The sequence below is a fragment of the Enterobacter sp. FB genome, from assembly GCF_000805795.1.
Classification (GTDB): domain Bacteria; phylum Pseudomonadota; class Gammaproteobacteria; order Enterobacterales; family Enterobacteriaceae; genus Enterobacter; species Enterobacter roggenkampii.
The window spans coordinates 401,602-459,272 of sequence record NZ_JSZC01000006.1; the positions used below are offsets into that span (position 1 = coordinate 401,602).

At 56.9% G+C, this 57,671-nt stretch carries 47 protein-coding genes and 3 tRNA genes (2 of these 50 only partly in view); 33 read left to right on the plus strand and 17 right to left on the minus strand.

Going from position 1 to position 57,671, the window contains the following annotated elements; genetic code table 11:
- Positions 1-189, plus strand: the final stretch of a protein-coding gene (gene lysA, locus PI91_RS04370) for a diaminopimelate decarboxylase (RefSeq protein WP_008499675.1). Its footprint begins 1,074 nt before the window's first position; the window shows 189 of its 1,263 coding nt (coding positions 1,075-1,263); its start codon lies off the left edge, out of view; it ends in the stop codon at positions 187-189.
- Here lysA and PI91_RS04375 read toward each other — a convergent pair.
- A complete protein-coding gene (locus PI91_RS04375) occupies positions 159-1,196 on the minus strand; it encodes a LacI family DNA-binding transcriptional regulator (protein WP_039265509.1) in 1,038 nt (345 codons plus the stop codon). The genes lysA and PI91_RS04375 overlap by 31 nt on opposite strands.
- 220 nt (positions 1,197-1,416) lie before the next feature.
- On the opposite strand from PI91_RS04375, the gene PI91_RS04380 reads away from it, so the two are divergent.
- Positions 1,417-1,902, plus strand: coding sequence for a GNAT family N-acetyltransferase (locus PI91_RS04380; RefSeq protein ID WP_023294480.1), 486 nt, complete (start codon positions 1,417-1,419; stop codon positions 1,900-1,902).
- Here the strand turns inward: PI91_RS04380 and galR are convergent.
- Complete coding sequence (galR, locus tag PI91_RS04385; RefSeq protein ID WP_021242019.1) at positions 1,863-2,879, minus strand: HTH-type transcriptional regulator GalR; 1,017 nt, start codon at positions 2,877-2,879, stop codon at positions 1,863-1,865. The two genes, PI91_RS04380 and galR, sit on opposite strands and share 40 nt — an antisense overlap.
- A 425-nt stretch (positions 2,880-3,304) precedes the next feature.
- On the opposite strand from galR, the gene aas reads away from it, so the two are divergent.
- A complete protein-coding gene (gene aas, locus PI91_RS04390) occupies positions 3,305-5,464 on the plus strand; it encodes a bifunctional acyl-ACP--phospholipid O-acyltransferase/long-chain-fatty-acid--ACP ligase (protein WP_039265510.1) in 2,160 nt (719 codons plus the stop codon).
- Positions 5,457-6,650, plus strand: a complete 1,194-nt coding sequence (gene lplT, locus PI91_RS04395) for a lysophospholipid transporter LplT (protein WP_039265511.1) — start codon at positions 5,457-5,459, stop codon at positions 6,648-6,650. Before aas ends, lplT begins: the two co-directional genes overlap by 8 nt.
- A 92-nt stretch (positions 6,651-6,742) precedes the next feature.
- Here lplT and PI91_RS04400 read toward each other — a convergent pair whose 3' ends face one another.
- The 3 genes from PI91_RS04400 to mutH all read right to left on the minus strand — a co-directional run bounded on the left by PI91_RS04400 (position 6,743) and on the right by mutH (position 8,954).
- Positions 6,743-7,783 (minus strand): NADP(H)-dependent aldo-keto reductase, encoded by a 1,041-nt coding sequence (locus PI91_RS04400; protein ID WP_021242016.1) that lies wholly within the window; start codon positions 7,781-7,783, stop codon positions 6,743-6,745.
- 131 nt (positions 7,784-7,914) lie between these two features.
- Positions 7,915-8,133, minus strand: coding sequence for a YgdI/YgdR family lipoprotein (locus PI91_RS04405; protein ID WP_008499668.1), 219 nt, complete (start codon positions 8,131-8,133; stop codon positions 7,915-7,917).
- A 128-nt stretch (positions 8,134-8,261) separates the two neighbouring features.
- Positions 8,262-8,954: a DNA mismatch repair endonuclease MutH gene (gene mutH / locus PI91_RS04410; protein ID WP_039265512.1), complete on the minus strand. Its 693-nt coding sequence runs from the start codon at positions 8,952-8,954 to the stop codon at positions 8,262-8,264.
- A 683-nt stretch (positions 8,955-9,637) separates the two neighbouring features.
- On the opposite strand from mutH, the gene rppH reads away from it, so the two are divergent.
- The 12 genes from rppH (at position 9,638) to recD (ending at position 27,967) form a co-directional block, all read left to right on the plus strand.
- Positions 9,638-10,168, plus strand: coding sequence for an RNA pyrophosphohydrolase (gene rppH, locus PI91_RS04415; RefSeq protein ID WP_013098553.1), 531 nt, complete (start codon positions 9,638-9,640; stop codon positions 10,166-10,168).
- 12 nt (positions 10,169-10,180) lie between these two features.
- The gene (ptsP, locus tag PI91_RS04420) at positions 10,181-12,427 is read left to right on the plus strand and encodes a phosphoenolpyruvate--protein phosphotransferase (RefSeq protein ID WP_008499665.1); all 2,247 of its coding nucleotides are present in this window, start codon (positions 10,181-10,183) and stop codon (positions 12,425-12,427) included.
- Between the two features lie 192 nt (positions 12,428-12,619).
- Complete coding sequence (gene lgt / locus PI91_RS04425; protein ID WP_008499664.1) at positions 12,620-13,495, plus strand: prolipoprotein diacylglyceryl transferase; 876 nt, start codon at positions 12,620-12,622, stop codon at positions 13,493-13,495.
- Between the two features lie 6 nt (positions 13,496-13,501).
- Entirely contained in the window at positions 13,502-14,296 is a 795-nt protein-coding gene (gene thyA / locus PI91_RS04430; protein ID WP_008499663.1) for a thymidylate synthase, read from the plus strand.
- A 184-nt stretch (positions 14,297-14,480) separates the two neighbouring features.
- On the plus strand, positions 14,481-14,945 hold the full coding sequence (locus PI91_RS04435; RefSeq protein ID WP_025912413.1) for a prepilin peptidase-dependent protein: 465 nt from the start codon (positions 14,481-14,483) through the stop codon (positions 14,943-14,945).
- Entirely contained in the window at positions 14,936-15,496 is a 561-nt protein-coding gene (locus PI91_RS04440; protein ID WP_039265513.1) for a prepilin peptidase-dependent protein, read from the plus strand. The genes PI91_RS04435 and PI91_RS04440 overlap by 10 nt, the downstream gene beginning before the upstream one ends.
- Positions 15,493-15,894, plus strand: a complete 402-nt coding sequence (locus PI91_RS04445; RefSeq protein ID WP_039265514.1) for a DUF2509 family protein — start codon at positions 15,493-15,495, stop codon at positions 15,892-15,894. The genes PI91_RS04440 and PI91_RS04445 overlap by 4 nt, the downstream gene beginning before the upstream one ends.
- On the plus strand, positions 15,879-16,202 hold the full coding sequence (locus PI91_RS04450; protein ID WP_032653227.1) for a prepilin-type N-terminal cleavage/methylation domain-containing protein: 324 nt from the start codon (positions 15,879-15,881) through the stop codon (positions 16,200-16,202). Before PI91_RS04445 ends, PI91_RS04450 begins: the two co-directional genes overlap by 16 nt.
- A 12-nt stretch (positions 16,203-16,214) precedes the next feature.
- Positions 16,215-19,589 carry an exodeoxyribonuclease V subunit gamma gene (gene recC / locus PI91_RS04455; protein WP_032664286.1) on the plus strand — a complete coding sequence of 1,125 codons (3,375 nt, stop codon included), beginning with the start codon at positions 16,215-16,217 and terminating at the stop codon, positions 19,587-19,589.
- A gap of 139 nt (positions 19,590-19,728) precedes the next feature.
- The gene (gene ptrA, locus PI91_RS04460) at positions 19,729-22,611 is read left to right on the plus strand and encodes a pitrilysin (protein ID WP_039265515.1); all 2,883 of its coding nucleotides are present in this window, start codon (positions 19,729-19,731) and stop codon (positions 22,609-22,611) included.
- Positions 22,608-26,150: an exodeoxyribonuclease V subunit beta gene (recB, locus tag PI91_RS04465; RefSeq protein ID WP_039265516.1), complete on the plus strand. Its 3,543-nt coding sequence runs from the start codon at positions 22,608-22,610 to the stop codon at positions 26,148-26,150. Before ptrA ends, recB begins: the two co-directional genes overlap by 4 nt.
- Positions 26,147-27,967: an exodeoxyribonuclease V subunit alpha gene (recD, locus tag PI91_RS04470; protein ID WP_008499656.1), complete on the plus strand. Its 1,821-nt coding sequence runs from the start codon at positions 26,147-26,149 to the stop codon at positions 27,965-27,967. The genes recB and recD overlap by 4 nt, the downstream gene beginning before the upstream one ends.
- A 34-nt stretch (positions 27,968-28,001) precedes the next feature.
- Here recD and argA read toward each other — a convergent pair whose 3' ends face one another.
- Positions 28,002-29,333 carry an amino-acid N-acetyltransferase gene (gene argA / locus PI91_RS04475; protein ID WP_008499655.1) on the minus strand — a complete coding sequence of 444 codons (1,332 nt, stop codon included), beginning with the start codon at positions 29,331-29,333 and terminating at the stop codon, positions 28,002-28,004.
- Positions 29,334-29,560: 227 nt separating this feature from the next.
- Between argA and amiC the strand changes: the two genes are divergently transcribed.
- The gene (amiC, locus tag PI91_RS04480) at positions 29,561-30,814 is read left to right on the plus strand and encodes an N-acetylmuramoyl-L-alanine amidase AmiC (protein WP_021242006.1); all 1,254 of its coding nucleotides are present in this window, start codon (positions 29,561-29,563) and stop codon (positions 30,812-30,814) included.
- An 87-nt stretch (positions 30,815-30,901) separates the two neighbouring features.
- Here amiC and PI91_RS04485 read toward each other — a convergent pair.
- From PI91_RS04485 to PI91_RS04495, 3 genes are all read right to left on the minus strand, one after another.
- Positions 30,902-30,978: transfer RNA gene (locus PI91_RS04485), tRNA-Met, on the minus strand.
- A 44-nt stretch (positions 30,979-31,022) separates the two neighbouring features.
- Positions 31,023-31,099, minus strand: a tRNA-Met gene (locus tag PI91_RS04490).
- 45 nt (positions 31,100-31,144) lie between these two features.
- Positions 31,145-31,221, minus strand: a tRNA-Met gene (locus tag PI91_RS04495).
- A gap of 208 nt (positions 31,222-31,429) precedes the next feature.
- Between PI91_RS04495 and mltA the strand changes: the two genes are divergently transcribed.
- The gene (gene mltA / locus PI91_RS04500) at positions 31,430-32,527 is read left to right on the plus strand and encodes a murein transglycosylase A (RefSeq protein WP_021241890.1); all 1,098 of its coding nucleotides are present in this window, start codon (positions 31,430-31,432) and stop codon (positions 32,525-32,527) included.
- Positions 32,528-32,602: 75 nt separating this feature from the next.
- Positions 32,603-33,409, plus strand: coding sequence for a tRNA cyclic N6-threonylcarbamoyladenosine(37) synthase TcdA (gene tcdA, locus PI91_RS04505; RefSeq protein ID WP_008499651.1), 807 nt, complete (start codon positions 32,603-32,605; stop codon positions 33,407-33,409).
- Here the strand turns inward: tcdA and csdE are convergent.
- Entirely contained in the window at positions 33,400-33,846 is a 447-nt protein-coding gene (csdE, locus tag PI91_RS04510; RefSeq protein ID WP_008499650.1) for a cysteine desulfurase sulfur acceptor subunit CsdE, read from the minus strand. The two genes, tcdA and csdE, sit on opposite strands and share 10 nt — an antisense overlap.
- Complete coding sequence (gene csdA, locus PI91_RS04515) at positions 33,846-35,051, minus strand: cysteine desulfurase CsdA (protein ID WP_039265517.1); 1,206 nt, start codon at positions 35,049-35,051, stop codon at positions 33,846-33,848. The genes csdE and csdA overlap by 1 nt, the downstream gene beginning before the upstream one ends.
- A 192-nt stretch (positions 35,052-35,243) precedes the next feature.
- Here csdA and PI91_RS04520 point away from each other — a divergent pair, with 192 nt between their 5' ends.
- The 4 genes from PI91_RS04520 to rlmM all read left to right on the plus strand — a co-directional run bounded on the left by PI91_RS04520 (position 35,244) and on the right by rlmM (position 38,266).
- The gene (locus PI91_RS04520) at positions 35,244-35,471 is read left to right on the plus strand and encodes a YgdI/YgdR family lipoprotein (protein WP_039265518.1); all 228 of its coding nucleotides are present in this window, start codon (positions 35,244-35,246) and stop codon (positions 35,469-35,471) included.
- Between the two features lie 349 nt (positions 35,472-35,820).
- Positions 35,821-36,738, plus strand: coding sequence for a glycine cleavage system transcriptional regulator GcvA (gene gcvA / locus PI91_RS04525; protein ID WP_008499647.1), 918 nt, complete (start codon positions 35,821-35,823; stop codon positions 36,736-36,738).
- Between the two features lie 39 nt (positions 36,739-36,777).
- Positions 36,778-37,173, plus strand: coding sequence for a DUF423 domain-containing protein (locus tag PI91_RS04530; RefSeq protein WP_008499646.1), 396 nt, complete (start codon positions 36,778-36,780; stop codon positions 37,171-37,173).
- Positions 37,166-38,266, plus strand: coding sequence for a 23S rRNA (cytidine(2498)-2'-O)-methyltransferase RlmM (gene rlmM / locus PI91_RS04535; RefSeq protein ID WP_021241891.1), 1,101 nt, complete (start codon positions 37,166-37,168; stop codon positions 38,264-38,266). The genes PI91_RS04530 and rlmM overlap by 8 nt, the downstream gene beginning before the upstream one ends.
- Positions 38,267-38,329: 63 nt before the next feature.
- Here the strand turns inward: rlmM and xni are convergent, their stop codons facing one another.
- The 5 genes from xni to queF all read right to left on the minus strand — a co-directional run bounded on the left by xni (position 38,330) and on the right by queF (position 44,765).
- The gene (xni, locus tag PI91_RS04540) at positions 38,330-39,085 is read right to left on the minus strand and encodes a flap endonuclease Xni (RefSeq protein ID WP_039265519.1); all 756 of its coding nucleotides are present in this window, start codon (positions 39,083-39,085) and stop codon (positions 38,330-38,332) included.
- A gap of 112 nt (positions 39,086-39,197) precedes the next feature.
- Positions 39,198-40,565 (minus strand): L-serine ammonia-lyase II, encoded by a 1,368-nt coding sequence (sdaB, locus tag PI91_RS04545; RefSeq protein ID WP_023294463.1) that lies wholly within the window; start codon positions 40,563-40,565, stop codon positions 39,198-39,200.
- A gap of 65 nt (positions 40,566-40,630) precedes the next feature.
- The gene (locus tag PI91_RS04550) at positions 40,631-41,926 is read right to left on the minus strand and encodes an HAAAP family serine/threonine permease (protein ID WP_008499642.1); all 1,296 of its coding nucleotides are present in this window, start codon (positions 41,924-41,926) and stop codon (positions 40,631-40,633) included.
- A gap of 515 nt (positions 41,927-42,441) precedes the next feature.
- Positions 42,442-43,806, minus strand: a complete 1,365-nt coding sequence (gene ppnN, locus PI91_RS04555) for a nucleotide 5'-monophosphate nucleosidase PpnN (RefSeq protein WP_021241893.1) — start codon at positions 43,804-43,806, stop codon at positions 42,442-42,444.
- Positions 43,807-43,922: 116 nt separating this feature from the next.
- Positions 43,923-44,765, minus strand: a complete 843-nt coding sequence (gene queF / locus PI91_RS04560) for an NADPH-dependent 7-cyano-7-deazaguanine reductase QueF (protein ID WP_023294462.1) — start codon at positions 44,763-44,765, stop codon at positions 43,923-43,925.
- Positions 44,766-44,834: 69 nt separating this feature from the next.
- Between queF and syd the strand changes: the two genes are divergently transcribed.
- The 8 genes from syd to PI91_RS04600 all read left to right on the plus strand — a co-directional run bounded on the left by syd (position 44,835) and on the right by PI91_RS04600 (position 53,189).
- Complete coding sequence (syd, locus tag PI91_RS04565; RefSeq protein WP_032653211.1) at positions 44,835-45,380, plus strand: SecY-interacting protein; 546 nt, start codon at positions 44,835-44,837, stop codon at positions 45,378-45,380.
- A 632-nt stretch (positions 45,381-46,012) separates the two neighbouring features.
- Positions 46,013-46,342, plus strand: coding sequence for a YqcC family protein (locus tag PI91_RS04570; protein WP_023294461.1), 330 nt, complete (start codon positions 46,013-46,015; stop codon positions 46,340-46,342).
- On the plus strand, positions 46,339-47,115 hold the full coding sequence (truC, locus tag PI91_RS04575; protein WP_039265520.1) for a tRNA pseudouridine(65) synthase TruC: 777 nt from the start codon (positions 46,339-46,341) through the stop codon (positions 47,113-47,115). Before PI91_RS04570 ends, truC begins: the two co-directional genes overlap by 4 nt.
- A 24-nt stretch (positions 47,116-47,139) precedes the next feature.
- A complete protein-coding gene (locus tag PI91_RS04580) occupies positions 47,140-47,589 on the plus strand; it encodes a flavodoxin (RefSeq protein WP_008499636.1) in 450 nt (149 codons plus the stop codon).
- A 334-nt stretch (positions 47,590-47,923) separates the two neighbouring features.
- Positions 47,924-49,279: a galactarate/glucarate/glycerate transporter GudP gene (gene gudP / locus PI91_RS04585; RefSeq protein ID WP_032675441.1), complete on the plus strand. Its 1,356-nt coding sequence runs from the start codon at positions 47,924-47,926 to the stop codon at positions 49,277-49,279.
- Complete coding sequence (locus tag PI91_RS04590) at positions 49,279-50,619, plus strand: enolase C-terminal domain-like protein (RefSeq protein ID WP_039265521.1); 1,341 nt, start codon at positions 49,279-49,281, stop codon at positions 50,617-50,619. Before gudP ends, PI91_RS04590 begins: the two co-directional genes overlap by 1 nt.
- A gap of 15 nt (positions 50,620-50,634) precedes the next feature.
- Positions 50,635-51,972, plus strand: coding sequence for a glucarate dehydratase (gudD, locus tag PI91_RS04595; RefSeq protein WP_039265522.1), 1,338 nt, complete (start codon positions 50,635-50,637; stop codon positions 51,970-51,972).
- Between the two features lie 77 nt (positions 51,973-52,049).
- Positions 52,050-53,189: a glycerate kinase gene (locus PI91_RS04600; protein WP_039265523.1), complete on the plus strand. Its 1,140-nt coding sequence runs from the start codon at positions 52,050-52,052 to the stop codon at positions 53,187-53,189.
- 89 nt (positions 53,190-53,278) lie between these two features.
- Here PI91_RS04600 and barA read toward each other — a convergent pair whose 3' ends face one another.
- Complete coding sequence (gene barA, locus PI91_RS04605; protein ID WP_039265524.1) at positions 53,279-56,038, minus strand: two-component sensor histidine kinase BarA; 2,760 nt, start codon at positions 56,036-56,038, stop codon at positions 53,279-53,281.
- A 57-nt stretch (positions 56,039-56,095) separates the two neighbouring features.
- On the opposite strand from barA, the gene rlmD reads away from it, so the two are divergent.
- Positions 56,096-57,394, plus strand: coding sequence for a 23S rRNA (uracil(1939)-C(5))-methyltransferase RlmD (rlmD, locus tag PI91_RS04610; RefSeq protein WP_039265525.1), 1,299 nt, complete (start codon positions 56,096-56,098; stop codon positions 57,392-57,394).
- Positions 57,395-57,445: 51 nt separating this feature from the next.
- A protein-coding gene (relA, locus tag PI91_RS04615) for a GTP diphosphokinase (RefSeq protein ID WP_008499628.1) crosses the window boundary here: on the plus strand, positions 57,446-57,671 show its start. It continues 2,006 nt past the right edge of the window; 226 of the gene's 2,232 nt are visible here — the first part of the coding sequence; its start codon is at positions 57,446-57,448; its stop codon lies off the right edge, out of view.

Genomic DNA, 57,671 nt, shown 5'->3' on the forward strand with positions numbered 1-57,671 from the left:
CGCGCGCTGCCAGAGGTCAAACCGGGTGATTATCTTGTGCTGCACGACACCGGTGCCTACGGGGCGTCTATGTCCTCTAACTACAATAGCCGCCCGCTGCTGCCGGAAGTGCTGTTTGATAATGGCAAGGCGCGGCTGATACGCCGTCGCCAGACCATTCAGGAACTGCTGGCTTTAGAACTCATCTGATGAAAGTACGGCCCCGTTGTGACCGAATCGCGTAACACCAGCGTGCCGGTAAACGGCGGGATGGCATCGACCGGCTGGTTTCTTGCCAGCCGGATCGCCTGATCGATGGCGGTGACAATCATATTGTCGATGGGCAGATAAACCGACGAGAGCGCAGGCTCCAGCCATTTCGCGCTTGGGGCATCGTCAAAGCCGAACAGCGAGATATCCTGCGGGATTTTCAGCCCCGCCTGGTGCAACGCTTTGGACGCCCCCAGCGCCATATCGTCGTTACAGGCAAACAGGGCGCTAAACGGTACTCCGTCGGCAATCAATTCCTTGCAAAGCTCGTATCCCCGCGTCATTCCTGCATCGCCGTACCTTATCCGACGCTCGTCCAGACGGATACCGTGCTTTTCCAGCGCCTTGCGATAGCCCATCAGCCGTGCTTTACCCGTGGGAGTGTGGATCGGGACGGTGATACAGGCGATCTCCCGATGGCCCTGGCCGATCAGGTAATCCACGGCCTTGAATGCGGCATCCTGCTGTTCGAAGAACACGCAGCGATCCGGCGCCTGGCTCACTTCACGGTTAATGACCACCAGCGGCGTTTTCACGGTGTTCATCAGTTTGACGATCGCTTTTTCGCTCATGTAGCGCGTGTAAAGCACGATGGCGTCGCACTGGCGATCGGCCAGCATCTGCACAGCCTGCTCTTCCTGTTCCGGCGCGTCGTGACCGTCGGTGACGATCAGCTGTTTCCCGTGAGTTTCGGTCTGCCGCGACGCCTGCTGGAGAAGGCGGCCAAAATAAAAGCCGTCAAAGGTCGAGACGACCAGACCAATGCTGTTGCTGGTCTGGTTAGCCAGCGAGCGCGCGAGAAAGTTCGGGCGATAGCCCAGCTCTTCCATCGCAGCAAACACCTGCTGACGCGTACTCTCTTTTACCTGACCTGTGCCGTTCAGCACGCGCGATACCGTGGCCTTCGACACGCCCGCGCGCAGTGATACATCCAGCATTGTTGCCATTCTATATTCCTGCTTCCACGTAACGATCTGCAGTTTACCACAGAGCTTATGCCGTATAAGCGATGCGGGAAGCGCAAAAACTCTGCCACGATCACGCTTTTTGGTAACGATTCGTCCGGCCAGCCTGAAGTCAAACTCAATAGCCTGACTCTGGTAAGATAATCACCGAACCGGGCTGGAGCATCAGGCCAGTAAATACATGAGAAAATGCAGGTGAAACATGAATAAGGCTGTCATCCTCCCGCTTTACAAGGCGCCACACTTCGCAGAGCAGGTTACCGACTGGATCTGGCAGGCCTTTGGCGAAGGGCTTCCTCGGGCATTTTTCCACAGCATTGTTGAGCACAGCCAGACGCCTGGGGCATTACCGTTGACGTTTATTGCCGTTGACGGCGAACAGCTTCTTGGCACGGTGGGACTCTGGCGCTGCGATTTGATCACCCGTCAGGATCTCTGTCCGTGGCTGGCGGCGCTCTACGTTGACGACGCGGCGCGAGGCAAAGGGCTGGCGGGGCAGCTTCAGCAGCATGTTATCGCTTACGCCGCGCAGTCCGGGTATGAGGAGCTCCATCTCTGGTCTGCCTGCCGCGACTTTTACGAACGTTACGGCTGGCAGTATATCGGTGATGGGCTGGAATACCCCAACACGCGGGTGCACCTCTACCGTTATTCGCTCTGCGCTTCTGCAGGCGACGCGACGGAGTGACGACGGACCAGCGTCGGGCTAAACAGATGGGTAATTTCCGGCGGCTGGCGCTGTTCAGCCAGCGCTAGCGCCAGCTCGGCGGCCTGCGTTGCCATGGTGATGATTGGGTAGCGCACGGTGGTCAGACGCGGGCGAACGTAGCGGGAGACCAGCACGTCGTCGAAGCCAATCAGCGAAATTTCTGCCGGTACCTCAATTCCGTTGTCATTCAACACCCCCATTGCCCCTGCGGCCATAGAGTCGTTATAGCTGGCAACCGCCGTGAAATTCCGTCCGCGGCCCAGCAGCTCGGTCATGGCCTGTTCACCGCCGCTCTCGTCCGGTTCGCCGTAGGCCACCAGACGGTCATTACACGGCAGCCCGTTTTCACGCAGGGCATCGTAGTAGCCCTGCAGACGGTCTTCCGCATCAGAAATGGGGTGATTGGAACAGAGATAGCCAATCCGGGTATGGCCCTGCTGAATCAGGTGCCGCGTGGCAAGCCAGGCGCCGTAGCGGTCGTCGAGCGCCACGCAGCGTTTCTCAAAGCCGGGAATGATACGGTTGATAATCACCATTCCGGGCATCTGCTTCATCAGGTGAATCAGTTCGGCATCCGGGATCATTTTAGCGTGAACCACCAGCGCCGCGCAGCGGTGGCGGATCAGTTGCTCGATAGCCTGGCGTTCCTTTTGTTCGTTATGATAGCCATTGCCGATCAGCAAAAAATTGCCTGTCTGATAGGAAACCTGTTCAACCGCTTTCACCATGGCGCCGAAAAAGGGATCAGAAACATCGCCCACCACCAGACCAATCGTTTCTGTGGACTGCTGGGCGAGCGCGCGAGCGTTGGCATTGGGATGATAATTCAGGGATTCCATGGCGCTTTGTACCGCCTGACGTGATGCGTCACTGGCCTTTGGTGAATCATTAATCACGCGCGAGACGGTTGCCACCGACACGCCAGCCAGACGGGCCACATCCTTTATTGTCGCCATTCATTACCTTCTTATTGGGGGTAAGCGTTTACACACCAAATAGTGTTGCGGAAAAGCGCCGTGCATTCAAGGGGAGCGGATTTCCGCTCTCCACAAACGTGACGCAGCACACCCCTGGCGGTGTAATCGTTACACGCCCAGTCATGTCTGAAAAATGTGAATCTGAACCTTTAGTTACACTTTGCCTCAGGCTGTTGCGATTGTCCGATAGCAAGGGCGTTAAAGAGGTTGATACAGTTGAGATCCCAGAGGTATTGATTGGTGAGAATTCTTAGTACGGTTTCGTACTCATCTCTTGCACCAACCTGCGCGGATGCGCAGGTTTTTTTTCGCCTCCACTTTTGCTGTCGCTCCCTTATCACTTCTCGTGTAATCTGCCACCATTTACTAATAACCCTCCACACTGGCTGGCAAAGGGAGTTGAGATGCTATTTGGGTTCTTCCGTACGCTTTTCCGTATTCTTTTTCGCATCCGCATCACTGGCGACACCCGGGCGCTTAGCGGCGAACGCGTTTTGATCACACCAAACCATGTTTCCTTTATAGACGGCATCCTGCTGGCGCTGTTTTTGCCCGTGCGTCCGGTGTTTGCGGTGTATACCTCCATCAGCCAGCAGTGGTACATGCGCTGGCTCTCGCCGCTGATTGATTTTGTGCCGCTCGACCCGACAAAGCCGATGATGATTAAGCATCTGGTTCGTCTGGTCGAGCAGGGGCGCCCGGTGGTCATTTTCCCTGAAGGACGGATCTCCGTGACCGGTTCGCTGATGAAAATCTACGACGGCGCGGGGTTTGTTGCGGCGAAGTCAAAAGCGACCGTGGTGCCGCTGCGTATTGAAGGCGCGGAGCTGACCCATTTCAGCCGTCTGAAGAGGCTGGTGAAGCAGCGTCTGTTCCCCAAAATCACGCTGCATATCCTGCCGCCAACGTCATTACCGATGCCCGACGCGCCGCGTGCCCGCGATCGCCGTAAAATCGCCGGGGAAATGCTGCATCAGATCATGATGGAAGCGCGTATGGCCGTGCGCCCGCGCGAAACGCTCTACGAATCCCTGCTTTCCGCGCAGTACCGCTATGGCGCGAAGAAAAACTGCATCGAAGACATCAACTTTACTCCGGATACCTATCGCAAGCTGCTGACCAAAACCCTGTTTGTGGGCCGTATTCTGGAGAAGTACAGCAAAAAGGGCGAAAAGATAGGCCTGATGCTGCCTAACGCGGGCATCAGCGCGGCGGTGATTTTCGGTGCGGTTTCCCGAGGCCGTATTCCGGCGATGATGAACTACACGGCGGGCGTGAAGGGGCTGACCAGCGCGATAACCGCTGCGCAAATCAATACTGTATTCACCTCCCGCCAGTTCCTGGACAAAGGCAAGCTCTGGCATCTTCCCGAGCAGCTCACTCAGGTGCGCTGGGTCTTCCTGGAAGATCTGAAAGCGGACGTGACCACCGGCGACAAGCTGTGGATTTTTGCGCATCTGCTGATGCCACGTCTGGCCCAGGTCAAACAGCAGCCGGAAGATGACGCGATTATCCTCTTCACGTCGGGATCGGAGGGCAACCCGAAAGGCGTCGTCCACAGCCACAAGAGCATTCTGGCGAACGTCGAGCAAATTAAAAGCATCGCCGACTTTACCGCGAACGACCGCTTTATGTCGGCGCTGCCGCTGTTCCACTCCTTTGGCCTGACGGTGGGGCTGTTTACGCCGCTGCTGACCGGCGCTGAAGTATTCCTTTACCCAAGCCCGCTGCATTACCGCATCGTGCCGGAGCTGGTGTATGACCGTAACTGTACCGTGCTGTTCGGAACCTCTACCTTCCTGGGGAACTATGCGCGTTTCGCCAATCCGTATGACTTCTATCGCGTGCGGTACGTGGTGGCTGGCGCAGAAAAACTGCAGGAGAGCACGCGTCAGATCTGGCAGGACAAGTTTGGTCTGCGCATTCTCGAAGGCTATGGCGTGACCGAGTGTGCGCCCGTGGTCTCGATTAACGTGCCGATGGCGGCGAAACCGGGAACGGTTGGCCGCATTCTGCCGGGGATGGACGCGCGTCTGCTGGCGGTGCCGGGCATAGAGGACGGTGGCCGCCTGCAGCTGAAAGGGCCAAACGTGATGAACGGGTATCTGCGCGTGGAAAATCCGGGCGTGCTGGAAGCGCCGACGGCGGAGAACGTCAACGGCGAGGTTGAAACCGGCTGGTACGACACCGGCGATATCGTCCGCTTTGATGAACAAGGCTTTGTACAGATCCAGGGACGCGCAAAACGCTTCGCCAAAATTGCCGGTGAAATGGTCTCTCTGGAAATGGTTGAGCAACTGGCGACGGCCGTGTCTGCCGAGAAGATGCACGCTACCGTCGTGAAGAGCGATGCCAGCAAAGGTGAGGCGCTGGTACTGTTTACGACCGACAGTGAGCTTAAGCGCGACAGATTACTGAGCTATGCACGCGAACACGGTATTCCTGAACTGGCCGTGCCGCGCGATATTCGCTACCTGAAACAGCTCCCGGTGCTGGGCAGCGGGAAGCCCGATTTCGTGACCCTGAAAGGCATGGTTGAAGAGGCGGAACAGCAAAATGCGTGAGTCAGTACACACTAACACATCCCTCAGGTCGAAAGGTATGATGGCCGTCATCGCCGCGCAGTTTCTCTCTGCGTTCGGTGATAACGCGCTGCTGTTTGCCACGCTGGCGCTGCTGAAAGCCGAGTTTTACCCCGACTGGAGTCAGCCGATCCTGCAGATGGTGTTTGTGGGCGCTTACATTATTTTTGCTCCATTTGTGGGACAGGTGGCGGACAGCTTCCCGAAAGGCCGGGTGATGATGTTTGCCAACGGCCTCAAGCTGCTGGGGGCGGCCAGCATTTGCTTTGGCTTCAATCCGTTTATTGGCTATACGCTGGTGGGCATTGGGGCCGCCGCCTACTCGCCGGCGAAGTACGGCATCCTCGGAGAGCTGACCACGGGGGATAAGCTGGTGAAAGCCAACGGCCTGATGGAATCGTCAACCATTGCCGCTATTCTGCTCGGATCCGTCGCGGGCGGCGTGCTGGCCGACTGGCATGTGCTGGCGGCACTGGGCGTGTGTGCGGTGGTGTATGGCGGGGCGGTCGTGGCGAACCTGTTTATTCCGAAGCTGCCGGTGGCTCGCCCGGGCCAGTCCTGGCGCGTTAAACCAATGACCGGCAGCTTCTTTACTGCCTGCCGCGTGCTGTGGCGTAACGGTGAAACGCGTTTCTCCCTGATGGGGACCAGTATGTTCTGGGGCGCGGGCGTTACGCTGCGCTTCCTGCTGGTCCTGTGGGTGCCGGTGGCGCTGGGCATTACGGACAACGCGACGCCGACCTATCTTAATGCGATGGTGGCCATCGGCATTGTTGTGGGGGCAGGCGCGGCGGCGAAGCTGGTGACGCTTGAGACGGTTGCACGCTGCATGCCCGCAGGGATCCTGATTGGCGTGGTGGTGCTTATCTTCTCGCTGCAGCATGCGTTATTGCCTGCTTATGCCCTCCTGATCCTGATTGGTATTCTGGGGGGCTTCTTCGTGGTGCCGCTGAACGCGTTACTGCAGGAACGGGGCAAGCAGACCGTCGGGGCGGGGAATGCCATCGCGGTACAAAATCTGGGTGAAAACCTGGCGATGCTGTTAATGCTGGGACTCTACTCGCTGGCGGTGAAAGTGGGTGTGCCGGTGGTGGGGATTGGCGTCGGGTTTGGCGCACTGTTCGCGCTGGCGATTGCGGGCTTGTGGATCTGGCAGCGTCGGCGCTGATATATAGCCGGGTGGCGGCTTCGCCTTACCCGGCCTGGGTTTGAGCACCTGCAGGCCCGGTAAGCGTAGCGCCACCGGGCAAAAGTATCAGGCTACGGTGCTGGATAAGTATAAACCTGATGCACCGCTTCAATCTCCGCTAACACCTCTTCACTCAGGTTCAGATGGAAACTCTCAATATTGGTTTTCAGCTGTTCCATCGTGGTTGCGCCCAGCAGGGTACTGGCAACAAACGGCTGACGACGCACGAAGGCCAGCGCCATCTGCGCAGGGTCAAGACCGTGACGCTTCGCGATATCCACATAGGCGGCAACGGCTTTCTGCGTCTGCTCGCCGCTGTAGCGGGTAAAGCGGCTAAAGAGGGTATTACGCGCACCGGCCGGTTTCGCACCGTTCAGGTATTTCCCCGTCAGCGTGCCGAAGCCGAGACAGGAGTAGGCGAGCAGCTCCACCTCTTCATACTGCGTCACTTCGGCCAGACCCACTTCATAGCTGCGGTTAAGCAGGCTGTACGGGTTCTGGATTGTCACGATACGCGGCAGATCGTGCTTATCCGCCAGGTGCAGATAGCGCATGACCCCAAAGGCCGTTTCGTTAGACACGCCAATGTAGCGGATTTTTCCCGCACGCTGGCATTCGGTCAGCGCTTCCAGCGTTTCCAGTAGCGTCACGGTAGGGGCGCTCTCATTCCAGCTGTAGCCGAGCTTACCAAAGCAGTTGGTTGGCCGCTGCGGCCAGTGCACCTGGTAGAGGTCGAGATAGTCGGTTTGCAGACGCTTGAGGCTGGCATCCAGTGCGGCGCGGATATTTTTGCGATCGAGGATCTGGTTCGGGCGGATCCCGGTATCGTTGTTGCGCGCGGGGCCACTGACTTTGGAGGCAATTACCAGCTTTTCACGGTTGCCGCGTTTTGCCAGCCAGTTACCGACGTAGGTTTCGGTAAGTCCCTGCGTCTCAGGACGTGGCGGTACAGGGTACATCTCTGCGACATCAATCAGGTTAATGCCCTGGCTGACGGCGTAATCGAGTTGTGCATGGGCATCGGCTTCGCTGTTTTGTTCACCAAATGTCATCGTGCCCAACCCCAGTTGGCTAATTTCCAGAGCGCTGTGGGGGATACGGTGATAATGCATAGCCGGCTTCCTCAATAGACTTATAGACCGCGTCAGGCCGTGCCCGACAAAGGAATATAAACATGGCAGAGGGGAAGCAAAAGGGGAAGAAAAAAATCAAAAAGGCCAGCAAGCGACTGACCTCTCTCTGTTTATCGCTCGATAATTTGCGAGACTTCGTCGCGATTGATCTGCATTTTATTGCCTTCCTGGTCGCGGTAGCTGACCAGACCGGTATCATCGTCGACTTCGGGTTTGCCGTCGGTCAGGATCATTCGACCATCTTTTGTCGCCATGACGTAATCGCTGCTACAGCCCGATACAGCAAACGCTAAACCGACTGCTGACACTAACACTGCCCATTTTTTCATCGTTATCGTCCTCATCTGGCTTGTATCAAATCATAATCTAGTATTAACCCGATATGGCGACTTGAGGAAGCGGTAAAATCTTAAAAAGCAGTCGATTATGTTCGAGAGCTCTCAAAATAAGTAAAAAACTATGTTTTCAACAGGAAATGACGTGCGAGTAGTGCACCGGTGAAATTCTTTTTGAGATAAAAACCGCGCGGCAACGTCAGGATAGGCTCGCCCTGCGCGCCGATTGCCTCGGTAAGTGCTTTACTGTTGGCCGCTTTCGGACGCAGCTGTAATACTTCTCCGTGTCGGGCGGTGATACGCTCTACCTGCCCAAGCACAATCATGTCCATCAGCTCCTCCCAGTCCAGACGCAGCTGATGCTCCTCATCCTCGTCAGGGCTCCAGAGCAGCGGCGCGCCGACGCAACGGTCAGCCAGGGGGATCTGACGCTCACCCTCAACCGGTACCCACAATACGCGCTTCAGCTTGTGGCGAACGTGGCTGGTTTCCCAGGTTACGCCGGTATTGCCGGTTAATGGCGCAACGCAGACGAAGGTGGTCTCAAGCGGCTTGCCCTGGCGGTCTACTGGGATGGTTTTTAACTCCACGCCAAGGGCTGCAAAATCCTGCTCGGGTTTGCTCCCTGCGCTGGCACCCAGCCACAGCTCCAGCAGCATACCGATCCAGCCTTTATCCCGCTTCAGATCCTTTGGGATCGGAAGCCCGGCCATTGCCGCCAGCTCGCCAAGCGAAAAGCCAGCCAGACGCTGTGCCTGCAGTAGCAACTGGCTCTCGCTGGACGGTGGTGAGAGCAAGGGTGTAAGCGGGTGCATGACGGTAACCTTTTGATTAAAAAATAAACGAAGAAATTGTCCCCTGTGGATAGAGTTTAACTATTTCTGTACCAATATGACATCTCTATGATTTATAGGATTTTTTATTGGTCTGAAATCGTTCCGCCTGGGTGAGAAAACCGGTTGTTCAAATCTGGTCACTGACAATGAACAGGATCTTACACCATGTTATCCACAGAAAAATGGGATAACTGGGCATAACCCTGACTACTGTTTCCATTTACAGCCTTGACGTGCGATGAAAATCGAATTTTCAAACAAATTGTGACTAAGTTATTGGCACAATCTGTGGATAAAACCGACGCTGTTCGATCTTTCATCAGTGCGACGATCCCTGATGTGACGATCGTCACGCTAATCAGTTTTTTGTTTATGTAAATACGTATAACACTATGAAAATAATCATATTAATGCGGTGGGGTATAAAAGGGTCTTTCGCGGCGCTTGAGGTTGTTCATCGGTAATCAGACACTTCTTCACAACTATATCCACAGAAAAGGTGAATAAAATTCCCTTTGCTGTCTCACTTCTGTTTATAACTCCGCACATATTTGTGAGTTATTCAATTGTTATTAGGTTGCAGGCCTGTAAGAGAGTGGTTTACCGCCTCCCTGTAGTGTGAAACAATCATTCATATATAAGGTTTAGTTTGGGGTAGTCCGGTGATTGATGACGATGGCTACCGCCCAAACGTAGGAATAGTAATTTGTAATCGTCAGGGCCAGGTGATGTGGGCCCGTCGATATGGTCAGCACTCCTGGCAGTTCCCGCAAGGCGGGATCAATCCTGGAGAGTCCCCAGAACAAGCGATGTACCGGGAGCTTTTTGAAGAGGTCGGTTTGAGCCGAAAAGATGTTCGCATCCTGGCTTCGACCCGCAACTGGTTGCGTTACAAGTTACCGAAACGTTTGGTGCGTTGGGACACAAAGCCGGTTTGTATCGGCCAGAAACAGAAGTGGTTTCTGTTGCAGTTGGTGGGCAACGATTCAGACATCAATATGCAAACCAGCAGTACGCCGGAGTTCGATGGCTGGCGCTGGGTGAGCTATTGGTATCCTGTTCGTCAGGTCGTGTCATTTAAGCGCGATGTTTACCGTAGGGTGATGAAAGAGTTTGCAAGTGTGGTGATGCAGCTTCAGGAGATCCCGCCTAAGCCGCAGAGCGCACCTGCCTGGCGACGTAAAAGAGGTTAAGCTACGCAAATCATGCTCACCCGCTTGCGAGAAATAGTCGAGAAGGTGGCCAGCGCGCCGCGTCTGAACGAGGCGCTGAATATTCTGGTCACCGACATCTGTCTTGCGATGGAGACCGAGGTCTGTTCGGTGTATCTGGCCGACCACGATCGGCGCTGCTATTACCTGATGGCGACCCGTGGTTTGAAAAAACCGCGTGGACGCACCGTAACGCTCGCATTTGATGAGGGTATCGTGGGTCTGGTTGGGCGACTGGCTGAACCCATTAACCTTGCTGACGCGCAAAAACACCCCAGCTTTAAATACATTCCTTCCGTAAAAGAAGAGCGCTTCCGCGCTTTCCTTGGCGTGCCGATTATCCAGCGTCGCCAGCTGCTCGGCGTGCTGGTTGTCCAGCAGCGTGAGCTACGTCAGTACGACGAAAGCGAGGAGTCATTCCTCGTCACGCTGGCCACGCAGATGGCGGCGATCCTCTCCCAGTCTCAGCTTGCCGCGCTCTTTGGCCAGTATCGCCATACGCGCATTCGTGCCCTTCCGGCCTCGCCAGGCGTGGCGATTGCTGAAGGCTGGATGGATGCCACGCTGCCGCTCATGGAGCAGGTTTACGAAGCCTCAACGCTTGATGAAGCGCTGGAGCGCGAGCGTCTTACCGCCGCGCTGGAAGAGGCCGCGAATGAATTTCGTCGCTACAGCAAGCGCTTTGCCGCAGGCGCGCAAAAAGAGACGGCGGCCATCTTTGACCTCTATTCGCACCTGCTTTCCGATGCGCGCCTGCGCCGTGAGCTTTTTGCGGAAGTGGATAAAGGCTCGGTCGCGGAGTGGGCGGTTAAGAAGGTCATCGAAAAATTTGCCGATCAATTTGCGGCACTGACCGACGGTTACCTGAAAGAGCGCGCAGGCGATCTGCGCGCCCTGGGGCAGCGCCTGCTGTTCCATCTTGATGACACCATTCAGGGGCCTAACGCCTGGCCAAAACGGTTTGTTCTGGTCGCCGATGAACTCTCAGCAACGACGCTGGCTGAACTGCCGCAGGACAGGCTGGCTGGTGTGGTGGTGCGCGATGGTGCCGCCAACTCGCACGCCGCCATTATGGTGCGCGCGCTGGGTATCCCTACCGTTATGGGGGCGGACATTCAGCCGTCGGTGCTTCATCGCCGTACGCTGGTGGTCGACGGCTATCGCGGTGAGCTGCTGGTCGATCCTGAGCCGGTTCTGCTCCAGGAATACCAGCGTCTTATCAGCGAAGAGAATGAATTAAGCAAGCTGGCGGAAGATGACGTTAACCTGCCCGCCCAGCTTAAGAGCGGTGAGCGGATCAAAGTCATGCTCAACGCCGGTTTAAGCCCTGAGCATGAAGAGAAGCTGGGCAGCCGCATCGACGGCATTGGCCTGTACCGCACTGAAATCCCTTTCATGCTGCAAAGCGGTTTCCCCTCTGAAGAGGAGCAGGTGGCGCAGTATCAGGGCATGCTGCAGATGTTTAACGACAAACCTGTCACCCTGCGAACCCTGGACGTCGGGGCGGATAAACAGCTGCCCTATATGCCGATCAGCGAAGAAAACCCGTGCCTGGGCTGGCGTGGGATCCGCATTACGCTCGACCAGCCTGAGATCTTCCTGATCCAGGTGCGTGCCATGCTCCGCGCCAACGCGGCGACGGGCAATCTCAGCATTTTACTGCCGATGGTCACCAGCATCGATGAGATCGACGAAGCGCGTCGGTTGATCGAACGTGCAGGCCGTGAAGTGGAAGAGATGATCGGTTATGCGATTCCGAAACCGCGGATCGGCGTCATGCTTGAAGTGCCGTCTATGGTCTTTATGCTGCCGCAGCTGGCGAACCGGGTTGATTTTATCTCTGTCGGCACGAACGACCTGACGCAATATATTCTGGCCGTCGACCGTAACAACACCCGCGTCGCCAGTATCTACGATAGCCTGCATCCGGCGATCATTCGCGCCTTAGCGATGATTGCCCGTGAAGCGGAGCAGTACGGCATTGATTTACGCCTGTGCGGTGAAATGGCCGGGGACTCCATGTGCGTTGCGATCCTGATTGGTCTGGGGTACCGCCATCTGTCGATGAACGGTCGCGCTGTTGCCCGCGTGAAGTATCTGTTGCGGCATATTGACATCAATGATGCCCGCGAACTGGCAGAACGTAGCCTTGAGGCGCAGCTGGCTGCTGAGGTTCGCCACCAGGTCGCGGCGTTTATGGAACGACGCGGTATGGGCGGTCTGATCCGCGGCGGCCGCTAAAGCCTTTCTCCCTCTCCCTGTGGGAGAGGGCACCAGCGCGCATAAAACCCTATACACATCTTTTACATCTCGGGCGCATCCTCCGCGCCCGCCTTGTGCTATGATTCGCAACTTTGGAGCCTCTGCTTACGGCAGAATCGCATTTCTACCGCTGTCCACTTTCAGCGGAATAACAACATCTTGTGGTGACAGATGAACAGTGGTTATCTGCATTTTCCGGAATTTGATCCGGTCATTTTCTCAGTAGGACCTGTTTCGCTTCACTGGTACGGTCTGATGTACCTGGTGGGCTTCATTTTTGCCATGTGGCTCGCGGGCCGTCGCGCCAGCCGTCCTGGCAGCGGCTGGACTAAAAACGAAGTTGAAAACCTGCTCTATGCGGGCTTCCTCGGCGTGTTCCTGGGTGGCCGTATTGGGTATGTGCTGTTCTATAACTTCCCGGTATTCCTGAATGACCCTCTCTATCTGTTCCGCGTCTGGGACGGCGGCATGTCCTTCCACGGCGGCCTGATTGGGGTGATCCTGGTGATGGTGATTTTTGCCAAACGCACCAAACGCAACTTCTTCCAGGTGTCAGATTTTATCGCACCGCTGATCCCGTTTGGTCTCGGGGCAGGCCGTCTGGGCAACTTCATCAACGGTGAGCTGTGGGGGCGTGTCGACCCGAGCGTTTCCTTTACCATGCTGTTCCCGGGCTCGCGCGCGGAAGACATGGCGCTGCTGCCGTCGCACCCTGAGTGGCAGTCCATTTTCGATACCTACGGCGTGCTGCCGCGCCATATGTCCCAGCTGTACGAGCTGGCGCTGGAAGGCGTGGTGCTGTTTATCATCCTCAACCTGTTTATCCGCAAGCCACGTCCGATGGGGGCTGTTTCCGGGCTGTTCCTGATTGGCTATGGCGCGTTCCGCATCATCGTCGAATTCTTCCGCCAGCCTGACGCCCAGTTTACCGGCGAGTGGGTACAGTACATCAGCATGGGGCAGATCCTCTCCATTCCGATGATCGTCGCGGGTGCCATTATGATGATTTGGGCGTATCGTCGTCGTCCACAGCAACAACTTTCCTGAGGAACCATGAAACAGTATCTTGAATTGATGAAAAAAGTGCTCGATGAGGGCACGCCGAAAAATGACCGCACCGGTACCGGTACGCTCTCCATTTTTGGCCACCAGATGCGCTTCAACCTGCAAGAAGGCTTCCCGCTGGTGACGACAAAGCGCTGCCACCTGCGCTCGATCATTCATGAACTGCTCTGGTTCCTGCAAGGCGATACTAACGTTGCGTATCTGCACGAAAATAACGTCTCCATCTGGGACGAATGGGCAGACGAGAACGGCAACCTGGGCCCCGTTTACGGCAAGCAGTGGCGCGCATGGCCAACGCCTGATGGCCGCCATATTGACCAGATCACCACCGTGATGAACCAGCTGAAAAACGATCCGGACTCGCGCCGCATCATCGTTTCCGCCTGGAACGTTGGCGAGCTGGATAAAATGGCGCTGGCGCCGTGCCACGCGTTCTTCCAGTTCTATGTCGCTGACGGCAAGCTCTCCTGCCAGCTCTACCAGCGCTCCTGTGACGTGTTCCTCGGCCTGCCGTTTAACATTGCCAGCTATGCGCTGTTAGTTCACATGATGGCGCAGCAGTGCGACCTGGAAGTGGGTGATTTCGTCTGGACCGGTGGGGATACCCATCTCTACAGCAACCATATGGAACAGACGCATCTCCAGCTAACCCGCGAACCGCGTGCGCTGCCGAAGCTGATTATCAAACGCAAACCGGCATCAATCTTCGATTACCGCTTTGAAGATTTCGAGATTGAGGGCTACGACCCCCATCCGGGCATCAAAGCGCCTGTCGCTATCTGATGCGGTAAAGCCTGACACAACCGGTGCTGTTTAGCGCCGGTTTTTTTTCACCTTTCTCCCGTTTCCCGAAGCGCTATCCAGAAAGCGTGCAACGCGCTGCAACCCTCCCAATTCTGCGGATGACGCCTCGTAAAACGATAATCCGATGCTCGTCATGTTCACGGCGCTTCGCCACACTCCCGGTATGAAAAAAGAGAACGGTTTTACGCTTATCGAAACGCTGGTCGCTGTTTCGCTTGTCGTTATCCTCAGCGCTTCAGGTCTGTACGGCTGGGACAGCTGGCAACGGCATCAGCGGCTGTGGCAAACCGCCAGTCAGGTGCGAGATTACCTGCTGTTTCTGCGCAACCATGCCAACCGCCACAACCGCGACCATCAAATCACCCGTCAGCGGGTTGGCGACAGGGACTGTCTGGTGAGCTCTGCCGTGCAGGGCTGTGAGAAGGACAGCCCCTTTGTGCTGCTCCCCCTCTGGCCTGAGGTCGCGATCGGCGAGGTCACGCCGTCGCTGGGGTTCTATGGATTACGGGATACGGCATGGGCAGGGCGGATACGCGTTCAAAGTCGTGCCGGAGACTGGCTGATTATCGTTTCAGACGGAGGGCGCATCAGGATGTGTAAGGTCTCCGAGGGAGGACAATGTCGATGAGACAGGGCGGCTTTTCGCTTACCGAAGTGCTGATTGCTACGGCCATCAGCAGCCTGTTATTGATAAGCGCATCGCGCTTTTTACCCGGATTACAGCGGGCGGTATTACTGCAATCTGCCCAGCGAGAGCTGGAAGAAGAGGTCTGGCAACGCCTGTTCGCCCTCGGCAAACAGCTTCAGCGTGCAGGGTACTGCGCGGGAAATTGCCAGGGACAGGCGCTGACGATCGGCAGGCAGGGGCGCTGCATCATTGCGCGGTGGGATGCCAACAGTAACGGCTACTGGGATAGCAGCGCGTCAGAAAATGACAGCATCGGCTTTCGTCTGGAATCGGGGGCGCTGGAAACCCTGCGTGGCGCGACGTCGTGTGAAGGAAAAGGGTGGGAAAAGCTCACGGACCCGGACAGGCTTGCGATAGCACACTTTGTGGTGAGGAGAGTCGAACATGCCGGTTTTGCACCAGAGCTGAATATCGAACTGGCCGCGAGGCGTAAAGATGAAAAAGGGGAACCCTGGCAGGCGTTGTATACGGTCACGGGGTACAACCTGTGAATCGTCAACGCGGCATATCTTCGCTGGCGCTGGTTCTGCTTTTACTGGTGCTTGGTACTTTGATCCTGACGGGCCTCAATCAGCAGCTCACAACGTTCAGTGCACTCGTCGGCGGTGAGAGCCGCTCGCTTCAGCAGCAGGCGACGGTGCAGTTCGCGCTTGAGTGGGGGCGCGTTCAGCGCTGGGCGTCAGCGCCACCAGTCCAGTGCAAAACGACATCGGCATGGCGGGTGTGTTTGCGTCAGCTGAGCGAGGCGCGGGTACTGCTGATAGCCGGCGGCAACGACCTGCTGCTCTGGCGCAGGGGAGAGATCGTCGACGGGATAGTGCGCTTTTCGCCTCACGGCTGGAGCGATTTTTGCCCCCTTAAGGAGAGTGCGTTATGTCAGCTGCCGTGAGCAGAGAAAAAGGGTTTAGCATGGTTGAGGTCCTGCTGGCGATGATGCTGTTGGTGGTGGTCGTGACGGCACTGTCGGGGTATCACCGGGCGCTGGCGGCGCGGTTCAACGTGTTTAATCAGTATCGCCAGCTCTGGCACCATGCCTGGAACCAGTCTCAGCTCTCAACAAATGTTCTCCCGGCAGGCTGGCAGGCCAGTCGGGGGCAGACAACGCTCGCAGGATGTGTCAGCATCACGGTTACACTTATTTCTCCTCTGGGTCGGCGCGGCGAGTTAACGCGTCTGCATTGCCCGGTTAGCCAGTAGTCGGGAGCGTCTATGTTAAGGGTCTACCACTCAAATCGTCTGGATGTGCTGGAAGCACTGATGGAGTTTATCGTTGAGCGCGAGCGGCTTGACGATCCTTTTGAGCCTGAAATGGTGCTGGTGCAGAGCACCGGTATGGCGCAGTGGCTGCAAATGTCGCTTTCCCGCAAGTTTGGTATTGCCGCGAATATTGATTTCCCGCTGCCTGCGAGCTTCATCTGGGAGATGTTTGTCCGCGTTTTGCCGGATATCCCGGAGCAGAGCGCCTTCAACAAGCAGGCCATGAGCTGGAAGCTGATGGCGCTGCTGCCGGAAATGCTGCAGCACGATGAATTTGCCATGCTGCGCCACTACCTCAATGACGATACCGACAAGCGCAAGCTGTTCCAGCTGGCGTCGCGCACTGCCGATCTCTACGACCAATACCTTGTTTACCGCTCCGACTGGTTAATTCGTTGGGAAGCGGGCGAGTTGGTTGAAGGCCTGCCGGAGGCGCAAATATGGCAGGCCCCGCTGTGGAAAGCGCTGGTGGAGCATACCGAGAGACTGGGCCAGCCTAAGTGGCACCGTGCCAATCTCTACGATCGGTTTATTTCGATACTTGAAAATGCGTCGGAACGCCCGGCCCGACTGCCGTCACGCGTTTTTATCTGCGGAATATCCGCATTACCCCCTGTCTATCTGAAGGCGCTGAATGCGCTGGGTAAACATATTGATATTCATATTTTGTTTACCAACCCTTGCCGACAGTATTGGGGGGATATTCTCGACGAACGCTGGCTTGCACGGCTGGTAACTCGCCAAAGAAAGCGCCTTTTTGAAGAACGATCCATCCCGCTGTTTAAAGACGGCTCGACGGCCGGGCAGCTTTTCGATGAAGACGGTATCCAGAACCTGCCCAATCCGCTGCTTGCCTCGTGGGGGAAGCTGGGGCGTGACTACATTCACATGCTTTCAGACATCACTTCCTCAGGTGAAGGTGACGTGGATGCCTTTGTTGAGATCGCCCCGGACTGCCTGCTGCATAATATTCAGTTAGATATTCTGGATCTGGAAAACCGCGCCGTCATGGGCGTGACGGCGAACGAGTTCGAACGCAGCGACAATAAGCGAAAACTGGATCCTGACGATCGCAGTATCACGATCCACGTTTGCCACAGCCCGCAGCGTGAGGTCGAAGTGCTTCACGACCAGCTGCTGGCGATGCTGCAGGAGGATCCCGATCTGACGCCACGCGATATCGTGGTGATGGTGGCGGATATCGACACCTACAGTCCCTTTATTCAGGCCGTCTTTGGCAGCGCGACGGGGGAACGGTACCTGCCTTACGCGATATCTGACCGTCGTGCCCGTCAGTCGCATCCGGTATTGCAGGCGTTTATCACTCTGCTTTCACTGCCGGAGAGCCGGTTTATCTCCGAAGATGTCCTGGCGTTGCTGGATGTTCCCGTGCTGGCTGCACGCTTCAACATTAATGAAGAGGGTCTGCGCTACCTTCGTCAGTGGGTGAATGAGTCTGGCGTGCGCTGGGGGATCGATGACGATAACGTTCAGGAGTTCGAGCTTCCCGCAACCGGACAGCACACCTGGCGATTTGGCCTGACGCGTATGCTGTTGGGCTACGCCATGGAAAGCAGCCAGGGCGAGTGGAATGAGGTGCTGCCTTACGATGAGTCCAGCGGGTTAATTGCTGAACTGGTGGGGCATTTAGCATCGCTATTAATGCAGCTTAACCGCTGGCGATATGCGCTGTTGCAGCCGCGTCCACTTGAAGAATGGCTCCCGGTCTGCAGGGCGTTACTCAATGATTTCTTCCTGCCGGACAATGACACCGAAGCGGCGATGGCGCTCATTGAAACCCAGTGGCAGGCTATCATCGACGAAGGCGTGAATTCCCACTACCACGAGGCCATCCCGTTGTCGCTGTTGCGTGATGAGCTGACGCAGCGGCTTGACCAGGAGCGAATCAGCCAGCGTTTCCTGGCGGGGCCTGTCAATATCTGCACCCTGATGCCCATGCGTTCTATCCCGTTCAGGGTGGTCTGCCTGCTTGGCATGAACGACGGTGTGTATCCGCGCGCGCTGCCGCCGCTGGGGTTCGACTTAATGAGCGCAAACCCAAAACGGGGCGATCGTAGCCGCCGCGATGATGACCGCTACCTCTTCCTTGAAGCGCTCATTTCCGCGCAGAGCAAGCTCTATATCAGCTATATCGGCCGTTCTATTCAGGACAACAGCGAGCGTTTCCCCTCCGTACTGGTGCAGGAGCTGGTGGACTATATCGGCCAGAGCCACTACCTGCCGGGAGATGAAGAGCGCAACTGTGATGAAAGCGAGCAGAGGGTGAAAGCCCATATCACCTGTTTCCACAGCCGCATGCCGTTTGACCCGGTGAACTATATTGCCGGCGAGCGCCAGAGCTATGCCCATGAGTGGTTACCGGCGGCGAAAAAAGAGGGGAATGCGCATACTGATTTCATTCAGGAACTTGACCCGCGCCCCATCGACACCCTGACCTTCGAGCAGCTTCAGCGGTTTTGGGCACATCCGGTGCGCGCCTTCTTCCAGCAGCGACTGCAGGTCAACTTCCGCTCTGAAGAGAGTGAAATTCCTGATGCAGAACCGTTTACGCTGGAAGGTCTGGAGCGCTACCAGTTAAACCTGCAGCTGCTGAATGCGCTGGTTGAAGAGGAAGATGCGGACAAACTTTACCGTCGCTACCGTGCTGCGGGTCAGTTGCCCTACGGAGCGTTCGGGGAGATCGTCTGGGAGGCGCAGTGCCAGGAGATGACCGCTCTGGCAGAGCGCGTAAGAGCGTGCCGACAGCCGGGGAAAAGTATTGAAATTGATCTCAACTGCAACGGGGTACAGCTCACGGGCTGGTTAACCCAGGTACAGCCGGATGGGCTGCTGCGCTGGCGGCCCTCAATGCTAAGCGTTTCGCAAGGATTGCAACTCTGGCTGGAACATCTTGTCTACAGTGCGGGTGGGCATAAAGGCGAAAGCCGAATTTTCGTGCGCAAAGAGGGCGAATGGCGCTTCCCGCCGATGGAAGCCGAGCAGGCGTTAGGTTATCTGTCTTTGTACATTGAAGGCTACCGTCAGGGAATGAACAAACCGCTCCTGTTACTACCGGAAAGTGGCGGCGCCTGGATAAAAGCCTGTTATGACGCGCAGAATGATGCGATGTTAACGGATGAGGCTTCGCTCCAGAAAGCGCGCAGTAAGTTTATGCAGGCCTATGAAGGAAACATGATGGTGCGGGGTGAAGGTGAGGATGTCTGGTATCAGCGTTTGTGGCGAGCGCTCGAGCCAGAATACTTTGAGGCGATCACGGAAGAGGCGCAGCGCTACCTGTTGCCGTTGTTTAGATTTAATCAGTCCTGAGTGCTGTATAAAAATTGCGCAGATAAAGGTGTTCATTTATGATGCACTTCTTATCACGGACTGATGTACCCAAAGAAAGAGATGTTGGCGTGTCCAGCACGCAGTTTGTTAATGATGTAGCCGTGATAAAGAGGTCGTAATGCCAGGCAGCACCTTGTTTAAAGCGTTTGTTTTGTTTATTGCCCTTTGGGCGCCCGTCACTCACGCAGACTCCGGTTGGCAACCCGTTCAGGAAACTATCCGTAAGAGCGAAAAAGATACCCGTCAATATCAGGCTATTCGCCTTGATAACGGGATGACCGTGCTGCTGGTTTCCGACCCGCAGGCGGTGAAATCCCTGTCGGCATTAGTGGTGCCGGTTGGGTCGCTGGAAGATCCTGACGCTCATCCAGGGCTTGCACACTATCTGGAACATATGACGCTGATGGGGTCAAAAAAATACCCGCAGCCAGATAGCCTGTCCGAATTTCTGAAGATGCATGGCGGCAGCCACAATGCCAGTACGGCACCGTACCGCACGGCCTTTTATCTCGAAGTCGAAAATGATGCGCTGGAAGGGGCGGTCGATCGCCTCGCTGATTCCATCGCCGCGCCGTTGCTGGATAAAAAATACGCCGAGCGTGAACGCAATGCGGTGAATGCCGAGCTGACCATGGCCCGCACCCGAGACGGTATGCGCATGGCGCAGGTCAGCGCCGAAACCATCAACCCGGCGCACCCGGGCTCGCGCTTCTCCGGTGGTAACCTGGAAACCTTGAGCGACAAACCGAACAGCCCGGTGCTGGATGCCCTGCACGCGTTTCGCGATAAATACTACTCCGCCAACCTGATGAAAGCGGTCATCTACAGCAATAAACCGTTGCCGGAGCTGGCAGCCATGGCGGCCAAAACCTTTGGCCGGGTGCCGAATAAAAATATCGACCTGCCGCAAATAACCGTTCCGGTGGTCACTGACGCGCAAAAAGGCATCGTGATCCACTACGTTCCTGCCATGCCGCGCAAAGTGCTGCGCGTGGAATTCCGCATTGATAACAACACGGCACAGTTTCGCAGTAAAACCGATGAGCTGGTCACCTATCTGATTGGTAACCGTAGCCCGGGTACGCTGTCTGACTGGCTGCAAAAGCAGGGGCTGGCAGAAGGCATTCGCGCCGACTCCGATCCGGTTGTGAACGGCAATAGCGGCGTGCTGGCGATCTCCGCGACCCTGACTGACAAAGGACAGGCCAACCGTGATGAAGTCGTAGCGGCTATCTTTAGCTACCTCTCCTTACTGCGTGAGAAAGGCGTCGATAAGCGCTATTTTGATGAACTCGCGCACGTGTTGGATCTCGATTTCCGCTACCCGTCCATCACCCGCGACATGGATTATGTGGAGTGGCTTGCTGACACCATGATCCGCGTGCCGGTGGAACATACCCTCGACGCGGTAAATATTGCCGACCAGTATGATGCCGGGGCGGTAAAAGCCCGCCTGGCGATGATGACGCCGGAGAATGCCCGCATCTGGTACATCAGCCCGAACGAACCGCATAACAAGACGGCGTACTTTGTCGATGCCCCTTATCAGGTGGATAAAATCAGCGCCCAGACCTTCGCCGACTGGCAGAAGAAGGCCGGGGAGATTGCGTTGAAGCTGCCGGAGCTGAACCCCTATATTCCGGATGACTTCTCGCTGATCAAAACGACGAAAGATTACCCGCATCCGGAACTCATCATTGATGAGCCCACGCTGCGCGTCGTGTACACCCCAAGCCGCTATTTCGCCAGCGAGCCAAAGGCCGATGTCAGCGTGGTGCTGCGTAACCCGAAAGCCATGAACAGCGCCAAAAATCAGGTGATGTTCGCGCTCAATGACTATCTCGCCGGTATCGCGCTCGATCAGCTCAGCAACCAGGCCGCCGTGGGCGGGATCAGCTTCTCCACCAACGCCAATAACGGTTTGATGCTTAATGCAAACGGCTATACCCAGCGCTTGCCTCAGCTGTTCCAGGCCCTGCTGGAGGGCTACTTCAGCTACACGCCGACGGAAGAGCAGCTTGAGCAGGCTAAATCCTGGTATGCCCAGATGATGGATTCTGCCGAGAAGGGCAAGGCTTACGATCTGGCGCTTATGCCGGCGCAAATGCTGTCGCAGGTTCCTTATTTCCAGCGTGAGGATCGCCGCGCGCTGCTGCCTTCCATCTCCTTAAAAGACGTGCTGGCGTACCGCGATGCGCTGAAAACCAACACGCGTCCGGAGTTCCTGATCGTTGGCAACATGAGTGAGGAGCAGGCCAAAACCCTGGCGCAGAATGTTCGCACTCAGCTCGGCTCTAAAGGCGACGAGTGGTGCCGCAACCAGGACGTGCTGGTTGAGAAAAAGCAGAATGTGATCTTTGAAAAAGCGGGTAACAGCACGGATTCCGCGCTGGCCGCGGTCTTTGTGCCAACGGGCTACGATGAATTCGCCAGTTCAGCGCAGAGCGCCGTGCTGGGACAGATTATTCAGCCGTGGTTCTATAACCAGTTACGCACAGAGGAGCAGCTTGGCTACGCGGTGTTTGCCTTCTCCATGAACGTCGGTCGTCAGTGGGGGCTGGGTTTCCTGCTGCAAAGCAGCGATAAACAACCGGCGTATCTCTGGCAGCGTTACCAGGCTTTCTTCCCGCAGGTGGAAGCAAAACTGCGTGCCATGAAGCCGGAAGAGTTTGCCCAGATCCAGCAGGCCGTCATCGCGCAGGTGATGCAGCCGCCGCAGACGCTGGGTGAAGAAGCCTCGCAGCTGAGCAAAGATTTCGATCGCGGTAATCTGAAATTTGATTCGCGTGATAAAGTAGTGGCTGAGATAAAACAGCTGACGCCGCAGAAGGTTGCCGACTTCTTCCATCAGGCGGTCATTAAGCCGCAGGGAATCACCATCCTGTCTCAGGTTTCCGGTAGCCAGAACGGGAAAACGGAGTACGTAAACCCGAAAGGCTGGAAAGTCTGGAAGAGCGTCAGCGCGCTGCAGCAATCTATGCCCTGGAGTAAGAAAGAATGACCGATACCGCTGAGTCCCTTGATCCCTTACGTTTACCTCTGCAGGGTGAACGATTGATTGAAGCCTCAGCGGGAACGGGAAAAACCTTCACCATTGCCGCCCTCTATCTGCGCCTGCTGTTAGGGCTTGGCGGCAACGCCGCTTTTCCGCGCCCTTTGAGCGTGGAAGAGCTGCTGGTGGTCACCTTCACCGAGGCCGCTACCGCGGAGCTGCGGGGCCGTATTCGTACCAATATCCACGAGCTGCGCATTGCCTGTTTGCGTCAGAGCACGGATAACCCCCTCTACGCGAGCCTTCTGGAAGAGATTGCCGATAAGCAGCAGGCAGCCCAGTGGCTGCTGCTCGCTGAACGGCAGATGGACGAAGCGTCCGTCTTTACCATTCACGGTTTTTGCCAGCGCATGCTGAGCCTGAACGCGTTCGAGTCCGGTATGCTGTTCGAACAGCAGCTTATTGAAGATGAATCCGTGCTTCGCTATCAGGCCTGCGCGGATTTCTGGCGTCGCCACTGCTACCCCTTACAGCGCGATATTGCCGAAGCGGTACACGCGCTCTGGAAAGGCCCGGAGGCGCTGCTGCGCGCGATCGATCGTTATCTACAGGGGGAAGCGCCGGTCATCAAATCCCCGCCGCCGGCAGATGAAACCCTGGCCTCGCGGCATGAAAAAATCATCGCGAAAATTGCAGACATCAAGCAAAAGTGGATGGAGTCAGTCGGCGAGATTGACGCCATTATCGAAAATTCCGGGATTGACCGTCGCAAGTTCAACCGTGGCAATCAGGGAAAATGGATCGACAAGGTCAGCGCCTGGGCGCAGGAAGAGACGCGGGGCTACCAGCTCCCGGACGCGCTGGAGAAATTCTCCCAACGTTTCCTGGCTGAGCGGACAAAAGCCGACGGCATTGTGCCTGAGCATCCCCTGTTTGTGGCGATTGAAACCCTGCTGGCGGAACCCCTTACGCTCAACGATCTGATGATCGCTCGCGCCATGACGGAAATTCGTGAAGCCGTGGCGCGCGAAAAGCGCCGCCGTGGCGAGCTGGGGTTCGACGATATGCTGAGCCGCCTGGATGCGGCGCTGTGCAGTGAAAATGGCGAAGCGCTTGCCGCCGCGATTCGCACCCGCTTCCCGGTGGCGATGATAGACGAATTCCAGGACACCGACCCTCAGCAGTACCGCATTTTCCGCCGTATCTGGCGCCAGCAGCCCGACACCGCGCTGCTGTTAATCGGCGATCCGAAACAGGCCATCTACGCCTTCCGCGGTGCGGATATTTTTACCTACATGAAGGCACGCAGCGAGGTTGCCGCGCACTACACACTCGATACCAACTGGCGCTCCTCCCCCGGCATGGTGGAAAGCGTCAACGCGCTGTTTAGCCGCATGGATACGGCGTTTATGTTCCGTGAGATCCCGTTTCAGCCGGTAAAATTTGCCCCGAAAAATGCCTCGTTGCGCTTCGAGTTTAACGGCGTGACGCAGCCTGCCATGAACTTCTGGCTGCTGGATGGGGAAGGCTGCGGCGTTGCCGACTATCAAAATGCCATGGCCCAGCACTGTGCTGCGCAAATCCGTGACTGGCTCAGTGCGGGAGCGCGGGGCGAGGCGCTGCTGTGGAAGGGGGATAACCCCACCCCGGTAAAGGCATCGGATATTACGGTGCTGGTGCGCAGCCGTCAGGAGGCCGCATTCATCCGCGACGCCCTGACGTTACTGAATATCCCCTCCGTCTACCTCTCGAACCGTGACAGCGTCTTTGAAACGCTGGAGGCGCAGGAGATGTTATGGCTGCTGCAGGCCGTGCTGGCCCCGGAGCGGGAAAGTACATTGCGCAGCGCATTAGCCAGCGCGATGCTCGGACTGAACGCGCGCGATATTGATGCGCTCAACAATGACGAAGCCGCGTGGGATGCGGTGGTGGAAGAGTTTGTCCACTACCGGGAAAGATGGCAGAAGCGTGGGGTGATGGCGATGGTGCGCGAGCTCATGGCTCAGCGCCACATTGCCGAGAATATGCTGGCTACCGCAGGTGGTGAGCGGCGTTTGACCGATATTTTACACCTCAGCGAACTCTTGCAGGAAGCGGGTACGCAGCTGGAGAGCGAGCATGCCCTGGTGCGCTGGCTGGCGCAGCAGATTGCCGATCCGAACAGCAATTCCTCCAGCCAGCAGATGCGCCTCGAGAGTGATAAACATCTGGTGCAGATCGTCACCATCCACAAGTCGAAAGGCCTGGAATATCCGCTGGTCTGGCTGCCGTTTATCGCCAATTACCGCGTGCAGGATCAGGCTTTTTACCACGATCGCGAGTCTTTTGAGGCGGTGCTCGATCTCAGCAACGCGGAGTCCAGCGTTGAGCTGGCAGAGGCCGAACGTCTGGCGGAAGATTTGCGCCTGCTCTACGTGGCGCTGACCCGCTCGGTATGGCACTGCAGCCTGGGCGTTGCGCCGCTGTTCCGTCGCCGTGGCGAAAAGAGCGGAGAGAGCGATTTTCATCTGAGCGCGCTGGGGCGGCTTATTCAGCAGGGTGAACCCAAAGACGCGGCGGGCCTGCGCCAGTGCATCGAATCGCTTTGTACTGAGCATGTTGCCCTGCATATTCCATCGCTGCCCGACAACAGCCGCTGGCACATGCCGGAGCCGCACGAGTCAGATCTCCATGCCCGTCAGGTGGTACGTACGATTGCCGACGACTGGCGCGTTACCAGCTACTCTGGCTTACAGCAGCACGGGCAGAGTATTGCGCAGGATCTGATGCCAAAACTGGACGTGGATGCCGCAGGCGCCGGTAGCGTACCCGCTGAGCCGGTGCTGACGCCGCACCAGTTCCCGCGCGGCGCCTCGCCGGGCACGTTTTTACACAGCCTGTTTGAAGAGCTGGATTTTACCCAGCCGGTTTCCGAAGAGTGGGTGCTGAAGATGCTACAGAGCGGTGGTTACGACGCGCAATGGCAGCCGGCTCTTACTGAATGGATCCGCGCGGTTTTGCACGCCCCGCTCACCGCACAGGGGATCTCGCTTAGCCAGTTGACTGCCAAAGATAAGCAAGTGGAGATGGAGTTTTATCTTCCCATCGCCTGCCCGCTCAGGGCCGAGGCGCTTGATGCGCTGATCCGCGAGTACGATCCGCTGTCCGCCGGGTGCCCGCCGCTGAACTTCCGCCAGGTGCAGGGAATGCTAAAAGGCTTTATCGACCTGGTTTTCCGCCACGACGGGCGCTACTACCTGCTGGATTACAAATCGAACTGGCTGGGCGAAGACAGCACAGCCTATACCCAACAGGCGATGGCGTCGGCTATGCAACTGCATCGCTACGATCTGCAGTACCAGCTTTATACCCTGGCGCTGCACCGTTACCTGCGCCATCGTATTGCCGATTACCGTTACGACGCGCATTTTGGCGGCGTGATTTACCTGTTCCTGCGCGGCGTGGATGCTAACGACCCGCATTCCGGCGTCTTTAGGACGCGTCCGGCTGTGGAGCTGATTGAAAAAATGGATAACCTGTTTGCCGCAGGCACGGAGGAGATGGCATGACGATGCAGGCGCTACTGCTGGACGCGGTTGAACAACGATTACTGCGCCACCTGGACGTGCAGTTTGCCATGATGGTGGCAGGCGAGGAGCCAGCCGTCATGCTTGCCGCCGCCATTCTGAGCAAAGACGCGGGGGAAGGGCACGTATGCCTGCCGCTGTCGCGTCTGGCGGTGGATGAGAAAATGCCTCCGGCTTTACAGGCGTGTTTCGCGCTGCTGGGTGACGCCGTGGACTGGCAGGCGATACTACGCGGTTCGCCTGCCGTGAGCGGGGCCGATACCGGGACGCCAATGATTCTGGTCGGCGAGCGTTTGTATCTTAACCGGCTGTGGCGTAACGAACTGACGGTGGCGCGCTTCTTCAGCGAGACCAACGCCCCGCTTCCCTGCGATGAAACGCAGCTCCGGCAAACGCTGGATGCGCTGTTTTCCTCTGACGAGGCGACAGACTGGCAGAAAGTGGCGGCAGCCGTGGCCTTAACGCGTCGGATCTCGGTGATTTCAGGCGGACCGGGCACCGGGAAAACGACCACCGTGGCAAAACTGCTTGCCGCGCTGATTCAGCTCTCGGGTGAGCAAAAGTGCCGTATTCGCCTGGCGGCCCCCACCGGTAAAGCCGCGGCGCGTCTCACGGAATCGTTAGGCGGCGCGCTGCAAAAGCTGCCGCTTACCGGGGAGCAGCTGGCGCTTTTCCCCAACGAAGCCAGCACGCTACACCGTTTGCTTGGCGCTCAGCCTGGCAGCCAGCGTTTGCGCTACCATGCCGGTAATCCCCTGCACCTGGATGTGCTGGTGGTGGATGAGGCGTCGATGATTGACCTGACGATGATGTCGCGTTTGATTGATGCCCTACCGCCGCACGCGCGCGTTATTTTCCTGGGCGATCGCGACCAGCTTGCCTCCGTGGAGGCAGGGGCTGTGCTGGGCGATATCTGCACCTATGCCAGCCTGGGATATACCGCAGAACGCGCTCAGGAGTTAGCCCGTCTCACCGGATGCTCTCTCACCTCTGAAAACCACTCGCTTGCAGGGGCGCTGCGCGACAGCCTGTGTCTGCTGCAGAAAAGCTACCGCTTCGGCAGCGATTCCGGTATCGGCCAGCTTGCGGCGGCCGTGAACCGGGGCGACCGGCGCACAACCACTGCGGTGTTTGACGGCACCTTTACGGATATTGAGAAAAAATCGCTGCAGACCGGGGAAGAGTATCAGGCGATGCTGGATGATGCCCTGCAGGGGTATCAGCACTTTCTGACGGGCGTACAACAGCAGCGTTCGCCGGAGCAGGTCATTGCCGCATTTGGTGAATATCAGCTGCTTTGTGCGCTGAGGGAAGGTCCCTTTGGTGTCCGGGGCCTGAACGACAGGCTGGAACAGCTGCTGGTGCAAAAGCGTAAAATAAACCGCACCCCACACTCGCGCTGGTATGAAGGGCGACCGGTGATGATTTCCCGCAACGACAGCGCGCTGGGGTTGTTTAACGGGGATATCGGGATTGCGCTCGACTGCGGCCAGGGGCTGCGCGTCTGGTTCCAGATGCCGGACGGGAGCGTGAAGTCTTTCCAGCCCAGCCGTTTGCCCGAGCATGAAACCGCCTGGGCGATGACGGTGCATAAATCCCAGGGCTCTGAGTTTAACCACGCGGCGCTGATCCTGCCCACGCAGCTTTCCCCCGTCATTACCCGCGAGCTGATCTATACCGCCATTACGCGCGCGCGTCAGCGCCTGTCGCTGTATACCGATGAACGCGTGCTGGTGCAGGCGATTGCCACCCGCACGGAACGCCGAAGCGGGCTGGGCGCGATATTTGAGTCCCTCTGAACGAACGCCCTCGCCGCACGGTGAGGGCGTCGTATCATCCCAGGTCCGCCATCAGCACTTTTGAACGGCGCTGATAGTTGTACATCTCTTTCTTCGTTTCCGGCAGAGAATCGATATCCACCGGCGTGAACCCGCGCTCCTGGAACCAGTGAATGCTGCGCGTCGTCAGGACGAACAGCTTGCTCAGCCCCATCTGGCGCGCCTGTGCCGCCACGCGCTCAAGCAGCATTTCACCGCGTGAAGAGCTGCGGTAATCAGGATGCACCGCCACGCAGGCCATTTCGCCGATCTTCTCTTCCGGGAACGGATAGAGCGCGGCGCAGGCAATCGTCAGGTTATCGCGCTGAATAATGGTGAATTTGTCGATCTCCATCTCCAGCTGCTCGCGTGAACGACGCACCAGAATACCCTGCTGTTCCAGCGGGCGGATCAGCTCCAGAATACCGCCGATGTCGTTGATGGTGGCGCGGCGGATCTGCTCTGCGCTCTCCATGACAATCTGCGTACCAATACCGTCGCGGGAGAACAGCTCCTGCAGCAGGGCGCCGTCTTCCTGATAGCTGATCAGGTGGCTACGACGCACGCCGCTGCGGCAGGCCTTCACGGCGCCACGCAGGAAGCGGACCGTGCCGGAGTGGTAATCGCCTTCGGCTTCCAGCGCTTCCACGCGGGCCTGGGCCTCATTCGGGAAGAGTTCCGGCACGATCGTTCCTTCATCATTCACGACGCCCTGCGAGGAGCAGAACCCGATCATTTTTTCCGCCTTCAGCTTGATCGCTAGCTGCGTGGCGATCTCTTCTGAAGTGAGGTTGAAGCTTTCGCCGGTCACCGAAACGGCGACCGGGCCCATCAGCACGATGGCGCCGCTGTCCAGCTGGCGGTGAATGGCTTCTTCATCAATACGACGAATGCGGCCGCTGTGGCAGTAATCCACGCCATCGTCCACGCCGAGCGGCTGGGCAATGATGAAGTTGCCGCTCACGACGTTGATATGCGCGCCCTGCAGCGGCGTGTTGTTCAGGCTCATGGACAGGCGAGCGGTGATATCCAGCTGCAGCAGACCTGCCGCCTGCTTCACCAGCTCAAGGGTTTTGGCATCCGTGACGCGGGTATGCTTGTGGTAAATCGGCTCGTGATGGTGAGCGGCCAGGTTAGCGTCGATCTGCGGGCGCGCGCCATAGACCACCACCAGGCGGATCCCCAGGCTGTGCAGCAGGCCAATGTCATTGACGATGCTGGAAAAATTTTCATGCTCAATGGCTTCGCCGCCAAGCATGATGACAAACGTTTTTCCCCGATGGGCGTTGATATAGGGAACAGAATGGCGGAATCCCTGGACCAGTTCGGTTCTACGTTCCTTCACCATGGCACAACCCTTAATGAATGTTTATTCGTAATTTCTGTATTTTTATTCGATTGTGGCCGCGTGTGCAAGCGCAAATTTTCCGCGACCCACAGAAAATGATAAGTAATCCGTGCGTTAGCGTATGATTGTTTACCCTTTTATAGATGACAGTTTATGCGTCATTCGTTAAAGTTTTCGGTCAATCTGGACATTTTGTATATCAGTCAGTGTTCTTGCTCGGGAGAAGCATGTCGGGATCCAATTCAGCAATAAGCCGCCGCCGTTTGTTAAAAGGGGCCGGGGCAATGTGGTTGCTTAGCGTCAGTCAGGTCGGTCTTGCCGCCACCAGTCAGGTCGTGGCGGTGCGCGTCTGGCCATCGTCGACCTATACGCGCGTGACGGTCGAATCCAATCGCGTGCTGAAATATAAGCAATTTGCCCTCAGCAACCCGGAACGTGTGGTGGTGGATCTCGAAGGCGTTAACCTCAACTCCGTGCTGAAAGGGATGGCGGCGCAGATCCGCGGCGACGATCCGTTTATTAAATCGGCGCGCGTCGGGCAGTTCGATCCGCAAACCGTACGCATGGTGTTTGAACTGAAGCAGAACGTGAAGCCGCAGCTGTTTGCCCTGGCGCCTGTCGCGACGTTCAAAGAGCGCCTGGTGATGGATCTCTACCCGGCCAATGCGACGGATATTCAGGATCCGCTTCTTGCCCTGCTGGAAGATTACAACAAAGGCGATCTGCAGCGTCAGGTTCCGCCGGCGCAAAGCGGTCCGCAGCCGGGGAAAGCAGGGCGCGATCGTCCGATTGTGATCATGCTCGATCCAGGCCACGGCGGCGAAGACTCCGGTGCGGTGGGGAAATACCGCACGCGTGAAAAAGACGTGGTTCTGCAAATTGCCCGTCGTCTGAAGGCGCTGATTGATAAAGAAGGCAACATGCGCGCCTATATGACGCGTAATGAAGACGTCTTTATTCCGCTGAAGGTCAGGGTGGCGAAAGCACAGAAGCAGCGCGCAGATTTGTTCGTCTCGATCCATGCGGATGCGTTTACCAGCCGCCAGCCAAGCGGCTCGTCGGTGTTTGCGCTCTCAACCAAAGGCGCGACCAGTACCGCAGCAAGATATCTTGCGGATACCCAGAACGCCTCGGATCTGATCGGTGGCGTGAGCAAAAGCGGCGATCGCTACGTCGACCACACCATGTTCGATATGGTGCAGTCGCTGACCATTAACGACAGCCTTAAGTTTGGTAAAGCGGTGCTGGGCAAGCTGGGCAACATCAATAAGCTGCACAAGAACAGCGTTGAACAGGCCGGGTTTGCGGTACTCAAGGCGCCGGATATCCCGTCCATCCTGGTTGAAACCGCGTTTATCAGTAACGTGGAAGAGGAGCGTAAGCTCAAGACGGCAAAATTCCAGCAGGAAGTGGCGGAGTCGATTCTGGCAGGGATTCGTGCGTATTTCTCTGACGGGGCGACGCTGGCGCGGCGCGGGTAGATCTTTTGGCCGGGTAAACGCCCGGCAAATTCACAAACGACAGATACAAAAAAACACCCTTAAGGGTGTTTATTGTTTTAGAAGTGTTGGTTGCGGGGGCCGGATTTGAACCGACGACCTTCGGGTTATGAGCCCGACGAGCTACCAGGCTGCTCCACCCCGCGTCCGTCTTTCTACTCTCGCAGAAACTTACTTCTTCAAATTTGATTGGTTGCGGGGGCCGGATTTGAACCGACGACCTTCGGGTTATGAGCCCGACGAGCTACCAGGCTGCTCCACCCCGCGTCCGTCTTTCTACAAGTCGTAGAAGATACTTCATCAAATTTTAATTGGTTGCGGGGGCCGGATTTGAACCGACGACCTTCGGGTTATGAGCCCGACGAGCTACCAGGCTGCTCCACCCCGCGTCCGTGGATGCGCACTATACTCGGATAGGTTTGTGATGCAACCCCTTTTTCACATTTATCATGATTTTGTATGCAAATTGAACGACATGGCGCTGTTTGGACTATTTTTTGCGCAAAATTTGCCAAAGGGCATGCGATCGCATTTCATTAGCCCTGGCGGTTTGTTATCTTCATCACGCGGAAATGGGCAACTTAAAGACGAGACAGAATGAAAGGACGTTGGGCGAAGTATCTGATGGCGGGCGCAATGGTAGCGATTCTTGCGGCCTGTTCTTCCAAACCGACCGATCGCGGTCAACAGTATAAAGACGGGAAGTTATCCCAGCCTTTCTCTTTAGTTAATCAGCCTGATGCGGTCGGCGCACCGATTAATGCCGGTGATTTCTCCGAGCAGGTCTACCAGATCCGCAACGCGTCACCGCGTCTGTACAGCGCACAGAACAACGTTTATAGCGCGGTGCAGGACTGGCTGCGCGCGGGCGGCGATACGCGCAACATGCGCCAGTTTGGTATCGACGCCTGGCAGATGGAAGGGGCCGATAACTACGGCAACGTCCAGTTCACCGGCTATTACACCCCGGTTATTCAGGCACGACACACGCGTCAGGGCGAGTTCCAGTACCCTATCTACCGTATGCCGCCAAAACGCGGCCGTCTGCCGTCGCGCGCTGAGATCTACGCCGGTGCGCTGAGCGAAAACTACGTTCTTGCTTACAGCAACTCCCTGATGGACAACTTCATCATGGACGTTCAGGGCAGCGGCTATATTGATTTTGGCGACGGCTCGCCGCTTAACTTCTTCAGCTATTCCGGTAAAAACGGCCACGCCTATCGCAGTATTGGCAAGGTACTGATCGACCGCGGCGAAGTGAAGAAAGAAGACATGTCAATGCAGGCGATCCGCGAGTGGGGCGAAAAGCACAGCGAAGCCGAGGTGCGTGAGCTGCTGGAGCAGAACCCGTCGTTCGTCTTCTTTAAACCGCAAAATTTCGCGCCGGTGAAAGGGGCGAGCGCGGTACCGCTGATTGGCCGCGCGTCGGTGGCATCGGATCGTTCGATTATTCCTGCGGGCACCACGCTGCTGGCTGAGGTCCCGCTGCTGGACAACAACGGCAAGTTCAACGGCCAGTATGAGCTGCGTCTGATGGTGGCGCTGGACGTTGGCGGCGCAATCAAAGGGCAGCACTTCGATATCTATCAGGGCATTGGCCCGGATGCAGGCCACCGCGCAGGCTGGTATAACCACTACGGACGCGTGTGGGTGCTTAAGGCGGCACCGGGTGCCGGAAACGTATTCAGCGGCTGATTGTGGTATTCTGAGCGCAATACGGATTACTGTTCAGGGTGAGGAGAACCTCACCCTTTTTACATCTGAGGTGTTATGTCTGTGGTAATCAGCGATGCCTGGCGCCAGCGTTTTGGCGGCACGGCACGTCTCTATGGTGAAAAAGCCCTGCAGCTGTTTGCGGATGCGCACGTCTGCGTCGTGGGCATTGGTGGTGTGGGGTCGTGGGCCGCAGAAGCGCTGGCGAGAACCGGTATTGGCGCAATCACGCTGATTGATATGGATGACGTGTGCGTCACCAACACCAACCGTCAAATCCATGCCCTGCGTGATAGCGTCGGCCTGGCAAAATCTGAGGTCATGGCGGAACGTATCCGCCTGATTAACCCGGAATGTCGGGTCACGGTGATTGATGATTTTGTGACGGCTGATAACGTCGCTGAATACATGAGCAAAGGCTACAGCTATGTGATTGACGCCATCGACAGCGTGCGTCCAAAAGCGGCGCTGATCGCCTACTGTCGTCGTTACAAGGTTCCCCTGGTGACGACCGGCGGCGCGGGCGGGCAAATCGACCCTACGCAGATTCAGGTGGCCGATCTGGCGAAAACCATTCAGGATCCACTGGCCGCCAAGCTGCGTGAACGCCTGAAGAGCGACTTCAACGTGGTGAAGAACAGCAAGGGCAAGCTGGGCGTAGACTGCGTGTTCTCGACCGAAGCGCTGGTCTACCCGCAGGCCGATGGTTCCGTGTGTGCGATGAAAAGCACGGCGGAAGGGCCAAAGAGAATGGATTGTGCCTCAGGCTTTGGCGCGGCCACCATGGTGACCGCTTCCTTCGGCTTTGTGGCGGTGTCTCACGCCCTGAAGAAGATGATGGCGAAGGCGGAACGTCAGGCCTGAGCCTGACGAGCGGCGTCCAGTACCGCCTCGTTGAGTGCGATCAACCCCTGACCGCGCGAGGCGCTGAGCTGCGCGCGCAGCCCCAGCTCATCAAATAACGCCAGCGGCGAATGCGCCAGCAGTTCCGCCGCGCTTTTCCCTTCCACTGCCGTCAACAATACGGCCAACAGGCCCCGGACGATGCGGCCTTCGCTGTCGCCGAAGAAGTGCAGCTTCTCGCCGGAAACGCTTACTCCCAGCCAGACGCGGTTTTCACAGCCTGCAATCTCTTTCGCCTGCGCCTTGAGATCGTCAGAGAGGGTCGGTAATTGCTTACCGAGGAGAATCAGCTGGCGATATTTATCTTCCCACTGTGAAAGCGGGGCAAAGGTCTGTTTTAACGTCTCTTCAGTGATGACGGTGCCAAACGGATGTCCGGCTAAAGCAGCGTGAGTCATTAATCCACCAGTATTTCAAGCGCGCGGTCGACGGCGGCAACCAGCGCGTCAACATCGCTTTGTGTGTTATAGGGCGCGAACGAGGCGCGCAGCGTGCCGCTCACGCCGAGCGCCGCCAGCAGCGGCTGCGCGCAGTGCTGCCCGGCGCGCAGGGCGATGCCATACCCGGCCAGTAGCGTCACCATGTCGCTGTGATGCACGCCCACAAAATCAAAGGCGAGCAGGCTTGAATCCTGAACGCGGAACGAGCGGAAACCCGGGCGCTTTTTCAGTTCTTCCTCTGCCAGCGTCGCCAGCCCCCGGCTCCAGCTTTCAGCCTGAACACTGTCTGTTTCTGCCAGCCACTCCAGCGCCGCGCTTAGGCCAATCACGCCGGCCACGTTCGGCGTACCGGCTTCAAGGCGATAGGGGACATCCTGCGTTTTGAAGCTCTCGAACGACACTTCAGCGATCATCTTGCCGCCCCCGAGCCAGGGCGTCATTTTTGCCAGAAGTTCCGGCTTGCCGTACAACACCCCAATACCGGTTGGCCCGTAGAGCTTATGTCCTGAGAAGGCATAGAAGTCGATATCCAGCGCCTGCACGTCGGCGGGGAAATGCACCACGCCCTGGGCGCCGTCAACCATCACCACCATACCGTTGGCATGCGCGATGCGAATCGCCTGAGCCAGGTCCGGGCAACCACCGGTGACGTTAGACATCTGTCCAAGCGCCAGAATGCGGCTGCGAGGGGTAATCAACTCGGGGAGACGGGCCACATCGGGCAGAAGGTCTGCGCCCAGCGGAAGCTTCACCACACGTGCACCCGTTTGTTCGGCCACCATCAGCCACGGCACCAGGTTGGCGTGATGTTCCGCCTCGCTGACGACGATCTCATCGCCCGGCTGAAGCAGCGGGCGCGCGTAGCACTGGGCCACCATATTGATGGCCTCGGTGGTGCCGCGCGTCCAGACGATATTTTTCCCGCTTTCGGCATTGATCAGGTGCGCCACGCGATCGCGTGCGGCTTCGTAGCGCGCGGTTAATCGCTGCGCCTCGGCAAACTGGCTGCGATGCACGTTCCCGGCGCTCAGGCTGTAAAACTGCTGCGTGGCGTCAATGACCGCCTGTGGCTTAAGGGCGGTGGCGGCACTGTCCAGATAAATACCGGCATCGGCCAGCGCCGGAAACTGTGCGCGGAACTGCGCAGGACTGAAAGCGTTCATGGGATTCCTCATTTCAATATCACGATCGTCGCGCAATTTCCGCGGCAGGGCAAGGAGGTTGATATCTATCAGAATTGTCTGCTTATCCTCATGACCCCAAAAAAGCAGGTTATGCTAAATAGTGTTAGGCGGATGTTTTAGCCTGTTATAAATCGAGGTTTGAATAGCATTAATTGCTAAAGGAGAATAATCATGAATAAGACAGCTGCAATCATCTCTGCCTGTGCGTTTACTTTTGCCCTGAGCGCCTGTTCCGGTAACAACTACGTGATGCGCACCAACGATGGTCGTTCCATCGTTTCGGAAGGGAAACCGACAACCGATAACGATACCGGGATGATTTCGTACAAAGATGCTAACGGGAACAAGCAGCAGATCAACCGCACGGACGTGAAAGAGATGAAAGAGATCGAACATTAACCGATCGCAGGCGAAAAAAAAGCACCGCAAGTTGGCGGTGCTACATTAATCACTATGGACAGACAGGGTAAATGTACAGGAAGTGAAAAATTGGTAGCGTTGCTACCGTGGTCTGAATCGCAGACCAATTGCAAACACAACAACACAACATCACAACCGTAAGCCAAAAGCCCTTCAGAACACGCATTCCGAAAAAAGCTCTTCGTTCCGGCTCAGGAAGTGCCGCCACTATAGGTATTTGCTGGTAGTTCCTCAACGGACAAATTATAATGGCTCAGATAAAAAAAACTAATAGGTTAAACGTTGTTTCCTATTTGTTAAATTCCTTTAACATCTAAGCCATATAACCATGTCAAAGCGATTGCCCCCCCTCAACGCATTACGTGTTTTTGATGCAGCAGCACGTCACCTGAGCTTCACCCGCGCAGCCGATGAGCTTTTTGTGACACAGGCCGCAGTAAGTCACCAAATCAAGTCTCTGGAGGATTTTCTGGGCCTTAAGCTGTTTCGTCGACGCAACCGCTCGTTGCTGTTGACCGAAGAGGGGCAGAGCTATTTTCAGGATATTAAAGAGATTTTTTCGCAGCTTACTGAAGCCACGCGTAAGCTACAGGCCCGCAGTGCAAAAGGTGCTCTGACTGTCAGTTTATTGCCCAGTTTTGCCATTCAGTGGCTGGTGCCAAGACTCTCAAGCTTTAACTCAGCTTATCCGGGGATAGACGTTCGAATCCAGGCCGTGGATCGTCAGGAAGACAAGCTGGCCGATGACGTGGACGTCGCGATTTTTTATGGGCGCGGTAACTGGCCGGGCTTGCGTGTTGAGAAATTATACGCAGAATATCTCCTGCCGGTCTGTTCCCCTCTGCTATTAACGGGCGACAAAGCGCTGAAGTCTCCCGCTGACCTGGCGCAGCATACGCTTTTGCATGATGCCTCTCGACGCGACTGGCAAACTTATACCCGTCAATTAGGTCTTACACATATAAACGTGCAGCAGGGACCCATCTTTAGCCACAGTGCGATGGTGTTACAGGCTGCCATTCACGGGCAGGGCGTGGCGTTGGCGAACAACGTCATGGCGCAGTCCGAAATAGAGGCAGGTCGCCTGGTCTGCCCTTTTAATGATGTACTGGTCAGCAAGAATGCGTTTTATCTGGTTTGTCATGACAGTCAGGCAGAACTGGGTAAAATAGCCGCCTTCCGGCAGTGGATACTGGCGAAAGCGGCAAGCGAGCAAGAAAAATTCCGCTTCAGGTATGAACAATAACGTTTGTGTGCCGGGCACGCATCAATTCAGGACTTAAACATGACCAGCCGATTCATGCTGATTTTTGCCGCGGTGAGTGGCTTTATTTTTGTTGCACTGGGCGCCTTTGGCGCACATGTCTTAAGCAAGTCGTTGGGCGCTGTAGAGATGGGCTGGATCCAGACCGGCCTTGAATATCAGGCGTTCCATACGCTGGCAATCTTTGGGCTGGCGGTGGCGATGCAGCGCCGTATCAGCATCTGGTTTTACTGGAGCAGCGTCTTTCTGGCGCTGGGTACGGTGCTTTTCAGCGGCAGCCTTTACTGTCTGGCACTTTCGCATTTACGCCTGTGGGCGTTTGTTACACCTGTCGGTGGCGTCAGCTTCCTGGCGGGTTGGGTATTAATGTTTATCGGAGCTATCCGTCTGAAACGCAAGGGCGTTGTTCATGAATAAGGTTGTTTTATATTGTCGCCCGGGGTTTGAGAAAGAGTGCGCCGCGGAAATTACCGATAAAGCGGCGAAGCGCGAAATCTTCGGCTTTGCCCGCGTAAAAGAAAACGCGGGCTATGTGGTATTCGAATGCTATCAGCCTGAAGATGCGGATAAGCTGGCGCGCGAGCTGCCGTTCAGCTCGCTGATTTTTGCGCGCCAGATGTTTGTCGCGGGTGAGCTGCTCAAAGACCTTCCCCCGGAAGACCGCATCACGCCAATCGTGGGCATGCTGCAGGGCGTGGTGGAGAAGGGCGGCGATCTGCGCGTTGAAGTGGCGGATACCAACGAAAGTAAAGAGCTGATGAAGTTCTGCCGTAAGTTCACCGTTCCGCTGCGCGCTGCGCTGCGTGATGCGGGCGTGCTGACGAACTACGAAACGCCGAAGCGTCCGGTGGTGCATATCTTCTTTATTGCACCGGGCTGCTGCTATACGGGCTACTCGTACACCACCAACAACTCTCCTTTCTTTATGGGCATTCCGCGTTTGCGCTTCCCGGCCGATGCGCCAAGCCGTTCTACGCTGAAGCTGGAAGAGGCGTTCCACGTCTTTATCCCGGCGGATGAGTGGGATGAGCGTCTGGCAAACGGCATGTACGCTGTCGATCTCGGCGCGTGCCCGGGCGGCTGGACCTATCAGCTGGTGAAACGCAACATGTGGGTATCGTCCGTTGATAACGGCCCAATGGCGCAAAGCCTGATGGACACCGGACAGGTCACCTGGCTGCGTGAAGACGGTTTCCGCTATCGCCCGAACCGCAACAACATCTCATGGATGGTGTGCGACATGGTTGAGAAACCGGCGAAAGTGGCCGCGCTGATGGCCTCCTGGCTGGTGAACGGCTGGTGTCGCGAGACCATTTTCAACCTCAAGCTGCCGATGAAAAAGCGCTATGAGGAGGTGTCGCAGAACCTGGCCTACATTCAGGAGCAACTGGACGAACACGGGATTAACGTGGAGATCCAGGCGCGTCAGCTGTATCACGACCGCGAAGAGGTGACGGTGCATATTCGTCGCTGGTGGGCGGCCGTAGGCGGGCGTCGCGACGAGCGATAGCACGTACTTTGTTTTGCCCGGTGGCGCTGCGCTTACCGGGCCTACAAAAACCCTGTAGTCGTTTTAACGTTCTAACCTTAACTGCTGTAAATTCCCGTCCAGCTGTAAATCCGTCTGTAGCGTTGCGATTTCCCGGCAGATAAACGCCATCTCTTTATGCGCCTCCAGCTTCTTGCGCCATTTTTCGGGCACCTCGTCCAGACGGGCGTAAATGCCCTCCAGACTCTGAAAATCGGTCAGCAACTGCGCGGCGCTCTTCGGCCCAATACCGGCCACGCCCGGAACTTTAGAGCTGCTGATGCCTGCCAGGCCCCAGTAATCCAGCAATTGCTCAGGCGATACGCCAAACTCGCTGGCAATGAACGGCGCGTCCAGCCAGCGTTTTTGAAAATAGTCGCGAATGCGAATAGTCGGGGAGAGCAGCTGGCAGTAGCCTTTATCCGTTGAAACGATCGTGGCCTGATGCCCGGCACTCGCCACCTTTACGGCCAGGGTGGCCGCGAGATCGTCGGCTTCATTTCCCTGTGCGCCCCAGCAGGGGACGCCCCGCTGTTCAAATGCGGCGCGCAGCATGGGTAATTCGGCGTGAAGATCGTCCGGCATCGGTGCGCGTCCGGCTTTGTAGTCGGGCAGACGCTGGTGCCGCCAGCCCGTGTTGCGGGCTTCATCATCAAAAACCGCGACCGCGTGGGTGGGCTCGCTGTGGCGGATAAGCTGTTCCAGCGCGTGCAGGCAGGTGTCTTTACAGGGCGTCCCCTGTACCGCATGGATACGGCGAATCAGGTTAAGTGCATCGACGATAAGTAAATGAACGGCCACAGATAATCTCCCTTCTATCTCATGCAAGAAGGGTAACACTGTCAGCAGCGTGAAACTATGAATGGTGGGGAAATCAGGAAGAAGCCTCGCAAAACGAGGCTTCCTGAGAGGCTTAATCGCAGGTCACGATCTTCATCGCCAGGCCGCCGCGAGAGGTTTCGCGGTATTTGGCGTTCATATCTTTACCGGTTTCGTACATGGTTTCGATAACCTTATCGAGACAGACGCGCGGTTCGCTGGTGCGGCGCAGCGCCATACGCGCCGCGTTTACCGCCTTCACGGAGGCAATCGCGTTACGCTCGATGCACGGAACCTGTACCTGTCCGGCAACCGGATCGCAGGTCAGCCCCAGGTTGTGTTCCATGCCGATTTCCGCAGCGATGCACACCTGCGCCGGGCTTGCGCCTAACAGCTCCGCCAGACCTGCCGCCGCCATGGAGCACGCCACGCCGACTTCACCCTGACAGCCCACTTCCGCACCGGAAATGGAGGCGTTCATCTTATACAGCGAACCAATCGCACTGGCCACCAGCAGGTAGCGTGCCAGCGAGTTCGCGTTCACTTCACGGATAAACTTGTCGTAGTACGCCAGTACGGCCGGAACGATGCCGCAGGCACCGTTGGTTGGCGCGGTGACCACACGGCCCCCTGCGGCGTTTTCTTCGTTTACCGCCAGGGCGAACATGTTGATCCAGTCCACCACGGCCATTGGGTCCGTAGTCGTTTTGTCGGTGCTTACCAGCATACGGCGCAGCGCTGCCGCACGACGCGGTACGCGAAGCTTGCCCGGCAGAACGCCTTCGGTGGTGATCCCGCGCTCAATACCGCCGCGCATCACTTCCCAGACGTTAGCGAAGTGCTGTTCCAGCTCCTCTTTGCTGTGCAGCGCCAGCTCGTTTTTCATCATCAGACCGGAGAGGGAAAGTCCCGTCTCCTGGCAGTGGCGCTGGAGGTCTGCCGCCGTTTTGTACGGATACGGCACCTCGACAGAAGAGGTACTGGTTTGACCAAAGTGGTCTTCGTCGACGATAAAACCGCCGCCGATAGAGTAGTAAGTCTGGCTGTATACCGCTTTGTCGCCGGCCAGCGCGGTAATGCGCATGCCGTTTTCGTGTAGCGACAGGTTGTCCGCATGGAAATTCATGCAGTGGTCAACCGGGAATTCAACCTCATGCTCGCCGTTCGCCAGCAGCAGGCGCCCGTGGGTGTTCACGTCCTGGATAAAGCCAGGGATCGCATCAATATCAACGGTATCCGGCAGGTTTCCCGCCAGGCCCATGATAATGGCGATATCGGTGTGGTGGCCTTTCCCGGTCAGGGAAAGTGAGCCGTATACATCGACAACCACGCGGGTGATGTCGTGCAGGATGCCGCGTGCAATCAAGTCATCCGTGAACTGCTTACCGGCTTTCATCGGTCCGACGGTGTGAGAGCTGGAAGGACCAATACCGATTTTGAAGATATCGAATACGCTAATCATGATGCGTCCATTGCTTTCAGTCAGAGAGGAGGGAGTGCGCCGTCCGGGGACGGCGCGGGTGAGAATCAGAACATGGTGTACAGGGAGTAGAAGATCGCAGAGATAGCGATAAGCCCCATGATAACCACAAAGACGTTGCTGACATGACCGCTGTACTTACGCATAGCCGGGACTTTCTGAATCGCGTACATCGGCATCAGGAACAGAATCATCGCGATGACCGGGCCGCCCAGGGTTTCAATCATGCCCAGGATGCTTGGGTTCAGCGTCGCTACCGCCCAGGTGGTGAGCAGCATGAACAGTGCAGTGATTTTGTTCAGCTTGTTGATTTCAATGCTCTTGCCTTTACCGCGCAGAGATTTAATCACCATACCGTTGAAGCCTTCACGTGCGCCGAGGTAGTGGCCCAGGAAGGATTTGGTGATGGCGATCATCGCGATGATCGGTGCCATCCACGCAATCAGCGGTGCGTTAAAGTGGTTCGCCAGGTAAGACAGAATTGAGATGTTCTGCTCTTTCGCTGCCGCCAGGTCCGCCGGGGAGAGGCTCAGTACGCAGCTGAAGACGAAGAACATAACGGTCAGCACCATCATGATGTGAGCGCGTGCCAGGATGCTGGAGCACTTCTTCTCTGCGCCATTACCGTACTCTTCACGTTTCGCCACGGCGAAAGAGGAGATGATTGGGGAGTGGTTGAAGGAGAAGACCATTACCGGGATCGCCAGCCACAGGGTCATCAGCAGGCCGTTACCGGTCGCAGACGCGCTGCTCAGGGACAGGGTTTCCAGCGCTGCGCCGTTCCACTGTGGGATCAGGTAGCAGGCCAGCAGCATCAGTGCGGCCACAAACGGGAACACCAGCACGCTCATCGCTTTCACAATCATCTGCTCACCGAAGCGCACAATGGTCATCATGCCGACAATCAGGATCAGAGACAGGATGGCACGCGGTGGCGGCGTCATGTGCAGCTGGTGCAGCATGAAGCTTTCAACGGTGTTGGTGATCGCCACGCTGTAGACCAGCAGGATAGGGTAAATCGCGAAGAAGTAGAGCAGGGTAATCAGTTTACCTGCGCCCACGCCGAAATGCTCTTCAACCACTTCAGTGATGTCTTCGCCCGGGTTTTTACCGGACAGCACGAAGCGGGTCAGACCGCGGTGTGCAAAGAAGGTCATCGGGAAAGCAATGATAGCCATAATGATCAGCGGAATCAGACCGCCGACGCCTGCGTTGATAGGAAGGAACAGTACACCAGCGCCGATTGCCGTGCCGTAAAGGCCAAGCATCCACATGGTATCCGTTTTGCGCCAACCACTTCGGGATTCAATCGAAGCAACGGTGCTGGTTTGAGTGGTTTCCATCTGTATCTCCTGGAGGAAGCAAATTGTCAGGTTTTTAGTCAAATCCGATGAAAAAGTGCCTGACGGTAATATGAAATTCGTTCAGTGACGGTTTTTTAATAATTTTCGCCCGTAACTATTGGCGGGCGGAAAGATACATTCTCGTTATGAATCTATCAGTGATCGCGATCCCAAATGCAATAATCCACTTATGATGTGGGCATCTTTAGACCATTTATCTGTTAAAAAAACATCAAAGAGAATTTACGCGCGCGAAGGCTACCACCAACGACATGTGCGCTGAAAGACTGGCCCTTGATATAGGTGTCTTTCGCTGTAAAGAAATGGGTTTTTAGTATTTTCTGGCAGGTAATTTGGATTAAGGCTGATAATTTACGGTTGAAAGATATAGGTAATCGTTTGCGTTTGTGGCGATTTTGTAAAAGATATAAGTGATGCCTATGAATTACATCAGGAATAAAAAAAGCCGGAACGCGCGACAGGGCGACCCGGCTTTGATGAGATATCGCTAAGCGTTAGGTGCAGATTTCGTAGCAAGGAATATAGGCGGAGCCCGGCAGCTTCATGCGGTGCTGGGCGACAAAGCCCTGCAGCATGTCATCCATGCGGCGCATCATCTCCGGGTCGCCGTGAATCTTGTACGGACCGTACTGCTCAATGGCGCGGATACCGACCTCTTTGACGTTGCCCGCCACAATCCCGGAGAAGGCGCGACGCAGATCGGCGGCCAGGACTTCCACCGGCTGGTCCGGGTAGAGTTTCAGGTTCGCCATGTTCTCGTGTGAAGGCTCGAACGGGATCTGCAGATCCGGCGCAATGCGGATTGACCAGTTAAAGCTGTAGGCATCACCGGTATCGCGGCGGTTCTCCTTCACCAGCGGCATCGCTTTTTTCATCTGGCGCGCCACTTCCGCAGCATCATCGATGATGATGCGATAGTGACGACGCGCGGATTCACCCAGCGTGTGCACGATAAACTCGTCCAGCACGCGGAAGTAGTCGGCGCTCTCTTTTGGTCCGGTCAGGATCAGCGGCAGGACCTGATCTTTGTTGGCCGGGTTCATCAGAATACCCAGCAGATAGAGCAGCTCTTCCGCTGTCCCTACGCCGCCCGGGAAGATGATGATGCCGTGGGCGATACGAACAAACGCCTCAAGACGTTTTTCGATATCCGGCATGATAATCAGCTCGTTAACCAGCGGGTTAGGTGGCTCAGCGGCGATGATGGACGGCTCGGTCATGCCGATAAACCGTCCCTCTTTGTAGCGCTGCTGCGCGTGACCCACTGCGGCACCTTTCATTGGCGCTTCCATCGCACCCGGACCACATCCGGTACAGATATTCAGCTCGCGCAGGCCAAGCTGGGTGCCCACCCGACGCGCATAAAGGTATTCGGTTTCGTTAATGGAGTGACCGCCCCAGCAGACGACCATGTTCGGCGCTTCACCCACGTGCAGGGCACGGGCGTTGCGCAAAATAGAGAACACCAGGTTGGTGATATGGACCGAGCTTTCCAGGTCGAGATGCTGGAAACGGCCTGCGTTGTGGATCTGCCCGTTAACAAACAGGATGTCACGCAGCACGGCAAACAGGTTAGCCTGAAGTGAACGGATGATGCGTCCGTCGACAAACGCCTCTTCCGGCGGGTTGATGACTTCAAGCTTCACGCCGCGCTCGCGGCGCAGCACGTTGATATCAAAGCTTTCGAAGCGGGACAGCAGTTCTTTACTGTTATCTGTCAGGCTTCCGGAGTTCAGAACGGCAAGTGAACAGTTACGAAACAGTTGATAAAGATCGCTGCTGGCCGTGCGTTTAAGCATGTCCACTTCCAGCTGCGACAACATATCCATTGAGCCAAGCGGGCTAATATGTGTAATCAAGTGAGCTCCTTACGGGACGATTATCGTCTTTCCCTGTTGATTACAATAGCCCTGCCGCGTGACGTTTCACAACCTAAAGCGCGGAAGATACCGCGCATATTGTGAAAATATTTATATTACTGACGCACCAGCCGGCCCGTCGCCGGGACAAAATCGGTATTGGTGCGCCACGGGTTAATGTCCAGGCCGCCGCGGCGGGTGTAGCGCGCGTAAACGCTCAATTTTTCTGGCTGGCAGAAGCGTTGGATATCGCTAAAGATGCGCTCCACGCACTGCTCGTGGAATTCATTGTGATGTCGGAACGACACCAGATAGCGCAGCAGCTTTTCCCGATCAATTTTCGGGCCGCGGTACTGGATCTGCACCGAGCCCCAGTCCGGCTGGTGGGTAATCAGGCAGTTGGATTTCAGCAGATGGCTCACCAGCGTCTCTTCAACCACCTTGCCGCTCGCCGCGTTTTCGAGGTAATCGGCGCTGAATTCATAATTCTCCACCTCGATATCCTGATCGTCGATGCAGGTCCCGTTGAAGTGGGCGACTGGCTGGCCTTCCAGCTCGTGCAGGCGATACAGTGAGACGCTCACCTTTCCCTGCGCGCAGGCGCTTAAATCACGTTCCAGGGTGCGCTGAACGTCGTCCCAGCTGTTGAACTTTGTCTGGTTAAAACTGTTGAGATAGAGCTTAAAGCTTTTGGACTCGACGAGATTCACGCTGGCATAGTCCAGCTCAACGTGTCCCACCGCCACCTGCGGCAGGCCGCGCGCGTTGAGCCACGAGAGTTCGTACAGCGTCCAGATATCGCCACCCACGAACGGCAGCGCGTCCGCGTGCAGTCCCAGAGGGTCGCGGTTCAGGCTACGCGGCACGCCCTGCAGCAGGCTTGCATCGTAGGTATCGCGGTAATCGGTCGATTTACCCAGCGTTAAGCCGGTTAACGCCTGATGATTTTCGTAAGACATGTTTCATAGCCACTTTACAGGTACACTTATGGCCTGAGTTTATCCTGTCTGACAAGAAGAGAGAAATCGGTGGACATCGAAACTGCAAATGCCCTCACTACCTTCACGACCCGCTACTGCGACGCATGGCATGAAAAGCAGGGCACGTGGCCGCAAAGTGCTGATTTATATGGCGTCCCTTCGCCGTGCATTATCTCTTCGCTTGAGGATTACGTGATCTGGCAGCCGAAGCCGAATAACGGTGAGCAGAATGTAAATGCGGTTGAACGGGCAATGGACATTGTGGTACAACCAGCGGTTCATGCGTTTTATGCCACGCAGTTTGCAGGGGATATGCCCGCGCGCTTTGCGGACATGACGCTGACGCTGTTGCAGACCTGGAGCGAAGACGATCTGCAGCGTGTTCAGGAAAACCTGATTGGTCATCTGGTCACGCAAAAGCGCCTTAAGCTTTCTCCGACGCTCTTTATCGCCACGCTGGACAGCGAGCTGGACGTTATCTCCGTCTGTAACCTGTCAGGCGAAGTGATTAAAGAGACTATCGGTACCCGCAATCGCGAGACTCTCGCCTCTTCTCTTGCGGATTTCCTCACCCGACTTGAGCCCCTTCTGTAATCCATGCTGCTACAGCGCGTGTGAGAGATCTCTTACAAGGTTTGTGAGAGATCGCTGGAACATTCAGTATTACCTCATTAAATTCAGATTAATATCACTCTATTTTTCAACGAATTAGTTGTTCCTCCTATTATTTTTAGGGAGTCCCCGCGTCTTACAACGCTGGCTGAGTGGGTTGTAAGACGAAGCGGAATAGCGGATTCTATCTCCGTCGACAGGAAGCCGACACGAGAAACGAACATCAGGATGATGGCGTTTCTCACACAGGACTCGTCAGGATGGCGCAGCAGGAAGGCTTCTGGATGAAGCGAAGTGGATAACGCAGGATGCGTAAGGGACACCTCCAGGAAGGAGAACGAGAGCCGGTCAGGATGGTCGGTGGGTCAGGAAGGCCAGGACGTTTCAGGATGAAACAAACACGTCAGGAAGATGTGTGCAGGATGCGAAAGGTAGACGGATGACCAGGCCTTCGGGCTTCAGGAAAAGTTGTCACGGATGAGCAGGGAGCACGAATTGTAGCTGGAATGCTGCGGAACGAACCGGGAGCACTGTTTTTACAGTGCTCCCTTTTTTTATTTCTGCCTTTCGCAATGCTATGCTGCGCGCCGTTCACATTTTCAGTTGAGGTTACTATGACGCAACACGATAGCGTTCGTGCTCAGTTGCACGCCATCGAAGCCCTTTTGCGCCAACATCAGCTGTGGCAGGAGACCGCGCCGCAGCCAGAAGCGTTCGCCAGCACCCAGCCTTTCTGCCTGGATACGCTGGCGCCTTTCGAGTGGCTGCAGTGGGTGTTAATTCCGCGCATGCACGCCCTGCTTGAGGGGGGGCACCCCTTGCCGCAGGCGTTTGCTGTCTCTCCCTATTATGAAATGGCGCTCGACGCGACGCACCCTGCGCGCGACGTCATGCTGGTCGAACTGGAAAAGCTGGATGCCCTGTTTGCCGGTGAAGATGCATGACGCTTGAGATCCTCTATCAGGACGAGTGGCTGGTGGCGGTGAATAAACCGTCAGGCTGGCTGGTGCACCGCAGCTGGCTGGATCGCGACGAGAAAGTGGTGGTAATGCAGACCGTTCGCGACCAGATTGGTCAGCATGTGTTTACCGCCCATCGCCTCGACAGGCCGACCTCCGGCGTGCTGCTGATGGGGCTTTCCAGCGAAGCTGGCCGTCTGCTGGCCCAGCAGTTCGAACAGCACCAGATCCAGAAGCGCTACCACGCGATCGTGCGTGGCTGGCTGACCGAGTCCGCCACCCTGGATTATCCGCTGGTGGAGGAGCTGGACAAAATCGGCGATAAATTTGCCCGGGATGACAAAGGCCCGCAGCCGGCCGTGACGGATTATCGCGGCACGGCAACCACGGAAATGCCGGTGGCCACCAGCAAATTTCCGACCACACGCTACAGCCTGGTCGAGCTTCTGCCGAAAACCGGGCGCAAGCACCAGCTGCGACGCCATCTGGCGCATCTGCGCCACCCGATTATTGGCGACAGCAAACACGGTGATTTGCGCCAGAACCGCAGCGCGGCCGAACACTTTGGCTGCCATCGTCTGATGTTACACGCAAGCGAGCTGAGCTTGATGCACCCGTTTACCGGCGAGCCGCTGACTCTCCGCGCGGGGCTGGACGACGTCTGGATGCAGGCGCTGTCACAGTTTGGCTGGCTGGGACAACTCCCCGAAAATGAAAGGGTTGAGTTTGTATCGGGCAACGTTCAGGATGAAGAGTAAGCGCATTCACTATGGGAAAATAGCATGGCTGAAGTAGGCATTTTTGTCGGCACAATGTACGGCAACTCGCTGCTGGTTGCGGAAGAGGCGGAGGCGATTCTGGCAAGCCAGGGTCATAAAGCCACGGTCTATGAAGACCCGGAGCTGGCGGACTGGGAAAAGTATAAAGATAAATACATTCTGGTGGTGACCTCCACCACCGGGCAGGGCGATCTGCCGGACAGCATCGTGCCGCTGTTCCAGGGCATTAAAGACCAGCTTGGCTATCAGCCAGACGTTCGCTACGGCATCATCGCCCTCGGCGACAGCGCTTACGCCAACTTCTGCGGCGGCGGCAAGCAGTTCGATGCGCTGTTGCAGGAGCAGAGCGCCCAGCGCGTCGGCGAGATGCTGCTGATTGATGCGGGTGAGCACCCGGAGCCAGAAAGCGAATCAAACCCGTGGGTGGAGAACTGGGCCTCACTTCTCAAATAACACTCTGCCCGTCGGCGCTTCGCTTGCGCGGGCCTATGGGTTTTCCTGGCCGGGTCAGGCGTAGCTGCCACCCGGCATTACACTTCGCACCAAACGCCATTTCCGTGAACCACCTTCCACTCCTCTGGGCTTATGCCCTAAACAACCTCCCTCACGCCCTTTAATACTGTGTTTTTGCACGGTGAGGTGAAGAGGCACTCCTTCATATACTTTTCCGGTCACGATAAAACGGCTTCAGGCCGTACCAAAACGACAAAAACCAATCTCATTCTGCTTACCCTACCGGTGCTGTACAGAATGAACCAGGCGAAAGCTATGTTTCAGGAGTGCAACAATGAGTTCATTAAGCCACGCAGCGAGCAGCGCTGAAAAGCGCACCAATGCCCGCTACTGGATAGTGGTGATGCTGTTTATCGTCACGTCCTTTAACTATGGTGACCGCGCCACGCTGTCGATTGCCGGCTCGGAAATGGCAAAAGATATCGGCCTTGATCCCGTGGGCATGGGTTACGTTTTCTCCGCCTTCTCGTGGGCCTACGTCATCGGGCAAATTCCTGGCGGCTGGCTGCTCGACCGCTTTGGCTCGAAACGGGTCTACTTCTGGTCCATCTTCATCTGGTCTGCCTTTACCCTGCTGCAGGGCTTCGTCGATATCTTCAGCGGCTTCGGCATTATCGTCGCGCTCTTCACGCTGCGCTTCCTGGTGGGCTTAGCGGAAGCGCCTTCCTTCCCGGGCAACAGCCGCATTGTGGCGGCCTGGTTCCCGGCGCAGGAGAGGGGAACGGCGGTGGCGATTTTCAACTCCGCACAGTACTTCGCGACGGTGATCTTTGCGCCCATTATGGGCTGGCTAACCCATGAGGTGGGCTGGTCGCACGTGTTCTTCTTTATGGGCGGACTCGGGATCGTCATCAGCTTTATCTGGCTGAAAGTGATCCACGAACCCAACCAGCACCCTGGCGTAAACAAAAAAGAGCTGGAGTACATCGCTGAAGGCGGCGCGCTGATCAACATGGATCAGAAATCCTCGACGGCGAAAGTGCCGTTCAGCCAGAAATGGGCGCAGATCAGGCAGCTTGTCGGATCGCGTATGATGATCGGGATCTATCTGGGCCAGTACTGTATCAACGCCTTGACCTACTTTTTCATCACCTGGTTCCCGGTGTACCTGGTGCAGGCACGCGGCATGTCGATTCTGAAAGCGGGGTTTGTTGCCTCGGTCCCGGCCATCTGTGGCTTCGTGGGGGGCGTGCTCGGCGGGGTGATTTCCGACTGGCTGATGCGCCGCACGGGTTCACTGAACATCGCGCGTAAAACGCCCATCGTGCTCGGCATGCTGCTCTCCATGACCATGGTGTTCTGTAACTACGTCAATGCCGAGTGGATGATTATCGGCTTTATGGCGATGGCCTTCTTCGGCAAAGGCATTGGCGCGCTGGGCTGGGCGGTAATGGCGGATACGGCCCCGAAAGAGATCAGCGGCCTGAGCGGCGGTCTGTTCAACATGTTCGGCAACATCTCCGGGATTGTGACGCCCATCGCTATCGGCTACATCGTTGGTACCACCGGCTCTTTCAACGGTGCGCTAATCTACGTGGGTGTGCATGCGCTGGTGGCGGTCCTGAGTTACCTGGTGCTGGTGGGGGATATCAAACGCGTCGAACTTAAACCTGTTGCGGAGCGTGGCTGATGACAACGCAATCGAGCCCTATCGTCACCGAGATGAAGGTCATCCCGGTGGCCGGGCAGGACAGCATGCTGCTCAATATTGGCGGCGCGCATAACGCCTGGTTTACCCGTAATATCGTCGTGCTAAAAGACAGCGCAGGGAATACCGGCGTGGGCGAGTCCCCTGGCGGAGAGGTGATTTACCAGACGCTGGTCGATGCCATTCCGCTGGTGGTGGGGCAGGAGATTGCCCGTCTGAACAAGGTGGTTCAGCGGGTGCATAAAGGCAACCAGTCGGCAGACTTTGAGACGTTCGGTAAAGGTGCCTGGACGTTTGAACTGCGCGTCAATGCGGTCGCCGCCCTGGAAGCGGCTCTGCTTGATTTACTGGGTAAGGCGCTCAATGTCCCGGTCTGCGAACTGCTGGGGCCCGGCAAACAGCGCGATGCGGTCACCGTGCTGGGCTATCTGTTCTACATTGGCGATCGCAATAAAACCGATCTCCCCTATCTGGCCCGAACCGCGGGCGATCACGACTGGTATCGCCTGCGCCACCAGGAAGCGCTCTCCAGCGACGCGGTGGTGCGGCTGGCCGAGGCGGCGCAGGATCGCTACGGCTTTAAGGATTTCAAGCTGAAGGGCGGCGTGCTGCCCGGCGAGCAGGAGATTGAAACGGCCCGGGCGCTGAAAAAGCGCTTTGCGGATGCGCGGATCACCGTCGATCCCAACGGTGCATGGCTGCTGGATGAAGCCATTAGCCTGTGCAAAGGGCTGGGGGATGTCCTGACCTATGCAGAAGATCCCTGCGGCGCGGAACAGGGCTTCTCGGGCCGCGAAGTCATGGCCGAGTTCCGTCGTGCCACCGGGCTGCCGGTGGCGACCAATATGATCGCTACCAACTGGCGCGAAATAGGTCATGCGGTGATGCTGAACGCCGTCGACATACCGCTGGCGGACCCGCACTTCTGGACGCTCTCAGGCGCGGTCCGCGTGGCGCAGCTGTGCGATGACTGGGGACTCACCTGGGGCTGTCATTCGAACAATCACTTTGATATTTCGCTGGCGATGTTTACCCACGTTGGCGCGGCGGCGCCGGGTAACCCGACCGCCATCGACACGCACTGGATTTGGCAGGAAGGCGAAGCCCGCCTGACGAAAAATCCGCTGGAAATCATCAATGGCAAAATTGCCGTACCGGATGCGCCGGGCCTGGGCGTGGAGCTGGACTGGGATCGGATCCATAAAGCCCATGAGGCGTATAAAAAATTGCCGGGCGGCACGCGTAACGATGCGGGCCCGATGCAGTACCTTATTCCCGGCTGGACATTTGACCGTAAGCGCCCTGTTTTCGGACGTCACTGATAAAAGGATTACACGATGAGTACTTTTACGACCCCTGTCGTCACCGCCATGCAAATCATTCCGGTTGCGGGCCATGACAGCATGCTGATGAACCTGAGCGGCGCGCACGCGCCGTTCTTCACGCGCAACATTGTCATCATCAAAGACAATGCCGGCCATACCGGCGTGGGTGAAATTCCGGGCGGGGAGAAGATCCGCAACACGCTGGAGGACGCCATTCCGCTGGTGGTGGGCAAAACGCTGGGTGAGTACAAAAACGTCCTCAACACCGTGCGTAACACCTTTGCCGATCGCGATGCCGGGGGCCGGGGTCTGCAGACCTTCGATCTGCGCACCACTATCCACGTGGTGACCGGCATTGAAGCCGCGATGCTGGATCTGCTGGGCCAGCATCTGGGCGTTAACGTTGCGTCGCTGCTGGGCGAGGGGCAGCAGCGCAGCGAAGTGGAAATGCTGGGCTATCTGTTCTTTGTCGGCGACCGCAAGCTGACGCCACTGCCGTATCAGAGCCAGCCGGATGAACAATGCGACTGGTACCGGCTTCGCCACGACGAGGCAATGACCCCGGATGCGGTGGTGCGCCTGGCGGAAGCGGCATACGAAAAATATGGCTTCAACGATTTCAAACTGAAGGGCGGCGTGCTGGCCGGGGAAGAAGAGGCGGAAGCCGTCACCGCGCTGGCAAAACGTTTCCCGCAGGCGCGTGTGACGCTCGATCCGAACGGGGCCTGGTCCCTTGATGAAGCGATTGCGATCGGCAAGCAGCTGAAAGGCGTGCTGGCCTACGCGGAGGACCCGTGCGGGGCTGAGCAAGGCTTCTCTGGCCGTGAAGTGATGGCGGAATTCCGTCGCGCTACGGGGCTGCCGACCGCGACCAATATGATTGCGACCGACTGGCGTCAGATGGGACACACCTTATCCCTCCAGTCAGTCGATATTCCGCTGGCCGACCCGCACTTCTGGACGATGCAGGGTTCGGTGCGCGTGGCGCAGATGTGCCATGAGTTTGGCCTGACCTGGGGTTCGCACTCCAACAACCACTTCGATATCTCGCTGGCGATGTTCACGCACGTCGCCGCCGCTGCGCCGGGCACGATCACTGCTATCGACACCCACTGGATCTGGCAGGAAGGTAATCAGCGTCTTACTAAGCAGCCGTTTGAGATCAAAGGTGGCATGGTGCAGGTGCCTTCCACGCCGGGGCTGGGGGTTGAGCTGGATATGGATCAGGTCATGAAGGCCCATGAGCTGTATCAGAAACACGGTCTGGGCGCGCGCGACGATGCGATGGCGATGCAGTATCTGATCCCTGACTGGACATTCGACAATAAACGCCCGTGCATGGTACGATAAACGCATTGGGACCGCTCCCATGAGCGGTCTTTTACGTGGTGTATGCTTAACGTAACGACTATGCGTAAGGATGGCTTATGAAAATTGTTATCGCACCGGACTCGTATAAGGAAAGTTTGAGTGCGCTTGAGGTTGCGACAGCGATAGAGCGTGGTTTTCGCGAGATCTTTCCCGAGGCGGTTTACGTGAAGCTGCCGGTCGCGGACGGTGGCGAAGGGACGGTTGAGGCGATGATCGCGGCAACGCAGGGAAGCATTGTACATGTTCCGGTGACCGGCCCGCTGGGCGAGCGCGTGGAGGGGTTTTATGGCTTGTCCGGTGATAAGCAGAGCGCCTTTATTGAAATGGCGGCGGCAAGCGGCCTGGAGCGGGTTGCGCCTTCGCAGCGTAATCCGCTGAAAACCACCTCCTGGGGCACGGGCGAACTGATTCGTCACGCGCTGGATGCGGGCGTTAAGCATATTATTATTGGCATTGGCGGCAGCGCTACCAACGACGGCGGCGCAGGGATGGTGCAGGCGCTGGGGGCGAAGCTGCTGGACGACAATGAACAGCCTCTTGGGCAGGGCGGGGGCGAGCTGGGAAAACTCGCGCGTATCGACCTGAGCGGGCTGGACAAGCGTCTGGTGGAATGCCGGATTGAGGTGGCCTGCGATGTAACCAATCCGCTTACCGGGAAGGATGGCGCGTCAGCGGTATTCGGCCCGCAGAAGGGCGCCACACCCGAGATGATCGTCACCCTGGACAACGCGCTTGCGCACTATGCGAGCGTCATTGTCCGGGATCTGGATATCGACGTACTGAACCTTGCTGGCGGCGGCGCGGCGGGGGGCATGGGCGCGGCGCTCTACGCCTTTTGCGGCGCGCAGCTGCGCCAGGGCATTGAGATCGTGACCGATGCGCTACACCTGGCCGATCAGGTGGCCGATGCGGATCTGGTGATCACGGGGGAAGGCCGCATTGACAGCCAGACGATCCACGGCAAAGTCCCGGTGGGGGTGGCGAAGGTGGCAAAACGCTTTAACAAACCCGTTATTGGCATTGCAGGCAGCCTGACGGCGGACGTTGGCGTGGTACACGATCACGGCATTGATGCCGTGTTTAGCGTGATCTACACCATTTGCACGCTGGAAGACGCGCTGGAAAATGCCGGCGAGAACGTCAGGATGGCCGCAAGGAATATCGCGGCGGTGCTGAAAGTGGGGCAGGCATTTTAGCTGTGATTGCCGGGTGGCGGCTTCGCCTTACCCGGCCTACGTTAGTGCACCTGTAGGCCCGGCAAGCGTAGCGCCACCGGGCTTTTACCTCAGCTCCCCAACACCTTCATCGCTTCGCGCGTCACGTTATCCATTTCATCCAGCAGCTCCAGGAACTCCGGTTCAAGCTCCGATTCCGGCGTACCGGCACGCAGCTGTTGCTCCAGAAGCTGAGAGAGGTTTTTCAGCCGCGGTACGCCGCTGTACCCGCAGCTGCCGTGCAGCTTGTGGATTGCGTCCAGCAGATCTTCCGGGTTTTCACCCACCAGCTGCTCTTCCACCTTGTTGCGAATTTCTGGCAGAAACGCGACCAGCATTTGCAGCATGTCGCGGGCCAAATCGGGTTTACCTGCCGCCTGGCGCAGCGCGAGCTGCCAGTCAAAGGTGGCGTTCTGATTAACGCTTATCTCAGCCTGCTCGCTGGAAACCGTGTACGTTCCGCCAATATGACCCGGCTTGTAGCGCAACAGCAGGCTATGAAGTTTCTCTTCATCGATGGGCTTTGCCAGATAGTCATTCATCCCGGCGCTCAGCAGCTTCTCCTTCTGGCCCGCCATCGCGTGCGCGGTGACAGCAATAACCGGCGTTTGCTGCTGATGCGGCAGCTGGTGGATCAGCTCGCAGGCCCGGATGCCGTCCATGCCCGGCATCTGAATATCCATCAGGATTAAATCGAACTGCATCTGCTTAGCCTGTTCAACCGCCTGCGCGCCGCTGGTGCACAGCTCCACATGCTGAACCTGGTCCTCAAGCAATGCGCCAATGAGCTTCAGGTTGGCCGGATTATCATCCACCGCCATCACGCTCATCGGCAATTTTTGCTCATCGTTAATCAGCGGAAGGGCATGCTGGCTAAGACGGCAATATTCCGTGAGGGCTGGCAGCAAACGGGTTGCGGTCAGTGGTTTCAAAAGGCACGCGGCCGCGCCGTCGTTTTTCAGTTCTTCCGCGTTGAGCTGCCCATGGCACGGCAGCGCCAGCAGCAGGTAGTCGGTCATCGACGCGGCTTTCGCCAGGCGCTCCTGCTGCATGGTCAACTCGCCGGTGAAGGTGACCGGAATGCCCATCAGCAGAATATCGTAATGCTCTACGGCAAGCGCCGAGAAGGTGGGGCTGTAGACCACCTCCAGCGGCGTGGTGCTTAAGATGTCGAGCGTACACTGCGCCGCCGCAGCGTTAGGCTCAACGTAGGCCAGACGCTTGCCTTTCAGGCAGTCCGTCACCGGGCCATCGGTCAGCACGTTCGGATTAAGGTCCAGATTAATGTGGAACCAGAAGGTTGAACCGCGGTTTGGCTGGCTGTGGAATGAGATATCGCCGCCCATCTCGTTCACCAGACGCTGGGTGATCACCAGCCCCAGACCGGTACCGCCATGACGGCGGGAGATGCTGGCGTCCGCCTGACGGAACGCCTGGAACAGACGCGACTGGTCGCGCTCCGGAATACCGATGCCGGTATCGCGGATCTGGACTTCAATCTGGACCTTATTGCTGCTGATCGAGCGTTTCTCTACCAGGATGTCGATATTACCGCTTTCGGTGAACTTAATGGCATTCCCGACAAGGTTGGTTATGACCTGCTGCAGGCGCAGCGGATCGCCAATAACGTTATCCGGCACGTCGTTTTTAATGTTAAGCGTCAGCTCCAGGCCTTTGTCGTGCGACGAGTGCGCGAGCAGCGTCACCACTTCATCCAGCGTGCTGCGCAGCGGGAAGGGGATACTCTCGAGGATCAGCTTGCCCGCTTCCAGCTTGGAGAAGTCCAGCACGTCGTTAATGATCGCCAGCAGGTTGTTGGCCGAACGTTCAATGGTGTGCAGGTGATCCCGCTGAGTGGGGTTGAGCTCGCTTTTCAGGGTCAGACGGGTAAAGCCGATCACGCCATTGAGCGGCGTGCGCAGCTCGTGCGACATATTGGCAAGGAATTCCGATTTAATACGCGCCGCTTCCTGAGCGCGCTTTTTCGCCAGATCCAGCTCAACGTTCTGGATCTCCATCTGCTCCAGCGTTTCGCGCAGGTCGGACGTCGCCTGGTCAACGTTGTGCTGCATCTCTTCGTGATAGGCCGCCAGCGACATCGCCATCGAGTTGATGCCGTTTTTCAGCATGTCCAGCTCGCCCAGCATAAACCCTTCCACACGGCTGTCGAGCTGTCCCCGGCGAATGCGGTCAACCGTGTTAACCATGTTGCGGATGGGGCCCGTCACGTCGCGCATCAGGCGCCAGCCGAAGATCAGCGCAATGCCGATGCAGAACAGCATCATCACGCCGGAAATGAAGATCTCTTTGTACTGCTGTAGCCGGACCGACTTGAGATCCAGCTCAAGCGCCACATATCCCAGCATATTATTGCTGGATTTGGCGTCGGACTGCGCAGACTCATCGGGGGAATAGCTTTCCGACACGATCGGCGTGCGCAGGATCATGATATCGCCGCGCCGCAATACGGTGAGGTGGCGCGGGAACGGCGTACCGTCCGGGATCTTCAGTGCTGCCGGATCGAGATGAAAGTTTGAGGTCACAAACAGGCGGTTATGTTCGTCGTAAACGGAAATGGCGCGTACGATATCCGAGTGACGACGGTGGAGTACGCTGATTAACTGCCCAATGGATTCGCGGTTTTGCAGGTTCATGCCGTACTCGCTGGAGACGGCAAGCGGTTCGATAATACTGGCGCCTGCATCTTCCAGCTGTCGCTGCAAATCGTTATAGCGGTGCACCACAAAGAAGATACTCAGCAGCAAACCGATGAGAACGGTGGGGGCGAGGATCAAAATCATCATGCGCGCGCGCAGGCTGTAGTTGGTCATGGCGTTCCGTTATGGGACAATTAAGATAATTATGGTTATGTGAGAAAAATCTCTGCGATGGCGCAATTCTACTCTGCAAAGCGACGCGTGACGACGCGTCAAATCATCACTGTTGAGGCCACGGAACTCGATCCGTTTGGCCAGGGAGTGGCACGTCACAATGGTAAGGCTCTGTTTATAACAGGTTTACTGCCAGCAGAACGAGCAGAAATTACGCTAACGGAAGATAAACGCCAGTTTGCGCGCGGGCAGGTTAAGCGTCGCTTCAACGATAGCCCGGAGCGTGTGGCACCCCGCTGTCCCCATTTTGGCGTGTGCGGCGGCTGCCAGCAACAGCATGCGAGCACAGAATTACAGCAAAAAAGCAAAAGCAACGCGCTGGCGCGTCTGCTTAAACATGACGTTAACGAAATTGTTGCCGATGAGCCCTGGGGCTATCGTCGTCGCGCGCGCCTGAGCCTCAGCTATCAGCCAAAAACGGAGCGGCTGGAGATGGGGTTTCGCAAGGCCGGCTCCAGCGACATCGTTGACGTGAAGCGGTGCCCCATTTTGGTGCCCCATCTTGAGGCATTGCTTCCGGAAGTGCGCATCTGCCTCTCCGGGCTGGACGGCGTACGCCATCTTGGGCACGTCGAACTGGTCATGGCAAACAATGGCCCGCTGATGGTGCTGCGCCATACCGCGCCGTTGTCGAAGAAAGATCGCGAAAAACTGGAACGCTTTTCGCATTCCCACGACCTGGCGCTTTTCCTGGCACCACAAAGCGAGATACTTGAACAGGTTACCGGTGAGGCGCCCTGGTATGCGTCAAACGGGCTACGCTTAACGTTCAGCCCGCGGGATTTCATTCAGGTCAATGATGGCGTTAACCAGCAGATGGTGGCGAAAGCGCTGGCGTGGCTGGACGTTCAGAAAAGCGACCGGGTGCTCGATCTGTTCTGCGGAATGGGCAACTTCACGCTGCCGCTGGCGCAAGAAGCGGCCAGCGTCGTCGGTGTGGAAGGCGTTGAGGCCCTGGTGGCGAAAGGGCAGGAGAACGCGCGGCAGAACGGCTTGCAAAATGTGACATTCTTTCATCAAAATCTTGAGGACGATGTCACCCAACAGCCGTGGGCAAAGCAGGGCTTCGATAAAATTTTGCTCGACCCGGCGCGTGCCGGTGCCCCGGGCGTGATGGCACATATTATTAAACTCGCGCCAAAGCGTGTGGTCTATGTTTCCTGTAACCCGGCAACGCTTGCCCGGGACAGCGAGGCATTACTCAGCGCGGGTTACCAGATTCAGCGTCTGGCAATGCTGGACATGTTCCCGCACACTGGGCATCTGGAATCGATGGTGTTGTTCGAGCACATCTAATTTGTTTGGCTTGTCGACTTCGACAGGCCCTGGTCCCTAAAGGAGAGGACAATGGTTGCGGTAAGAAGTGCACATCTCAATAAAGCTGGGGAGTTTGACCCACAAAAATGGATCGCAAGTCTGGGAATTTCCAGCCAGCAGTCGTGTGAACGCTTAACCGAAACCTGGGCCTATTGTCTGCGCACCACGCAGGGGCATCCCGACGCCGATCTTCTCCTGTGGCGCGGCGTGGAGATGGTTGAAATCCTGTCCATGCTGAACATGGACATCGAAACGC

Coding starts and splice junctions, on each gene's coding strand:
- PI91_RS04570 (WP_023294461.1), top strand. CDS start 46,013: ATGACGCAACACGATAGCGTTCGTGCTCAGTTGCACGCCATCGAAGCC.
- PI91_RS04405 (WP_008499668.1), bottom strand. CDS start 8,133: ATGAAAAAATGGGCAGTGTTAGTGTCAGCAGTCGGTTTAGCGTTTGCT.
- barA (WP_039265524.1), bottom strand. CDS start 56,038: ATGACCAACTACAGCCTGCGCGCGCGCATGATGATTTTGATCCTCGCC.
- PI91_RS04580 (WP_008499636.1), top strand. CDS start 47,140: ATGGCTGAAGTAGGCATTTTTGTCGGCACAATGTACGGCAACTCGCTG.
- PI91_RS04450 (WP_032653227.1), top strand. CDS start 15,879: ATGTCAGCTGCCGTGAGCAGAGAAAAAGGGTTTAGCATGGTTGAGGTC.
- ptsP (WP_008499665.1), top strand. CDS start 10,181: ATGCTCACCCGCTTGCGAGAAATAGTCGAGAAGGTGGCCAGCGCGCCG.
- rlmD (WP_039265525.1), top strand. CDS start 56,096: ATGGCGCAATTCTACTCTGCAAAGCGACGCGTGACGACGCGTCAAATC.
- truC (WP_039265520.1), top strand. CDS start 46,339: ATGACGCTTGAGATCCTCTATCAGGACGAGTGGCTGGTGGCGGTGAAT.
- mltA (WP_021241890.1), top strand. CDS start 31,430: ATGAAAGGACGTTGGGCGAAGTATCTGATGGCGGGCGCAATGGTAGCG.
- PI91_RS04530 (WP_008499646.1), top strand. CDS start 36,778: ATGACCAGCCGATTCATGCTGATTTTTGCCGCGGTGAGTGGCTTTATT.
- queF (WP_023294462.1), bottom strand. CDS start 44,765: ATGTCTTACGAAAATCATCAGGCGTTAACCGGCTTAACGCTGGGTAAA.
- ptrA (WP_039265515.1), top strand. CDS start 19,729: ATGCCAGGCAGCACCTTGTTTAAAGCGTTTGTTTTGTTTATTGCCCTT.
- PI91_RS04440 (WP_039265513.1), top strand. CDS start 14,936: ATGTCGATGAGACAGGGCGGCTTTTCGCTTACCGAAGTGCTGATTGCT.
- PI91_RS04380 (WP_023294480.1), top strand. CDS start 1,417: ATGAATAAGGCTGTCATCCTCCCGCTTTACAAGGCGCCACACTTCGCA.
- thyA (WP_008499663.1), top strand. CDS start 13,502: ATGAAACAGTATCTTGAATTGATGAAAAAAGTGCTCGATGAGGGCACG.
- galR (WP_021242019.1), bottom strand. CDS start 2,879: ATGGCGACAATAAAGGATGTGGCCCGTCTGGCTGGCGTGTCGGTGGCA.
- lplT (WP_039265511.1), top strand. CDS start 5,457: ATGCGTGAGTCAGTACACACTAACACATCCCTCAGGTCGAAAGGTATG.
- recB (WP_039265516.1), top strand. CDS start 22,608: ATGACCGATACCGCTGAGTCCCTTGATCCCTTACGTTTACCTCTGCAG.
- csdE (WP_008499650.1), bottom strand. CDS start 33,846: ATGACTCACGCTGCTTTAGCCGGACATCCGTTTGGCACCGTCATCACT.
- lgt (WP_008499664.1), top strand. CDS start 12,620: ATGAACAGTGGTTATCTGCATTTTCCGGAATTTGATCCGGTCATTTTC.
- csdA (WP_039265517.1), bottom strand. CDS start 35,051: ATGAACGCTTTCAGTCCTGCGCAGTTCCGCGCACAGTTTCCGGCGCTG.
- gudP (WP_032675441.1), top strand. CDS start 47,924: ATGAGTTCATTAAGCCACGCAGCGAGCAGCGCTGAAAAGCGCACCAAT.
- mutH (WP_039265512.1), bottom strand. CDS start 8,954: ATGCACCCGCTTACACCCTTGCTCTCACCACCGTCCAGCGAGAGCCAG.
- PI91_RS04520 (WP_039265518.1), top strand. CDS start 35,244: ATGAATAAGACAGCTGCAATCATCTCTGCCTGTGCGTTTACTTTTGCC.
- aas (WP_039265510.1), top strand. CDS start 3,305: ATGCTATTTGGGTTCTTCCGTACGCTTTTCCGTATTCTTTTTCGCATC.
- rlmM (WP_021241891.1), top strand. CDS start 37,166: ATGAATAAGGTTGTTTTATATTGTCGCCCGGGGTTTGAGAAAGAGTGC.
- PI91_RS04435 (WP_025912413.1), top strand. CDS start 14,481: ATGAAAAAAGAGAACGGTTTTACGCTTATCGAAACGCTGGTCGCTGTT.
- PI91_RS04550 (WP_008499642.1), bottom strand. CDS start 41,926: ATGGAAACCACTCAAACCAGCACCGTTGCTTCGATTGAATCCCGAAGT.
- gudD (WP_039265522.1), top strand. CDS start 50,635: ATGAGTACTTTTACGACCCCTGTCGTCACCGCCATGCAAATCATTCCG.
- PI91_RS04400 (WP_021242016.1), bottom strand. CDS start 7,783: ATGCATTATCACCGTATCCCCCACAGCGCTCTGGAAATTAGCCAACTG.
- argA (WP_008499655.1), bottom strand. CDS start 29,333: ATGGTGAAGGAACGTAGAACCGAACTGGTCCAGGGATTCCGCCATTCT.
- recD (WP_008499656.1), top strand. CDS start 26,147: ATGACGATGCAGGCGCTACTGCTGGACGCGGTTGAACAACGATTACTG.
- gcvA (WP_008499647.1), top strand. CDS start 35,821: ATGTCAAAGCGATTGCCCCCCCTCAACGCATTACGTGTTTTTGATGCA.
- PI91_RS04375 (WP_039265509.1), bottom strand. CDS start 1,196: ATGGCAACAATGCTGGATGTATCACTGCGCGCGGGCGTGTCGAAGGCC.
- recC (WP_032664286.1), top strand. CDS start 16,215: ATGTTAAGGGTCTACCACTCAAATCGTCTGGATGTGCTGGAAGCACTG.
- sdaB (WP_023294463.1), bottom strand. CDS start 40,565: ATGATTAGCGTATTCGATATCTTCAAAATCGGTATTGGTCCTTCCAGC.
- amiC (WP_021242006.1), top strand. CDS start 29,561: ATGTCGGGATCCAATTCAGCAATAAGCCGCCGCCGTTTGTTAAAAGGG.
- PI91_RS04600 (WP_039265523.1), top strand. CDS start 52,050: ATGAAAATTGTTATCGCACCGGACTCGTATAAGGAAAGTTTGAGTGCG.
- tcdA (WP_008499651.1), top strand. CDS start 32,603: ATGTCTGTGGTAATCAGCGATGCCTGGCGCCAGCGTTTTGGCGGCACG.
- PI91_RS04590 (WP_039265521.1), top strand. CDS start 49,279: ATGACAACGCAATCGAGCCCTATCGTCACCGAGATGAAGGTCATCCCG.